Origin of the sequence: Lacinutrix mariniflava (assembly GCF_001418015.1) — a bacterium.
GTDB classification, from domain to species: Bacteria; Bacteroidota; Bacteroidia; order Flavobacteriales; family Flavobacteriaceae; genus Lacinutrix; species Lacinutrix mariniflava.
This window is the reverse complement of record NZ_LIQG01000026.1, coordinates 288,358-346,028: the sequence shown is the minus strand read 5'-3', so window position 1 is coordinate 346,028 and position 57,671 is coordinate 288,358. Positions and strand designations below refer to the sequence as shown.

The following is a 57,671-nucleotide window of genomic DNA, read 5'->3' as shown; positions in this document are numbered from 1 at the left end:
CAGCACCGTCTGTTGGTGCCTTTTTAACCATGTTGGTAACAGCTTATATTCCTATTAGTAAAAATGCAGGTATGAAATTGCTTATTGCTATTTTTGGATTTGGAATTAGTATTGTTGTTTTTGGTTTATCTTCAACATTTTGGATTTCGGTTGTAGCACTCTTTTTTAGTGGTGTAACAGATGGCGTTTCTATGGTAATTAGGCAAACCATTCTTCAGCTTAAAACACCAGATAATATGCGTGGTCGAGTGTCTTCGGTAAATTCTATGTTTGTTGGTAGTTCTAATGAGTTAGGCGCTTTTGAAAGTGGCATTACAGCAAAACTTATGGGTACAGCAACAGCTGTTGTTTTTGGCGGAACCATGACGTTAATTACTGTAGTAGCTACTGCTATTGCATCTCCAAGTTTTAGAAAATTAGATTTAACTAAAGATTTTGAAACTAACGATGAATCGGAATAAGTACAACTGGCTTTAAAATCAAATTCCCTTATATTTGTTTAAGCTAATAATCTGTTTATATTCAAAATAAGTTTTTCAATGAAAAAAATTCTTCTCTTTATACTTGTTGTTATTATTGCAATTTTTGCATATTCTCAATACACAGAATATCAACGTTTTCATCCTAAAAAGGCAAACTTAGCAATAGCTAAAAATATAGATATAAATTACCATAACAAAGAAACAGTCTATAGCTATTATGAAGCCTTGGAAGGTGCTAATAATTACATGCAAATGCAATGGAGTGCTAACAATATTGATGTTAGAAGTCCCGAAAGTGATGATGCAGAAACAACGATGGTATTGACCGAATATGGAAATAGAGTAGCGAAAGTGAATTATTATAAGGCAATTTTAGAACAGTCTAAAGCGTTTAAAAATGAAGGTTTAACGAATGAAGATATTAAGTTAATTGAAACTAAAGGGATCTCTATTGCAGATTATAAGAAAGCTGAAATCACTTTAAAACATAAGGGATTGGTATTGAGTATGATGCCAGAAAAGGCTTTGTATTCTGGAGAGAAAAGCGCTTTTGTTTACGAAATACAAAGGCTTTTGGAGAAACAAGGTTATACTATTCCGGTAGATGGCGTTTATAAAAATATAACGTCGGAAGCTTTAAAAAACTTTGAAGAAAAAAACAACTTATTTCCTGACGGTAAAATTGATATAATAACTTTAGATTTATTACTAAAATAAGTTATATATTGAAAACTATAAATTAATAATCCCTAATATTTAATTTGTAACTAACTAAAAACCTGCAAATAACTGATTACTAAAACATTTTTTAAAACTCTGGCGCTATTATTAGGTGCCTTTAGTGTTGTTATCTCTATGACAGCATATAATGGGCTTGAGTTGTACTCTAAGCCTCTTTTTCATGTAGTTTTATTAGTGGCTTATTCTATTTTTACAAAAAAAATAAAACCCTTATTTTACTTATTTTATTTGAGCGCTATTACTATAGAGTTTATAGCTAAATCTAGCATTGTATTTAGTATGGTATGGGTGTTGTTACCATATTCGATATGCTTTTTTAGTGGCGATATTTTATTACTTCCGTTAATAAAAAAAAGGAGACTAAAATTTAAAGGTATTAATCGCATTTTTATTTTATTAGTAACTGGAGTTTTAGCTTATATTATTCTCTCTATGTACTTTACGTTTATGAGTAAACTTAATAGTAATTTGCTTTATGCTATAGCAACGCTTTTATTTACTTCTTTTTTATTCTGTTGTTTTTATATTACTTATGTATATAATCATCCTAAAAGTATTCTACTATTTTTAACAGGTATTGGATATAGTATAACTTGTATTTTTGGTTTGATTATGGTGTTTTTAAGAATAGAAAACCCTCTACTTTTTGGACTTTTAAATTTAAGTGAAACAGTAGCACAGTTTTGTTTTGTCTTTTTTATGATAGATTTTAAAGAAGTGTTTGACAATAAAGATATTATTGCCTTGGAAGATTAGTATTCTTTTAGTTCCATAGTTTCTCCATCGAAGACTCCATAAGTATAATAACTTACCCAATCGCCAAGATTTACATATCTTGAAGTTTCATTTAATTTAATGTCTAATGGTAGATGTCTGTGACCAAAAACAAAGAAATCTCTATGTTTGTTTTCTAGTTTACGTTTGCAATATTGTGCAAGCCACTCGTTGTCCTCTCCTAAAAATTTAGCATCATCGTCTCCAGAGATCATTTTATTTTTAACTGAAAGATGTTGTGCTATACGCATACCAAAATCTGGGTGTAGCCAACGGTATAACCATTTAAAAAACGGATTGGTGAATACTTTTTTCATGCGTTTATAACCTTTGTCTCCAGGACCAAGACCATCTCCATGGCCAATAAAAAAGGTAGTATTGTTAAAGGTATATTCTTGTGGTTTGTGGTAAACAGGAATATTTAATTCTTCTTCAAAATAACCATTCATCCATAAATCGTGATTTCCAACAAAGTAATGGATTGGGATTCCAGAGTCGCTAATTTCGGCTAGCTTACCTAAGGTTCTTGTAAAACCTTTAGGAACTACGGTTTTATACTCCATCCACATATCGAACAAATCGCCAAGTAGAAATATTACTGCTGCGTCTTCTTTTATCTCATCTAACCAAGTGACAAACTTTTGTTCACGAGGAAAGGATTCCTCTTTTGTGGGAGCTCCTAAATGATTATCTGAAGCGAAATATATTTTTTTTCCTTTTGGAATTTGCATTTTGTAAATATAACCAATTCTTGCTAAGGCAGGAATCTCTTAGTAAATTAACAATGGTCTTTAATTTGGTTAGTAAGCTAGTAGGTGATTGCGTTAAGGATTGAAACGGCATCCTTTTTTTGCTGCCATATATGGCAAAAAAAGATATAGTGTAAAGCCTGACCAAGACATGCGTTTACGTGTCTTGGTAACGCCCAAATTGTTCTAACTGTTTTCACTCGCATACCACTCGGCATACGAACTATCTGTTTCTTGAAGTTTTAAGGAGTGTAATTGTATGTTTTCCGGTAAACGGTTTTTAATTTTTTTAGCAAAATCTATAACCATCATCTCGCTTGTTGGTTGGTAATCTACCAATAGAACGTTGTGTCCTCTGTCTTGAAGTTCTTTTGCTAATTCTACATGAGGTGTGTTTTTATTGAAAACAGTGGCATGATCGAATACATTTACAATTTCTTCTTTTACTATTTTTTTAAGATCTGTAAAATCGATAACCATTCCGAATTTTACATTTGTGCTATCTGAAATAGGCTTACCAAAAACGGTTACAGATAGTTTGTAACTGTGTCCATGAACGTTTTTACATTTTCCATCGTAGCCATAAAGTGCGTGACCAGTTTCGAAAGAAAAAAGTTTAGTTATACGAATGTTTCCCATTATCTGCGGTTTCTAAATCTATTATATACATAGATTATAATTATAACAAAGGCTAGTATAGCAAAAAAGCCGCTGCCTCCTAAAAAATTTAATATTTCCATTTTTTTGTATTTTAATGAGCTTTACGTTCGCCCAAAGTTAATTCTTTTGTGATAGTGGTAAAAATTCTTTTCTAAATTTTATGATTAATGGTAGTCCACGAACTACAATCCATAGTGTTAGTGCAAAAAAAATGCCTGTTAATTTTAGGTTGTAATGGTCTAGGACGTATAGTGTGGGTAAGAAAATTATAAATGTAGATATTAACAAGAGGTTTCTTAAATCTGCCATTTTACCAAGTCCTTTAAACATACCGTCGAAAATAAATGCTAATGCACACAGCGGTTGCATTGCTAAAACTATCCAGAAAATGCTGTAAAACTGTTCTAAAACTTCTGGTTCTTTAATAAAAACCCTTCCGATTGGGTAGTAAAATATTGAACCTAAAATGGCGATAATTAACCCAATAGCGATGCCATATTTTATTAATCTATTGCTTAGTGTAATGAGTTTGCTATACTCTTTGCCACCTACTAGCTTTCCTGAAAGAATATTTCCTGCACTTGCATAACCGTCTATTAAAAAGGCGCCTAGAAACCATAAATTTATTGCTATTGTATAGGCTGCAATGTACTCTTTGCCATAGCCTGTAGCAAAGCGAGTGGCAAAATACAAGGTAACGTTTAAGGCTATGGTTCTAATAATTAAGTTACCAATCATTAATAAAAAGCGATTTATTTCTTTATTTAAAGGAAGGCTAAAAGCTAATGGGATATCTGTTTTTTTAAGAAGGTAGTAGCCAGAAAGCAATGCCATTAAAAATTGAGCAATTACGCTAGCATAAGCTGCGCCTTGAATGTGCATTGCAGGAATAATATCTGTAATACCATAAACGAAGACATAGTCTAAAATAATATTTGCTATTGCTCCAATTATAGCGATAATCATTGGGAAATACGTGTTTTGTAAACCTCTAAATACTCCAAAAACAGCAATAGTAAACAGCGTAAAAGGAAAACCAAAAACACGAATGCTGTAATAATCTACCGAATATTCTAGAATTAGATTTTGGGCGTTATAAAGTCTAAAAATAGCTTCTGCAAATGGATATGTAGCAAGAATAATCAGGATGCTTAATGATGTAATTATAAAAATGGCTTGAGCTGGTAGGTTCTTTACTTCATCTAGTTTTTTTGCACCTAAGTATTGCGAAATTATGGACGAGATCGCGCTTCTTGTTTGCCCAAAAACCCAAATTAACATGGATAAAAAAGTTGAAACGATACCAACTGCGGCAAGAGACTCTGCTGCATTAAAATCTACATTTCCTATTATTGCAGCATCTGTTAAAGATAAGATAGGCTCAGACACTCCTGCAATAAGAGCAGGAATGGCTAATTTGTTTATATGTTTTAAGCTAATATTAGTACTCAAGGTGTGTTTTACTTTTTAGAGTAGGCTAAGGTCGGAAGTTTTAGCATAAAAATAGTATTTTTGCAGTCTAAATACTTTTAATCAATACGCCATGAAAAATATTTTAGTTCCAGTTGGATCGTCTAAAAATGCCAAAAGTCACTTACAATATGCTGTAGATTTTGCAGAAGCAACAGGAGCTAAGCTTTTTGTTGTTCAAGTATATAATTTTTATACTAAAGCAGGAACGATGATTAAGATAGATCATATAATAGAACGTGAGAGTAAGGCTTTTTTAGAGCATCATGTTGCGCAAATTGATCGCAAAGGTGTAGAGGTCGTTACTAAAACATTTAAAGGTAAATTAATTAGTACTATAGATTTAGTTTGTAAAAATTTTGACATTGATTTAATAATTCTAGAACCTAGAACAAATTCTATTAAAGATGAAGTGTATTTAGGTAAGACTTCTGGTAAAATTATTAAACAGACTAATATTCCTGCATTAATAGTGCCTGAAGGATTTGTTTTTAAACCTATTGCTTCAATATTATTTGCATTGAAATCTGCAATTATTAATAGAAAGGAAGCTTTAGAGCCTCTAAAGTCTATTAAAAGCAGCTTTAATGCTAATGTAGATTTGCTTTTAGTTAAAACGCCATTTTATAATGCTGATGATTTTAATGTGAGCAGTGAATTGAAAAGTATGGTTAGAAATACTACAGAATCTGAAAACGCTACTACTTATCAAGGGTTTTTAGAACATTATAAAACAACTAATCCAGATTTGTTATGCGTTGTAAGGCGTAAGCGTGGTTTCTTTAAAAAGTTTTGGGAAAAGAATGTAATGCTTAAGAAAGATTTTCATGTAAGCAAGTTTCCTGTTTTAGTACTTAGTGGTTTAAAATAAAGAGATTAAATTGAATTATTTTCACGTAAGATCTTATTAGTTAGTGATTTAAAATCAACCATTTTAAATCTTTTATAAAACCAACTTTTATTATATTGCGTATATAGAGTGTTCAGCTATTAAATCCCTCTTCACATAGTTGTACTTGATTTTTTTGATAACGAATTTAAATCAACAAAATGCGTCAAGTATTAATATTATTTGTTAGCCTAGTATGCTGTGTATCATTTGCGCAAAATAGCGCGTACAACCCAAATACAAGTAAAGGTAAACTTTATGAATATGCCCAATTTGCTAAGGCAGAGAATGGAGGTGTAACTATAGATAGTATTCTAGAAGGTAAGAGTAGTTTAGCTTTTAAACCTTTAACGTCTGAATACCAAAGTGTAGGGTTTTCTACAGATGATTATTGGTTAACCTTTAAATTAGAGAATTCAGCAAAAGAGTCTAAAGTTTATTATTTGCAGACAGCTAGACCAGTTACCGATGTTGCGAGCTTATTTCAAGTAGATAAAAAAAATAAGGTATCCGAGTTTAAGAGTGGAGATATCATTCCTTTTGACGAGCGACAGGTGGCGCATCGTAAAACTATTTTTAAGGTTGAATTGCCTAAAAGTAGTAGTCAATTATTTTACATTCATTTAAGAAGTGATGGAGAGACCTTAAACCTTCCGCTTATATTACAAACGGAAAGTGAGTTCTGGAAAGCTAATTACTCTCAACAATTGTTTCTAGGATTTTTTTACGGATTATTGTTTTTGGCAACAATAGTTTACATGTTTTTCTTTACTAGTTTATCTAATAAAACATTTCTTTACTACGGTTCTTACGTTTTTTCTATTGCATTGTTACAGTCTGCTCTTGATGGTATGATATTTCAGTACGTATTACCTTCTGGTGGGTTTTTAAATAGTAGAGCAGTTTTAATTACCGCATTAGTTTCTAATTTTTTTCTATTGAAGTATTGTGAATACTTTTTAAAAGTAAAATCTTTAAATAAAGTTATAAAAATTGTTTTTAAAATACTTTATGGAGTGATTATTATTTTAGGAATCATGCTATTTGTTAACGATAATACCAAGTCTTTGGTCTACCCAATTGTTAATGTTAATGGCCTACTAAGTTTAATTTTAATTTTAATAACTCTAATTTATTCGCGATATAGAAGTGTTAAAGTTGATGCGTTCTTTTCTGTAGGTATTTTCTTTTTAATTGTTGGTTTAATGGCCTTTGTGATGAATAACTTAAGCTTGTTACCTAATAATTTTGTTACGCTAAACAGCGCAAAATTTGGTATCACATTTGAAGTTATATTTTTATCATTGTCAATGACTAATTTAATTAGAGACTTACGTTTAGAGAAAGAAGACTCTCAAATAATAGCTCTTAGTAAATCAGAAGAGGTAAGTGAGCTTAAAAGTTATTTTATGTCTAATATTAGTCATGAATTAAGAACGCCTATTAATGCTATTATGGGTATTGCGGATGATGAGTTAGACAAGAAGCTAAATCCAGAAAGTCATAAAAACTTCGAGGTAATTAAACATGCTTCTTTAAGTTTATTAAGTAGTATAAATGATATTTTAGATTTTGAAAAAATTGAAAAAGGAGAGTTAAAATTAAGAGAAGAGGTTTTTAACCCAAAAGAAGTAATAGCCCAAATAAGTAGTAATTGGCAGCGAATGGCAGAGGTAAAAGGGTTGAAGTATACTTTGTATATTGACGATACGCTTCCTTATAAAATTGAAGGTGATGTAGAGCGTTTTACACAAGTTATTAATAATGTTTTAAGTAATGCTGTAAAATTTACGGCTTATGGTAAAATAGATTGTTCTATTAAAGCTATTACTAATAACAACGGTTTTACGCAATTAACTATTAGTATTTTAGACACAGGTATAGGAATTTCTAGCGATAAAAAACTAAACTTATTTAATAGTTTTGGGCAAATGCGCATGAATGATAAGCGTAGTTTTGGAGGTGTAGGTTTGGGATTAAGTATTGTAAAGCATTTAATAGATTTGTTTGGAGGTACTATTAGCATTGATAGTGATGAAGGTCGTGGTACAGAGGTTTCTATGAAAATGGAATTTAAAATTATCGAACAAATAAAATTTGGAGCCAAGTCTAGTGTAATAGAAATAGAAGAGAATGCTCCTAAGGTTTTAATTGTTGAGGATAATTTAATGAACCAAATGATAATGCAGAAAATACTCAAAAATCTCTCTATAACCGATTACAAACTAGCAGCTAATGGAAAAGAAGCATTAAAACTTTTACAAAATAATACATTCGACATTATATTAATGGACTTACAAATGCCTATTATGGATGGTTATGAAACTACTGTAATTATACGAAATAGCCCACCAGGTAGTGTTAATAAAAACATTCCTATTATTGCTGTTACAGCAGATGCAACGGATACAGCTAGACAGAAAGTAATGGATGTTGGAATGAATGATTACATTACAAAACCTGTAAATAGAGAACTACTTTCAAGAAAAATTAAGGAACACAAATTAAGTATTCTAAAAATAGCCTAGTTATTATGTATTTGCCCAATACAGTGATCTATTACCTGAGTTAGAGGTTTTGGAGGTATTAGTTCTTTCCAAGGATGTTTAGCTCCAAAAACATGATCACTATTCTCAATAGAAATTAATTTACTTTTTGAATGCCATGAATGAAGAGATTCTGCTTCATTAAATTTAACTGAAGGATCATCTTTAGCATGAATTATTAGATGTGGTATTTGTAATGATTTTTCAGCCTTCTCTATATTTAACCTTTCTTCGTTTTCTTTAAAATTTGTGTAAAATTGATAGTTATGAGGCATTTGTTGTTTTGTTCTTCCGTTTAAAACATATTTAACGCCTTCCTTTTTCCATTGGGTTAAATTGCCAATTGTAGCAGTACGCTTTTCGAAATCGCATACGCTAGCCAAAGTTATTAAGTTGGATATTCTCGAATCTTCAGCGGCCTTAATTATAGCGATCCCACCACCACGAGAGTGCCCTATAATTGTGACATTTTTATAATCTATCTCTTTTTTATAATCAAAATTTTCTGATAAAAAATGATTCAATATTGTATCTAAATCATTTAATTCTTTAGTGTAGTTGTTTTCTGCAAAAGCTTTTAAATCTGGAAAATCTATCGGGTTTTCTGGTGTTCCACCATTGTACGAAAAATTAAATTTTACAAAGAATATTTCTGCTTTCTTAAAAGCGTCCGCCATCAAATTCCAGCTTCCCCAATCTTTAAAACCTTTATAGCCATGACAGAAAATAACTAGTGGTTTAGGTTTTTTGGTTTCATTATAAAACACATCGTAAACAATAGGTTTTTGTCCCTTGTTATGTAAAATCTGGTTTTGTTTATTCATTACACTTCTTTTTCGATAAAATTAATCTCAGGATTACAAATTTCTATAATTAGCTTTTTTAATTCTTCAAAGTAGCTGTCTAACGTTTCTTGCGTAATTAAAGTGTCTTTATTTCCACCTCTTTGTTTTTCTTTTTTTGTGAACTTTAGAAAGCCAGCGTTTAAATTTTTAAATGAAATTATTCCAGCTTCAATTGGGAAATTTAGAGGTTTAACCGTATTCATCATGTAAGCATAAGCGAGTATTTGAAAGCTTTTACTGTATTTTTTATAATCGGAAGTTATATCTTCCCAGTCGAGTATTGAAGTTTGGGAGGCATCAACTTTTCCTGTTTTATAATCTATAATCCTAGTAATACCATTGTATTCGTCTACACGATCCACAGTACCTTTAAGGTTGACCTCAAAGCCTAATTCGGGTATGTTTAATGGTATTTCTGTTTTTGCCTCTAGAGCAATTATCTTTATAGTATTACCTGCTTTTAAATCCTTGATTTCTAAATTTAAGAAGTTTTGTACGTAACGTTTGGCAATTTCAAAAATAATAAGGTTTTTACCTTTAGTCATGTCTCCATCGGCATACACTTTTTTGAAGAACATGGTGATATTGCTATCAATCTTAGGAATCATTTTTTTTATATCTTCAACCTGTAAAAGTTTACCAATAGACGGTATGTATAGAGCTTCTAAGGTGTCATGAACAACAGTTCCCATGGTGTTGGCGGCAACAGTTTCTTCAACATCTTCAAGATCTTTTATACCAAGTAGTTTCTGGTAATAGAAGTCAAGTGGGTTTCTTGTATAATTTGTTAAAGAAGAAGGAGAGAAACCTCGTTTTGCTATTTCTTTTAATTGATTTACTATTGCTTTAGTTTTTACAATTTCTTTTAATTCTGTATTGAAACTTGGAACTTGAGGTGTTACAATTTTATGATTAAAAGTATGAATATCTTCTAACTCTAATTGATTGATAAAACGGCTTTTTTCACCACCAGTTAATATATCAGCTTCGGTATTATAAAGAATATACACGTTTTTTGCTCTCTGTAATAATCTATAAAAGTGATAAGTATAAACAGCATCCTTTTCTTTATAAGTAGGTAATTCGTTTTCTACCTTTACATCAAATGGAATAAAAGAGTTGTTTGATTTTCCAGATGGTAGAACACCTTCATTTACACTAGAGATAATTACTGTTTCGAAATCTAATACACGAGATTCTAACATTCCCATGACTTGAAGGCCTTCTAAAGGTTCTCCTTGGAAGTCTAATGTCTCACTGGTTAATAGTTCTTTGTAGATGCTAAAGAGTGCAGATATATCATTTATATGTTTATAGCTTTCGTTTAGCCTAAAGAGTTCATTAAAGAGCTTATTAAAGCGGTATAGATATTCTAGGGATATTAGATGGTCTTCTTTCTTTATAGACAGATGTTCTTTTATTGATTTTATTAGAAAGAAGCAATTTTCAATAGCATTGTTTGCTGTATTTTTCCAATTATTAAAAAGGAGCTCTAATATTTCTGAATTGTTTTTTGTGTATGCTTTTAAATCAATTAGGGATAAGTATACTAAGTTGTTCTTTTTTATGGTCTCAATCAATAGAGAAGCGGTGTTAGTGTCCTCATTAGAAAATAAAGGTCTTATAAATTGATGAGATAAAAGACCAATGATATCTTTGTAATAATACTTATCGGATGCTTTTTTATGAATAGCAAAAAGTTGTTCAAAAAGTGATGCGAGCGGAATAGAACTTAAAGGAAATCCCATCGTTATATTAAGCTTATCTATTGATGATGGAATTGAGTTTAAAACTGGGATAAGTAAGTTTTCGTCCCCAAGAACAACTGCCGTACTTTTAAGGTTTGGATTTTGAGTTTCAATTATTTTTAAAATTGATCCAATGGTTTTTGCTTGACCTATATTTTTGGGTACACCTAATATTTCAATATTTTTAGATTTAGAATAGTGGTTAGTTATCCAATTAAATGGGTTTTTTTCAAAGTACTTCCAATTAGTTTTATGGTTTCTGGTAAATAAACCAGCATCGTGAATTGGATTGTTAATAAAAACGTCGTCAACATCCCAAAATACTTCTGCTAAGCTATTTTCAAGTAGCTCCTGGATTATGGTTTCCTCGGCTGTATTTAGTGCATTGAACCCTAAAAAAATATGTTTCTGCTCAGTGCTAGAACAATAATTTTTAATGTTTGTTACAGCTTGTCTATATATTAAACCTTGATAACCTGTTTTCTTGTCTATTAAAGCTTCTGTATAATGTTTGTAATAGAGTTTTAATTTGTCCCAAAACTTAAGATAGTTTTTTACAACATCTGTTTTGTTATCTTCTAGAGACCAGTGGTCTAATTCTTTTATTGCTCCTAAATAATCGAATATTTTATTTTGAGGAATGAGGTAACGATCTATTTCGTTAAAATCTTGAAGTAATATTTGAGCCCATTTAGAAAAGCTTTCAAATGGTTCTTGCTCCTTTTTTGGAGTTAAAGCTAGATAGGAGTTGTAAAACTCGAATAACAGTTCTGTGTTGGTAATCGATTTTAGCTTGGCTAAATCTTCAACAAACTCTTCAATACTAATAATATTAGGTGAGAATATTGTTTTATTTACTACAGCAGATAGTTCCTGTCTAAGGAAGACACCAGCACGTTTACTTGGTAATATAAAGCTAAGGCTTGATAAGTCTTCACCTTTATCTTTAAGGTTTTTTAATACATCGAAAATAAATGATTTCATTGTATAAAAATAAAAAACGCTTCGGTAAACCGAAGCGTTTTTAAAAACTTATTTAAAAGTAATGAGAAACTTATTTTTTAAGTTTAATCTCAGTACGTCTGTTGTTTTTTCTACCATTTCTTGTAGCATTAGAATCTACTGGGTAATCTTCACCAAAACCGTAAGAAGTTAATCTCGCTTTAGAGATACCATTAGCTATTAAGTAATCTCTTACTGCGTTAGCTCTTCTTTCAGATAATAATTGGTTAGAAGATTTAGCACCTACACTATCAGTATGACCTTCGATAGAGAAGTTAGAATCTGGATACTCTTTTAATATAGCTGTAATATCTTTTAAAGATTGGTAAGCTTGTTCTTGGAAACTTGATTTTCCAGAGTTAAATAAGATTGTTCTAGCATAGCTATTTAATCTATCGATAACTTCTTGAGTTGGTTGAACAACTTCAACAACTTCAGGACAACCATTGTTTGCAACTGTACCTACTACTTTAGGACACTTGTCAACATTATCAGTTACTCCATCACCATCAGTATCAGCCCAAGGACATCCATTGTTAGCAGCTGGACCAGCTTCTTTAGGACATTTGTCTTTAGAATCAGCTACACCATCACCATCAGCATCAGGACAACCGTTTAAAGATTTAAGACCTTTAACAGTAGGACAATCATCGCTACCATCTACAACTCCGTCACCATCAGTATCAGGACAACCGTTGAACTCAGCTAAACCAGCTTCGTTAGGACAAGAATCTTTAGAATCTTCGATTCCATCACCATCAGTATCAGGACAACCGTTGAAAGCTTCTAAACCTTTAACTTCTGGACAAGCATCATTCTTATCGAATATACCATCACCATCAGTATCAGTTCCTCCAAACTTTACAGTAAAACCTGCAGAATGTTGGAAGTGAGAATCTAAATAATCTTCAAATGAATGCTTATACTTAGACTCTACTGAGAAACCTACGTTATCAGTAAACCAGTAAGTTAAACCTAAAGAACCGTTTAATGTACCAGCACCATTATTGTTGCTACCACCAACACCATTTGTGTTAAAAGCACCTTCTTCAACCCAAGTATAACCACCACCAACACCAACTGTTGGATCTAATTTTTTACTTTTAATTATTTCAGCAAGGTGGTATCTTACGTTACCATCAACTGCATAGTAGTTTAAATCAGCTACTGTTGCATCTCCATACTTTTCAATTTTGTTGATAGAACCACCAGCTTGTAAAGAAAAGTTGTTACCCATATACTTAGATACAGATATTGTAGATAAAGATGGAAGGATATTCCAGTGATCAGAAGCATTAAAGTACTCATCAAAAGTCTCAGTTGCTTGAGGAAACCCGTCGTTAGTTGGGTAGAAATCTACCGCATTAATTCCAAAATTAATAGCCCAAGGATTGTCTTGGTCTTGTGCATTCACATTACTAAAACTTACTACAAGTACTAGAGTGAATAATAATCTGCTAAGATTTTTCATATTCAAAAATTTAATTTTTAAGTGTTAATTAAAAGCAAAAATAAGTTGTTAAATAGTATTAACAAAGACAAATATATAAAAATATTGATTCTTGTGCTAAAATGTTAAAATATATAATGGTTATTTAATAATATCTAGTGTTTTTCCGACCTTAATAAAAGCTTCGATCGCCTTGTCTAAGTGGCTTTGTTCGTGTGCTGCAGATAGTTGTACTCTAATTCTAGCTTTTCCTTTGGGAACAACCGGAAAAAAGAAGCCAATAACGTAGATACCTTCTTTTAATAGCATATTTGCCATTGTTTGAGATAATTTTGCATCATATAGCATAACTGGAACTATAGCAGAGTCTCCATCAATAATATCAAAACCAGCAGACTTCATTCCTTTTTTAAAGTAGTTGGTATTGCTTTCAAGCTTATCTCTTAGAGAAGTGTCATTTTTAAGCATATCGAACACTTTAATAGAGGCGCCAACAATAGCTGGTGCTAAAGAATTCGAAAACAAATACGGTCTAGAACGTTGACGTAAAAGGTCTATCACTTCTTTTTTAGCAGTTGTATAACCACCCATAGCTCCACCTAGAGCTTTTCCTAATGTTCCAGTAATAATATCGATTCTTCCTAAAACACCTTTGTCTTCTAATGTACCAATACCAGTTTTTCCAATAAATCCTGTTGCATGGCATTCGTCAATCATTACTAAAGCATCATACTTATCTGCTAAATCACATATTTTATCTAAAGGAGCCACTAGTCCATCCATAGAGAATACACCATCGGTAACTATTATTTTATGTCTTGCACCATTTTTATTAGCATCTATTAGTTGTTGTTCTAAATCTGCCATGTCACTATTTTGGTAGCGATAACGGGCAGCTTTACATAAACGAACACCATCTATAATAGAGGCGTGGTTTAAAGAGTCGGATATAATTGCATCTTCTTTTCCTAATAAAGGCTCGAAAACACCACCGTTAGCATCGAAAGCTGCTGCATATAATATGGTGTCTTCTGTACCATAAAAATCTGCAATTTTTTGCTCTAGCTCTTTGTGTATATCTTGAGTACCACAAATAAAACGCACCGAACTCATTCCAAAACCATGAGTATCCATGGCATCTTTTGCTGCTTGTATTACCTCTGGATGCGACGATAAGCCTAAATAGTTGTTTGCACAAAAGTTTAAAACTGTTTCACCAGTACTTAAAGTTATCTCTGCACCTTGAGGAGATGTGATTATGCGTTCTTCTTTATAAAGACCATTATCTTTAATGTCTTTTATTTCTTGTTGTAAGTGTTGTTGTATTTTACCGTACATGTTTATTTTGTGTTTGTTGATTCTACAAATTTATTAAACTATTGTTACATCATCATTTATATATAGTAGTAATTTCTTAACTACTTTAAATCCCATGTCTTCTAAAACATCTTGATAATCTTGTAATTGATGTTGGTGTTTTGGGTTTAGTTTTCCAGTTTTGTAATCTATAATAGTTACTTCGTTATTAATTATAACTAAACGATCTGGTCTGTATATTTTTCCGTTTTTAGAGATAATATCACGTTCGTTATAGATTGTATTGCCACCAGAGAAGTAAGGTTTTAAGTCTTCTCGATTTATAATTTTAAGAATTGAAATTTTTAAGGCTTTTGCTTGAGTGTTGTTTATTACGCCATCGCTTTCAAAATTGTTAATAGCTATATCGACATCACTTTCTACTTTTACGTGTTCCATAATATCGTGCACTAAATTTCCTTTTTCTATTGCATCCTCTTGTTTTGTATCCCATAAATATCCTGAATTTGCAATTACCCTAATATTATGATCTTCTTTTGCTGTAGATATAAATTCTTGTTGTTCTATAGTATTTATACTTTGTTCTTTTGCTTTAGATTCTGGTTTTTCTGGAGAGCCAAAACTGTAAGTCGTCTCTGCATCATTCCAATGTCCAGTATTCATTAGGTAGTCGATTAGTAGTCCAGAGTAAGATTTTAAATTTACTTCACCTTTTTTATTAATATCTTTTTTACCTATAATATATAGTTGTTCTACGGGTCTGGTTAATGCTACATATAATAAATTCAAACTATCAAGTTCTAACTCTGCTTGGTGTCTTGAATAAATAGATTTGCCTTCTTCTCCAAAATCTTCGAAGGCTTTATTATAATTTAATAATGCATATTTAAAACCGTTGTACTTTTCAGGGTCTAATAGAAACCATTCTTTAGGCTCTATGTCTTCGTAGATGTTAATCTCAGCATATGGAAAGATAACTACGGGAAATTCCAAACCTTTAGATTTATGAATAGTCATTATCTGTATAGCATCTTGTTCTTCCGGAGAAACGATACTTAATTTTTCTTTTTTAGAATTGAAATACTCTAGGTAGGAAGACAAGTCTGAAATGTTTTTTTGCGAATATTCTAGTACGGTATCTAGATAAAACTGAACATATGCGTTAGATGTTTCTACTAATTTAAAGCTCCTTACAACAGTTTCAGCGAGATCAAACAACCCTTGTTGTACTAATAAATTTGGATTAATATTTATTCCGAAAGTTTCAAAGCTTTTAAAGAAGTGTTCTATATCTAAAAATAAATTATTTTTAAAAAACTCGTGTTTGTCTTTAACGTCATACTTATCAGCTAAAAAATCTAAAATATTAACTTTACACTCTGTGTCGTTTGGGTTTACTAATACTGTAAGTACATTGTTAATGAGTTGCACTTCAGGCGCATTATTAATAAGCATTGTTTCACTAGATGTAATCTTTATATTTTGACTGCTTAAAAATTCTGCAATAGCAATACCATGTTTTTTCTTTCTAACAAGAATACAAATGTCTTTTAGAGCATAACCATTTTCTTGGCAGGATTTTATGGTATCGAAAATATGCTGTGTGTAAACGTCATCTTTATCATTTTCTTCATCTTCAAAATCGATAAAATTAAGGTTTACAAAACCTTTCGTGTCTTTAGATGGTTCTTGATGTGATTGTTCATAGAGATTAGCATAATCTTCGTTAGAAAGCGCATGTGAAGAAATATGCTTGAATAAAGCATTGTTAAAATTAACGATTGTTTCGAAACTTCTAAAATTTGAACCCAGGTTTTTTACATCTTGTTCAATGTAAAATGGCTTAGAGTTTTTATTAAACAACTCCATAAATTGCTCTGCTTTTCCGCCTCTCCATCTGTAAATAGCTTGTTTAGCATCGCCAACAATCATGGCGGTTCCTTTTTCTGCTTTAATATTTTCTCCAGATAAAGTACTATCTACTAATGGTGTTAAATTCTCCCATTGCATTTGCGAGGTATCTTGAAACTCGTCTATAAAATAATGTTTAAACTTTTCGCCCATTCTTTCATAGATAAATGGAGTAGGTTGGTCTTTTATTTCGTTACTAATAATAGCATTGAACTCGCTAATTAGCATTTTATTTTCCTCGGTTTTAATGTCTATTAATTCTTTATTAATAACGGTTAAAACAGATAAAGGTGTTAGGTTTTTGTAAAATAATTTTAAAAATTTAATATGAAAAACGCCTTCTTTAGTTTTTGTAAAGGTCTCTGCTATTTGTGGTTGAATACTTTCTATTGTTTGTTTTGTTGCCTCCGAAACACGTTTGGGATATAATGTTTTTGTATCTAAATCGTCTTGCCATTTTGCGACAAAACCTATTTCAAAATTGCCTTGACTTATTTTTTCAAAATGTTTTGGTAAATAACCACCCGAAAAATCATTAAACTCTAAAGCGCTTGTTTCAAAAAGACTCAGTAGGTTTTCGGCAGAAGCGATAACATTTTCTTGTGTTATTTTAATTTGAGAAACCAATAGTTCTTTTAGATTCTGAAAATCTTTTAAAGACTTGCCATTAAGTGTTTTTACAAAATCTAAATCACTTTCTTTAGTGAGTAGTTTTGCGATATTGTTAAAATCTCTTGCAACATCCCAACTTTTATCGTCGTCTGCTTTTTCTATGGCAAAATCTACTAATATTTTTGTTAACTCTTTATTGGTTCCTGCTTTTGCTATTAAACGATCTACAGCTTCATTTAATAAAGATTCTGTGTCTAATTCTACCTCAAAATTGAGTGGTAAATTTAAATCGTGAGCAAAGGTTCTAATTAGTCTGTGGTTAAACCCATCAATAGTCGAGATATCGAATGCTGCATAATTATGCATGATGGTGTTTAAAATGTCTTTAGATTTTTTTTGAAGTACCTCAGGTTTCATTTTTAAATCTTCAACAATGTTTGTAAACATTGGATGCGGATTTTTTAAAGCATCTTCTTCTGAAAAAGTTTTTAACATTTCTAAAATACGCGCTTTCATTTCTCCAACTGCTTTATTGGTAAATGTAATGGCAAGAATATTTCTAAATTGATAATTTCCTGAAGCAGAAAACAGAATTTTAAGGTATTCTTTAACTAAGGTGAAAGTTTTACCGCTTCCCGCAGAGGCATTATAGACTTGAAATGAAGAGTTTGACGACATTTAATAATTTTAGTACAAGATAAAAACAATTAGTGTGAAGCGTGTTTAAATCTCGTTTTTTTAAGAAGAAAATGGAATAGTTTAAAAATCAAGTTGTTAAACTATTATTAAAACAAAAGACTTAGTGTGAGTTTAATTTTTAATTGATTTGTTAAAGTGTTAAATTTACACTCACAGAATTATTAACATAAACATAAAAAATTATGGCTTTCGAATTACCGAAATTAAAATACGCTTACGACGCTTTAGAACCAAATATTGACGCTCGTACAATGGAAATACACCACTCTAAGCACCACAATGGATATACAACTAAATTAAATGCTGCTATTGAAGGTACAGATTTAGAAGGAAAAACTATAGAAAACATATTAAGTAACCTTGATATGGATAATAAAGGTGTTAGAAATAATGGTGGAGGTTTTTATAATCACTCGTTATTTTGGGAAGTAATGAACCCAGAAGATAAAGGACGTTTATCTGGAGATTTAAAAGATGCTATTGAAGCAGCTTATGGATCTGTAGATGCTTTTAAAGAAGCTTTTAGTAAAGCAGCTGCAACACAATTTGGTTCTGGATGGGCTTGGTTATGCGTGCATAAAGGAGGAAAGGTAGAAGTTTGTTCTACACCAAATCAAGACAATCCATTAATGCCAGGAGTAACTTGTGGAGGAACGCCAATATTAGGATTAGATGTATGGGAACATGCTTACTATTTAAATTACCAAAACAGAAGACCAGATTATATTGATGCATTTTTTAATGTAATTAACTGGAACGAAGTAGAGAGACGTTATGCTTTAGCAAAATAATCTCAGTTTAAAAAATAAGAAAGCCACAACGTAAGTTGTGGCTTTCTTATTTTTGTATAAAGCGTTAATCTATTTTAAGACGACTTATCTGGTGATTATAAGGCAGATTTAAACTGCTCTAAGAATCTTACATCGTTTTCACTTAAAAGTCTAATATCACCTATTTGGTGTAATAACATTGCTATTCTATCGATACCAACACCAAAGGCAAACCCTGAATATTCGTTAGCATCAATACCACAATTTGTTAATACATTTGGATCTACCATACCACAACCGCCTATTTCTAACCAGCCTGTTCCTTTGGTTATTTTATAATCGGTTTCAGTCTCTAATCCCCAATACACATCTATTTCTGCACTTGGTTCTGTAAATGGGAAGTAAGATGGACGTAAACGTATTTTAGATTTCCCAAAAAGCTCTGTAGTAAAGTATTGTAATGTTTGCTTTAAGTCTGCAAAACTTACATCTTTATCTATATATAGTCCTTCTAATTGGTGGAAAAAACAATGCGATCGTGCCGAAATGGCTTCGTTTCTATACACACGACCTGGTGAGATAGTACGAATTGGTGGTTGATTGTTTTCCATATAACGTACTTGTACAGAACTTGTATGTGTACGTAATAAAATATCTGGATCTGTTTGTATAAAAAACGTATCCTGCATGTCTCTTGCTGGATGGTATTCTGGCAAGTTTAATGCTGTAAAGTTATGCCAGTCGTCTTCTATTTCCGGACCTTCACTTACGTTAAAACCTATGCGAGAAAAGATGTCTATAATATCGTTTTTTACAATAGAAATAGGATGTCTTGCTCCAAGAGATACTGGTGCTCCTGGACGTGATAAATCTCCAAAATCTCCTGTTTCTTCTGTAGAACTGTCTAACTCTTCTTTTAAAGCGTTAACCTTTTCTTGAGCGGTGTTTTTTAATTGGTTTATTACTTGACCAAATTCTTTCTTTTGCTCGTTTGCAACATTTTTAAACTCAGCAAAATAATCGTTAAGTAATCCTTTTCTACCTAAATATTTTATTCTAAAAGTTTCAACCTCTTCTTTAGATTGGGCTTTAAAGCTTTCTGCTTCTGCAATGAGTTCTTTTATCTTATCTATCATGACCTCTATAAATGATTAGCAAATTTAATGAATTTACTGTGTGTTACGCATAAAAAAATCTTCTTTATTATAGAAGGTTTTTTGTAATCTTTAAAAGATATTATTGTCTAAGATATACATCTTTATACACTATATCATCAGAAGTATCATCTGGCGTTCCATTGTCATAAGAATCTATAAAATAAAATGTATTCCCTTCAAATGTAATTAGACTCGAAGTTGCACCTTCATCTCCTGTGAAATCGTAAATACTATTTCCTGAATTAGACCAAGTTCCTGTGAACGTTTCATCTAACACACAGTCACCATCTATATTATCATCATAATATACAGCTGAAAAATCACCGTTTTCTGAAACGACAATAGTCTCTTCATTCTCACAAGGGTCTAACGGTTGTTCAACTCCGTTCTCTAAATACTTATAATAACTCCAAGTACCAATAAATGGATCTTGAGTTGAAGCAGTTGCATCATCATCACTACTACATGATGTAAATAAAAGTGCAAGAATACTAAAAGGTAAAATTAATTTTTTCATTTGGTTGGTTGTTTTTATTTGATTTAAAAAAAACGAAATTAAGAAAATTATTACAAGTTTTAATAATAATTAAGCTGCTTTGTTTTATTCGCGTTAGCGATTGTAATAAAAAGCCTGACCCTTGTGGTAACGCCCAAAAATATTATATATACTCTGTTTCTACAAAGTAATTTACGATAGCTTCTTTCATTAAAACGCTTTGTTCACCGGCTTTTAAGGTTGGTAATTCTTCTTTTATATGATAGTGTGGCCAACCGTCTTCGTCTACAAAATTAAGTTCGTAATAGCCATAAGGCACCAATAATTTGCATATTGCAATGTGCATTAAGTCTAGTTTTTGGTCTTTTTTAAATTTACGTTCTAGTTGCCCTAATTCTTGAAGGCCGATAAGGTAGATTATAGCGTCTAAATCTAGTTTTTCTCCATCTGCAAATTGATTGGATAGTTTGCTAACTACCAACTCCCAACGTTCTTTTAACTCTTGATCTCTTGCCATGTATTAGTGTAAAGTTTGAAAGTTGCAAAGTTAGGTTATATTTGCTTAAAATATAATTTTATGGCTGTTATTGATATTGTTTTAGGTGCTTTACTGCTTTTTGGACTTGTTCGTGGTTTTATGAAAGGTCTTTTTGTGGAAGTAGCGTCTTTAGTTGCTTTGGTTGCTGGTGTTTATGGCGCTATACACTTTAGTTATTTTGTTGCAGATTTTTTGCAAAGTAGAACAGAATGGGCTGAAAAAACGATTAATATTACTGCGTTTGCGATTACTTTTGTTATTATTATTCTTATTATTTCGTTAGCAGGAAAGGCATTTACTAAATTGGCCGATTTTGCATCTCTTGGTATTTTAAACAAGCTGCTTGGTGGCGTTTTTGGAGCGCTTAAAATAGGTTTGATTTTAAGTGTATTGCTAATTGTCTTTAATAAAATGAATGACACAATAACTTTTGTTGACGAGGAACATATTAAAGATTCGATACTTTATGAGCCTGTAAAATCTATTGCTCCTATAATATTCCCTAATATTATTAAAGCTGATACTGAAGAAGAAAGCGATACAGAAACCGAAGCTTAAGTGCCTAGTTTAGAATCAAGGTATAATTAATATCGTCTAAGTTTATAGAGCTATTAAAAACATCTTTTGTATTAAAGAAAAGTGTTTTTAATTCTGCTATTTCTTGTCTATTAAACATTAAAACAAGGTTAGGCTGCAAAGATGGTATTGGTATTTTACGTTTTACTTTTGAGTGTGCGTATTTTATTTCCCAATAGTCTGCTTCTATATTTAATAGGTAGTTTTTAAATTTTATATACTGTTCTTCATTAAATTCAAAACATATATTGTTGAACTCTAAATGGTATATTTTACAGTCTTTGCATATAGATAATTCTCCACTACTAACTTTAGATATTGTTTTTATATTATGACACATAATCGTATGTTTTAAGATTAATAACAATCGGTTTTTATTTGATTGTTTTCTTTAAAAGTACTTAATGGTAATTGTAAATTTTGCGTTGTAATTGTATTTAATATGGCTAAAACATCGTTTTGCATGGCTGTGGAACCGCAAAGCATGATTACACCATTATTTTTTAAGGTTTCTGCTATAAATAAAGCGTCTTGCTTTAAGAGGTCTTGCACATATTGTTTAGGTTCTTCTTGAGAAAACGCAATATTTAGTTTTGTTAATTGCTTGTTGTTTAGGTTTTCTTTAATTGACTGATTATAGAGGTTTAAAGATTCCCTTTTTCGAACGCCGTAGTACAAATGTGTTTCAGCTTTATTTTTGTTTTCATCTATCATTCCTAAAAAAGGAGCAATACCTGTACCGTTGGCAATTAAAATAACTTTAGATGCTTTTTTAGGGAAATGAAAGCTTTTGTTTTTTATAATTCTAGCTTTAAAAATAGCTTCTTTAGTAATAGTATTTAAGAAGCCTGAGCCTAATCCGTTTTCGTGTAGCTTAACACTTAATTGTATGTTATTATTTACTTTACCTATAGAATATAAGCGTTCTCGGTAATTGTTTTCAGGATAAATAGCGAGCAAATCTCCAGAGTTAAACTTATTGGTATTTGTTTTTAAGGTGATTAAAAACGTACGGTCCAATTGTGTTTCTGCTATTGTCTTATCTACAACTGTAATTGTATGGTTTAACTTAGGTTTTGCAGCTAGTTTTTGTTGCGAAATAGTAATAGGAAGGTTTCTATTTTTATTCCATAAACTAATCCATTCTTGAAACGATTCTACCGATTTATCGTTAATTGTAAATACAGGTAATTCTTGCTTAAACTGAAGGGCTAATGCATTATCTACATCTATTGCAAATTTGCAAAAATCGGGATAAGCCAACGACCCAAAACCAACTACCGAATAGTTAATACCTTGTACTTGTTTTATGGTTTTTAATCGCTGTAAAAACACATTTGCATTTGCTGGAGCTTCGCCTTCTCCATAAGTTGCAGTCATTACTATAATGTGTTCTGCTTTACTATAGGCATTGTATTTGTTAAGTTCTGCTATATAAACCGTTTCTCCTGCTTTTAATAATTGCTCTTTTAATTGATTAGCAAAAGGTAAGGTACTACCGTTTTCTGAACCGACTAAGATTACATACTTGCAAGCGTCTTTTTTATACTTGTTTTTAAGTTTAGATTTTCTGCGTTTTAATGTCATTGCAAAACCAGAATAGATAAAAAACAATATGTTTACCGTTGCAATAGCTAAAATAACAGACCATAAAACACTTCCTTTTCCGGTGTGTAAAAACAGACTCAAATTTGAAAAAATAGTCACCAACGGATAATTAATTTCACTTAAAACAGCTCCTGAAAATTGGTTGACAATAATCTCTTTGTTTTTAAGTGAAACAATAAAATAATCTTCTACATCTTGCGAAAAAGGAAACTCTATTGTTTTAACCTCTGATAGTTTTGTGTTTTTAAAAACAGAAAAATCTGCAGTATTTAGTTTTGGTGTTTCTAAAAGGGAATCGAAATCTATTTGATGGTTTATTGCGCTTTTGGGTAAAATATCGAACTTTATAGCAGACAAATAAACACCTGTAACGGTAATAATTATAATTGGTATTAAAGATAATCGACCTAAAGCTACATGCCAATATTGGTTAAAATTCTCTTTAACTATTTTAGAGAAAAACGATTTAAGACCGCCTTGTCTTTTTAGTATTAATACAGTTCCTGAAACTGCAATTAAGAATAATAGAAACGAACAAAAACCAACAAAAAAACGACCAATACTTTTTAAAAATAAGGATCTATGAAAATTAGTTATCCATTGAAAAAACTTAGAAACCTCTATTTTATCACCAATAAATGTCGCAGTTCTTGGGTTTATGTAGCCATTTAAACTTTCGCCGTTGTTAGTAATTACCGAAGCTGATACAAATTGATTTGCATCTACTTGCACGGCTATAACCTCGGGATACTTATCTTGTAAATTAGATATGGTTTCTGCAACAGTAACACTATTAAAATCTGATATTTTATATGGCTCGAATTGTTCTGAAATAGGTTGGAATGCTAAAATGATTCCAGTTATGGATGCTAACAGAATAAACATAAAAGAAGATACAGCCAGTGCGAGGTGACTGTATCTCCATATAGAAATGGTCATGTTTTATTTTTTTGAGACGTAGTAATTTTGTCTCTTATTTAAAATCTATTATACTTTATTAGTTAGGCATCATACGCACGTAACGTATAAAACCCGAACCTTCTTTTTTGCTCTTTACATTTTCTTTTGTTAAAGCAAACTCTACATCTTTAGTGTAGTAGTCTTGATCCTCTACAGCGGTTTCAAAACGAATACTATAACCTGTATCTATTTTAGAATCTTCAATTTCTAAAACACTAATATTTCTTGCACCTCCAGCAATTGTTGCTCCAGTAATAGCATCTATATTTGCTCGTTTTTTACCGTAGAATTTCCACCATTCTGAAATATCATGGTACCACTCATCATCATCACCTTGAACATAAAGTGTTTTTTCGTATTCGCCTTCTGGATTTATAAGTGAAATAACGACGTATGCATTTTCACCTGAATAATTAATCATTTGAATCATACATTTATACGATGTCGATTCTGTTACTGTTGTAAAGGATAGTGTTGAAATTGCTAGAACTCCAAGCACTAAAAGTGTTTTTATTGCTTTCATTAATTACTTTATTTTTATCAATTTGAATTAATCTTAATTATCACGAGTTCCCAAATCAAGTTCAGGATAATTTAGTCATTATTTTAAAAAATCTAAATTGATGTTTTTTGATTTTAAAATTTCGTTTTCTAATGCTAAATCATAAGCCGTTTCCTCAAAATCTGTACCCATTTCTTTTTTAGCTCCAATAGAAATTAAATACTTTAAAATATCTGTATCTTTTGCTTGTAACGCAGCAAGATGTAATGCGGTATTTCCTTCTTTGTTTTTAGCATTTACATCGATATCATATTGCTTAATAAGTTTTAATAGCGCTACATTATTTTTCGCCAAAGCTAAATGGTATAATGTATTACCATTATCTTGGGTTTTAGTAATATCTAAACCGTTTTTAGTTAATACATCTAATTTTTGTTTAAAATGATCTTCTTTTTTAGTTGAAAAAGATTCCATTAAATAAACTGTTAGATTATTTTTATCAGCGTCTAATGTAGCAACATTCGCTTTGTTTTTAATTAAAAAATCAACCACTTCTGATGCGTTGTTTTCTACCGCTAGAGCGAGAGCAGATGCTCCTTTTTTATTAACTTGGTTTACATTTTTTACATTACTAAATAATAATCTTACGGTTTCTAAACTATTTCTATTTGCGGCATTTATAAATGGTGTGTTTCCGTTTTGATCTTGTGCGTTTACATCCGATCCTTTATCAATAATATAGTTAATAAGCTCTAAGTCTTTGCTTCTAGAGGCTAAAATATGTAAAGCGCTCTCACCTTTAACACCACCATTTTTAGAATCTAAACCTAAACTTTCTAAATACTTATAAAAGTCTATTGTATTTGCTTTTCCTCTGGTGCCTTGGGCTGCAAATACAAATGCGTTATCAGTACCTTTAATACCTTTTTCCAGTAACTGGTTCAATAGCGTTACATTTCCTGTTTTTGCAACGTAATTAAAAACACCATTACCATCTCTATCTACGCTATTAATATCTACTCCTTTTGAAGTGAAATAATTTATTAACGTATAGTCCTTATCGTAAGGTGCAACTAATAATAGAGCATTCGCTCCATTTGGAGTTACATCTGTTTTTACTTTAGCTCCATGTGCAATACATAGATCGTAGACCTTAGTATCTTGCTGTCCAGATCCAGCTGCGAAATTTAATATTGTACTTCCTTTATCATCTTTTATGTCTGTTCTTGCTCCATTACTTAAAAGATATTCCATAAGTTCTACATTACCTTTATAAGCTGCCCAGAAAATGTATGTTCTACCATCATGAGTAAGTTTATTTACATCATTTCCTTTTTTAGATTGGATGTATTTTATAGTTTCAAGTGGTGCATCTACTAATATTGCAGAAGTTACAGCATCAAAATTATTACTATTAGCCTCTGCTATATTATTTCCTTCTTTTATTTTTGTTTCAATAGCTTTAATTGTTGGATTAGATTTCCAAAAATCTCTATTTAAAAACACATTGTCCTGTGCAAAAATTTGTGTACTTAAAAAGAGTATTACGACTATTGTTATGTTTTTTAAATGTTTCATGGGTATTTAATTATAGTGTCTTTTATTTATGGTATTCTGTTATCAATTTTTAGGCCGCGAATTATAAGAACACTTAGTATTTTATTTCAGTTCCACTAACGGCTTGTGCCTCAATTTGGAGTCAATAATACGGAAGCTTATTTTTTTACAAACGATTCTATTAACGGATTGATTTCTTCTGCTGTTTGGTATTTTTCTTTATCGAATAAATATTTAAATAGTACTTTATTATCTACTTTTTCTTCTAAGAATAGATCTTTGTTTCTAGCAAAAACTTCATCCCATTTTGTACGTACTAAAGCCCACTTATCTTTTTCTTTTGCCCAATAGTTTTGTGCTGCAATACATTCGCTATCCTCTACTTTTTTGTACACATTATGTCCTTTTTCTTCGGCTATAATTTGGTAAGTACCTTCTTCGCTTAAAATTTTATCATTGTCTTGATCGTGTATCCAACCTGTTGTAGTTAATTCGTGTCTGTTTGTTCTACCTGTAACATTATAGTCGCTACGTTGTGTGTATTCGCGTCTTGGCAAAGGTGCAGTTGTAGTGTTTTCCCAATAGTGTTTACCATCTAAATGAATCCAAGTTGCAGAACCTTCGTAACGCGGGCTATCGTCTACCTGAAATACTTTTTGAGACCATTGTCCTTGTACTTGTCTTTTATCTAATTTTGTGTATTTCCACTCGTTATTTCTAAAATACTCGTACAAATCTGTATTTTCAAACTCCCAATCTTGTCTCCAGTGCTTTACTATATATGGGTTTTCTTTAGAACCTACAATTAATAAATGTTGCATCGCTATTTTATCTTTTTCATCTTCTACAAGTTGTACCCATTCTAATCCTCTATCGTGTTTTGTTTTTGAAGCAACGTATGTAGAATCATCAGAATACTGAAAAGTTTCAGCAAAATTAAAGCTCACCTCATAACAACCACACATGCTTTTAATGGCTTTTTGATCTTGTTTTTTCTTGTTTTGAGCGTTTATACTAAACGGTATAGAAAGAATAATTGCTACTAATACTACTAAATGTTTCATTTTTAAGCTATTTGGTTATGGTATAAAAAAAATATTAAAAATTTATTATTCTTATTTAGATTGAATTAAAATAAGATATATATTTGCAGCAAATATAAAATAGAATGATTCTAAATAAAAATAAAATCACCATTTATTTTTCACTTTTTTTAAGCTGTATTTCTTTTGCTCAAGTAAAAAAAGACTCTTTAAAAACTCAATCTCTTGAAGAAGTTGTAATTACAGGACAATACAACCCACAATCCATAAAAAAATCTATTCATAATGTAACTGTTATCAATAGAACACAAATTGAAAGTCAAGCCGCAAATAACTTGGCCGATTTATTAAACTTTAACCTAAACCTTACTGTTACTCCTAATGCGCAATCTGGAAAATCTACAGTTTCCTTTTTTGGTTTAGACTCCCAATACTTTAATATTTTAATAGACAATATTCCCTTGGTGAGTGATAATGGCTTAGGAAATAATATCGATTTAACCCAAGTAAACCTTGATGATATCGAGCGTATTGAAATTGTAGAAGGCGCCATGGGAGTAGAATATGGTGCCAATGCTGTTTCTGGTGTTATTAATATAATTACAAAAAAAGCAATTAGTAGCGACTGGAAAATTCAAGCCTTTGTACAAGAAGAAACCGTTAGCGATGAATACGAATGGTTTGATAAAGGTAAACACATACAATCTCTTAGTATTGGACATAATATTAACGAAAAACTCTTTACTAGAATTGGTTTTAATAGAAATGATTTCGCGGGTTTTTATAATGACAAACAAGGTCAAGATTACTATCAAAATGATGGTTTAAGAGGTTACGATTGGTTACCAAAAACACAAATTAATACGAATGCCTTATTAAGTTATAATACTAATAATTTTAAATTAGCTTATAAATTTGAATATTTTAATGAAACTATAAATGCTTTTGATGCTTCTGTGAGAGCTAATGTTGATGTTGCTAATCAAACGAGTAATCCTTCTGCTACAGATAAAATTTTTACCACCAATCGTTTTGTAAACAATGTAAACCTTAGTGGTCGTTTACATTCGGGTGCCAATTATAACGCTTCGTTTTCTTATCAAACACAAAAAAGAGATTTAAACGAATTTAATTACTATATACTTACACAGGATAGAACGGATGAAACCGACGAAACATACCAATCTAGTAATGTGTTTTATTCTAAAGGCGACATTAATAATCTTGTAAAAAGTAAGTTCTACAACTTTCAAATAGGTTACGAAACGCGCTTTATAAAAGGTTTCGACACACAAGCTTCTGGTGATGTTACACAACAAGATAAAACTAGAAAACAAGATAATATTGCCTTGTTTGGTTCTTCAGAAATAAACATAAATGATGCCTTTTCTATAAGGCCAGGAATACGTTTTGAGTACAACTCTTTATTCGATTCTAGCGTTTTAGCTTCATTAAGCACACGTTATTTAATGCCTAAAGGTTTCGAATTGCGTGCCAACGTTGGTACTTCATATAGAACACCAAATTTTGAAGAGTTATACTACTACTTTGTAGATTCTAACCACGATGTAAGAGGTAATGAAAACTTAAAACCAGAACAAGGCTATTCAGCATTTTTAACCTTAAAAAAGAAGAGTTGGTTTAATGATACTGCATTACAAAACACCATAAAACTAAGTTATATAGACCTAAAGGATAAAATTGATCTTGCTATTGTAAACGCATCGCCTTTACAATACGAATACATAAATATAGATACTTATAAGCTTTGGGGAATTACACAAGAGAACAGTATAAAAAGAGATAATTGGACTTTTAATTTAGGAGGAACATTACAAGGTATTTCTAGAATTGTAAATAACGAAGTTAATATAGATAATGACTTTTTATGCTCCTACCAATTAAACACAAGTGCAACTTATAACGTTAAAAAATGGAATACTGCTTTTACGTTACTATTAAAGCATAATGGTAAGCAAAAGGACTATACGTCTACTGGTACAGACGGTGATGGCAATTCTATATTCGAAAAAAGGACTACAGATGCCTACAGTTGGTTAGACGGTTCTATAAAAAAATCTTTTTTCAACAATAAAATTCAAGCAACAATTGGCGGACGAAACCTACTAGATGTTACTAATGTAAATGTTAGTAACTCTTCTACAACTGGCACGCACTCAACAACCAGCAGTGGACTTCTATTAGGTTATGGTCGCTCTTATTACTTAAAACTATTATATAATTTAAACTTTTAAAACCAATTACAATGATTAACAAATTATTTACCTCAATTTTATGTCTTTCACTATTCGCTTTATCAAGCTGTAGTAGTGACGATGATTCAACACCATCTCAACCTATTTCTATTATAATCGAAGGCGCAGAAGTGTCTCCAGAAATTGGAGGACCAAACGAGCAAAACCAAGTTTATATAGATTTAAGTACAGATACTGCGACTGCTATACAACGTGATTCTTGGGATTTAGGATTCTATTCTGGAAGTGATTTTAGAGTTGCTATAAACGGTTCTATTTACATGGCAACTGCACAATTAACAGCAACAGATATTGATGCTGTTAACTCATCGTCGACAGAAGTTCAAGATTTACAACCACAAGTAGCAGTAGGAACATTTGATGAAGCAAATTTAGAATTTATTGATGCTCCTTATGGTCAAATTACAGAAACGGCTATTGATGCCATTTCTGATACAGATACTAACAATCACGTCTATTTAGTAAACTTAGGTTTTAAAGTAGGAACCGAAACGCCTTCAAACGGAAGTGTAGCTGTTTCTGGAGACTCTAGAGGTTGGAAAAAAATTAGGGTTACGAAAAGTGGAAACGATTACGTATTACAATATGCAGATTTAGATGCTACAACACATAACGAAGTCACTATTTCAAAAAATGCAGATTATAATTTTACTTTCTTTAGTTTTAATACAGAATCTGAAGTTAGTGTAGAGCCTATAAAAACAGAATGGGATTTAAACTTTACTGTTTTTACTAATGAAATTACTGGTTTTGGTGCTTACGGATATTCGGATTATATAGTTAACAACATAAAATCTAATGCAACTGCTTATATGATAGATACAGAACTAAACACCTTTACATATGAAAATTTTACTCTTGGAGATGTTATAGATACAAACTTTACAAACGACCAAAGAAGTATTGGAAGCAGTTGGAGAAATGGAGGAGGACCAGGAGCTTTACCGTCTTTAAAAGAGAATGTTTTTTATATTGTTAATGATACCGATGGCAATTTGTATAAGCTAAAGTTTTTAGCAATGGCTAGTGAATCTGGAGAACGTGGTCATCCACAATTTGTTTATAGCTTATTACAATAAGCTAAGATTTGTTTTTAGAATTAGTTCTTTTAAAAATGAAAAAGCCACTCATGTTTTGAGTGGCTTTCTTTGTTCTAGTCTAAGTGATAAATTTCTCTAATATTATCTAGAATTTTTTCAAAATCTATTTTTAAATCTATTAGTTTTCCTGAGTGAATATCGAAAACCCAACCGTGTACTTGCAAGCCATTACCACGAACTGCTTTTTGAATAGCAGCTGTTTTAATAAGGTTTACACATTGTTCTTGTACGTTTAACTCTATTAGGCGTTCGTATTTTTTTTCTTCATCTTTAATAGCATTAAGCTCATCGTTATGAATACGATATACGTCACGAATATTACGTAACCAAGGATTTAACAGACCTAAATCTGCAGACTGCATAGCGGCTTTTACACCACCACATCCATAATGCCCACAAACAACAACATGATTTACTTTTAAATGTTCTACTGCATACTCGACTACAGACATGGCATTTAGATCTGTACCAATAACCATATTTGCGATATTTCTATGCACAAAAACATCTCCAGGACCTAAACCCATTAATTCTTCAGCAGTTACTCTACTGTCTGAACACCCTATAAATAAGAGTTCTGGATTTTGACCTTCACCTAATTTATCGAAGTATTTTTCGTCTTCATTTAATTTAGACTTAATCCACTTTTCATTGTTTTGGAATACTTTGCTGAGATTCATAATATTAGAAAATTAATATGTGTTTTCGACATTATTTTTTATCCATTTTAAGCAGGTTTTAAAATCTTTAAAAATGTGCTCATTTGGTATAAAATCTGGAATAATACCTATACGTTCCATAAGATATCTTGGTTGCTTTAAAAGGCCAACAAACAAGACATCAATATCTTTCTTTTTTAGATCTTGTAACATGTCTTCCATAGCGTACAAACCTGTTTGATCCATGTATTGCATGCGTCCTAATCGTAATATTACAATTTTTGCTGTGTCTGGAATTTGCAGCGTTAAAGCTTGGAAATCACTCGTAGAACCGAAAAACAATGGTCCTTTTAGATGTTTAATAAAGACTTCTTCTTTTAATTGTTTTGGAAATTCAGACTCATCATCCCAAGTTTCTTCTTTTAATGATTTAACATCTGACCGTTCAGCGGTTAAATCACCAATTTTTTTCATGAACATTAATGATGCGATTATAAGACCAATACCAACAGCATAAATTAAATCCCAAAAAGTAGATAACAATAATACTATAAGCATTATTAAAACTTCCGAGCTTAATTTTAAAGGTCCAAATTTAATATCTCTCGGTAAACTTGGTATTGCTTTTAATCCTTTGTAGTCCATAACACCAATACCAACAGTTATTAATATACCTGCTAAAACTGCTGCAGGTATTTTAGATGCTACAGGTCCTAGTGCTAGCATAATTATTAGTAACATAATACCAGCAATCATTCCAGAAAGTTTTGTTTTCCCTCCTGCATTAATATTTACAACGGTTCTAATAGTGGCTCCGGCACCTGGAATACCTCCAAAAAGTGCAGCAATAGTATTCCCTATTCCTTGACCTATTAGTTCTTTATTAGGCTTGTGTTTTGTTTTGGTCATGTTATCTGCAACAACACTTGTTAAAAGCGAATCTATTGCTCCTAATAATGATAAGGTTAGCGCTGTAAAAATATATGGTGAAATACTACCAAAACTAAAAGAAGTGAATATTTCATATTTTGGCATTCGTATACCTCCAGGTATTTCAGAAATAGGTCTATAACCTAAGTTAAAACCATAAGCAATACCAGACATAACAACTAATGCCACTAAGGTGCTGGGTATGGCTGTTGTTATTCGTTTAAATCCGTATATAATTAGTATCGTTCCTAAAGCTAGAATAAGCTCTAGCCAATCAATGTTCTGTAGTGCTCTTGGGAGTACTTTTATAGCGCCTATTGTTCCAGATGCCTCTTGAGCTGCTAATGTTTGAGCTTCGTTTAAAACTTGTTCTGGTGTAATTAATTCTGCTCTTTTTTTTGTTTCTTGAAAATCATCTAAAACTAAAATACCTTCGCCTACTTCTTCTTTTAATATGTTTTCAAGAATAACTTCTTCTGCTTGTGGTTTAAATTGCTCAACAAACTCAGTGTCTTCTTTTGGGTAATAACCAATGGAAGGTAAAATTTGAGTTAGTAATATTATAACTCCAATAGCAGTCATGAAACCAGAGACCACTGGGTATGGTATATATCTTATATATTTTCCTAATCCTAAAAAACCAAGACCTACCTGTATTAGTCCTGCTAACATGAATACGGTTAAAATTGCTGGAAGCGCTTTATCAACACTTCCATCGTTTGCTGCTACAATACCAGCAATTACAACCATACTCACTGCTGTCATTGGTGCAGTTGGTCCAGAAATTTGCGTTGCTGTTCCTCCAAAAAGGGCTGCAAAAAAACTAATAAAAATAGCTCCGTACAATCCTGCTTCTGGTCCAAGCCCAGAAGATACACCAAAGGCCAATGCTAATGGTAGCGCTACAATTCCTGCAGTAATACCTCCAAAGGCATCACCTTTTAGATTTGAAAAAAAGTTTTTCATAAGTTATATATATAGTAAGTAATTTTATTTAAAAACCTATAAATTAAAGATTAATGAATGCAATAATATTTATTTGATCTCTAAAAGAGGTTTCAAATATCTGACTCATATATCCTAATTCAAATTTTATATTCTCATTTAATTTATAACCAAATCCTCCATAAAGCCTATTTCTATCGAATATAGAGGGTTCTGTGTTTAAAAATACTTCATTATAGGCAGACAAATACAATGTTTTTGGAATAATTTCTTTATTATTTAATGGGTAATTAAATGATAAGAAATAGCGTAATCTCATTTTAAAGTCGCTTTCAATAAAACGTTGTTCAAACCTATAGCGCTGCGTAATGTTTAATCTCCATTTATTTTGCTTTGTTGTAAATTGTTGGAAAATACGGTGTTCGTTTACAGATACTTTGTCGTCTGTATCACCTACATAGTTTTCAGACAAAATATAACCATAACCTAGTAATAAATTATCATTATTTTCGGTTAAATTATATCCTAAGCCTGTTCTTAATAATAGTTGCTCTAAATCTCCACCAGCATCGTAATTTCTATACTGTACTTCATTATGAATATTCCATTTAGAATTAAGTTTTTTGTTTCCAATATAAATTAACCAATTTCCTAAATCACTTTCTTGCCCTAAAGCAAGAAAAGGCAACACTAAAGCTATTGTTAGTGTTGCCATTAAAGTTTTCTTTTTCATTTTAACTTATTTTTCCTGATATTTCTTAGTAAAAATTCACAGCTCCTGTATTAATATCGTACATCGCTCCAACAATTTTTATTTCACCATTTTTCTCCATTTCAGTAAGAACTGGGCTTTCAGCATGAATTCTATCTATTGTTAATTCTACGTTCTTTTTTGATACGTCATCAACAAAATCTAAATTTTTAGAAGTTCTTAAATTAGCTTCTTTAGGTTCTGTAACAGCTTTTACTGCTGGAGTTATTTTCTCTATTAACTTAGTAAGGTTACCTAATTTAGCATCGTCACAAGCACCTTTTATTGCGCCACAACTGGTATGGCCTAAAACTACAATTACTTTGGTTCCGGCAAGTTTACACCCAAACTCCATACTTCCTAAGATATCTTCATTTACAAAGTTTCCTGCTATTCTAACACTAAATACATCTCCTAAACCTTGATCGAAAACTAATTCGGCAGACACTCTAGAATCAATACAACTTAGTATTGTTGCAAAAGGAAATTGTCCATCACTTGTATCATTTACTTGCTCTAAAAGGTTTCTATTCGCTTTTAGATTACCTTGAAACCGTTGATTACCTTCTTTTAAAAAGTCAATTGCTTTTTGAGGTGTCATTGTCGACTGTGTTTCTTTTGTATGTGCTTTCATAATGTTTTGTTTTTTTAATTAATTAAAATTATGCTTCCGAAACTAATAACGAAACATTTAATTTGTTTATCACTTCTTTTAAAGAAGTTTCTATTGTATTTTTTGTTTTATTTTCTGCTCTATCTACACAAAGTAAGTTAATGTTATTTTTTGATAAATATGAAGAGAGTGTAGTCATGGCATTTGCATTTTTTTCAAAAGCATATTCCAGCATTTTATCTTCATTTTCAGCAGATGTATTTATTGTTTCCTTTTGACTGTTAATAATTTTAAAAGACTGTAAAGGTGCTTTTGTATGTGTTATTAAGTCTTTTGAAAACTTGGTATTAAATACTTTTTTTGAATCATTAAAGACACCTAAAGTCATTTTTTCATTCGGTACTAAAGCATTTTTATTTGCCGAAATCATAATAACGCCTTTAAACTCTTTTAAAACAAAATGAGTAATACTGTCTCCTATAATTCGAAGTGGATTAGAATCTCTTTGTCCTAAAACAATAATATCAGGCTTAGTAAGTTTAATATGATCACGAATTTCATCTTTTATTTTTCCAAAAGAAAAGCTAGTATTAATTGCTACATTATACTCTTTTGAAAAAGGATGGATTAATGCTTCAATTTCCTTTTCTGTAGTATTATGCGCTTCATTTAAAGATCTAATAGCAGATAATTGATTATCACTTTCTACAATATCAATGTGCTTTTTAACATGAAACAATGCAATTTCAGCATCAATCATACTTGCTAAGCTTACACTACTCATTAAGGTAGTAGCGGCCATTTTTTTTAAATCGGAAAGTACTAATATCTTATGCTTATTATTCTTCATAACGTCCTAACTTAAACTTATATTAGACTTAGGTCTTAATTGAAAGAATTCAATAAAACTAGGTGGATTTTCAACAATCCCTCTTTTAGAAATTAATTTTATATCGATATTTCTTTCTTTAGCTTTAAAAGCGAAATCTTCAAGAATTTCAACAATATCATAATCAAGATATCTCGTTTTAGTAACGTCAAATTCTAAATAAGTATCTCTTGGTAAGCTATCAAGCTCTTTTAAAATAGCTCCTTTATTGAAGAAAGTAACTTCTTCGGCTAATGCCATTTTAATTTTATGCTTCCCATTACTATTATCTTCAATATGTAAGAAGTGAGAGTTTTGGTAACTTTTTAAAAGTATTACCACAATACCAACAACCAAACCTAAGCCGATACCTACTAACAAATCTGCAAAAACGATCCCTATTACTGTTACAAAAAACGGTACAGATTGTTTCCATCCTAATTTATACATTTTAATAAATAATGATGGCTTTGCAAGTTTATAACCTACAATTAATAAAATTGCTGCTAATACCGATAATGGTATTTTGTTAAGTAGAGTAGGTATTAGTATTACAGAAATTAATAGTAAGAACCCATGTAGAATTGCAGACATCTTAGATTTTCCACCAGATTGAATGTTAGCAGAACTTCTAACAATTACTTGAGTTATTGGTAAACCACCTACTAAACCAGATAATATATTACCAGCACCTTGAGCTAATAGTTCTCTATTAGTTGGTGTAACATTTTTATTAGGATCTATTTTATCAGATGCTTCTACGCATAATAAAGTTTCTAAACTTGCTACTAAAGCGATTGTAAAGGCTATAACCCAAACTTCAGGATTTGTTATTACTGCGAAATTTGGGAAGCGGAATTGACCGATAAAAGAATCAAAATCGTCTGGTACTGGAACGCTTACTAGATGCGAATTAGCGATAACCAAAGTTTCGTTAGATTGAGTGACTAGGTAAAAAATAATACCAACAACAACTGCTACTAAAGGTCCTTGAACAATTTGGAAAAATTTTCCTTTTTTAGATAAAACGCTACTCCATAGTAGTAAGATGCCTAAGGCTAAAAAACCAACAACCATAGAGCCTAGAATAACATTATCGAAAAGATTCCATATTGCAGAGAAAGTATTTTCTCCAGAAGCTTCCAGAAAACTATCTGCTCCTTCTGCCTCGGCATCGTAGCCAAAGAAGTGAGGAATCTGTTTTAATATTATTATTATTCCAATACCTGTAAGCATACCTTTAATTACCGATGAAGGAAAGTAATATCCAATAATTCCAGCTTTTAATATACCAAAAACTAGTTGAATTATACCTCCTAAAACGACTGCAACTAGAAAGTTTTCATAGCCACCTAGACTGCCAATAGCTGTTAATACAATTGCTGCTAAACCAGCTGCTGGTCCACTAACGCCTATTTTGGAACCACTTAAAGCTCCTACTACAATACCTCCTATAATTCCTGCTATTACTCCTGAAAAAAGTGGTGCTCCACTTGCTAATGCAATACCTAAACATAGTGGTAGTGCAACGAAAAATACAACGACACTTGCTGGCAAGTCGCTTTTTAATGTTTTAAACATTTATAAATTGATTTTATACTATTGACTAGTCATCAATAGTTATTTTAATATTTTTTTTGGGGGACAAATAATGACCTAACGATAAAATATTAAATAAAATCTGGTGGTGGAGAAATGAGATTTAAGTGAGGTTTCGAGTAGTTTTTAAAGAAATAACCTAAATTGTTTATTATTAAAACGTTCTCTAAACATAAGAGATCTTCTTCATTATTATGAAAAACTAGTTTTAAATTGTGGTTTTCTTCCTCCTCTTCTGACATGCTATAAAAAACAGATATATCTACAGAGTCATCTAAAGCTACAATAATAGATGGCGCTGTAATAATCGCCATGAATAATATAGTAAAGAATATAGATATGTTTGTTTTTAGCATGTATAGAAAATAATTTAAGCTGCAAATATAAGATTAATGCTATATTCTTATGTTAAATAAAAACTAAAAATTCTGTAAGAGTTTTAAGTCAGTGCTTTCTATCCATCCTGTTTGACCATCACTAAGTTTAATTTTTTTCCAATTTTTTACGGTGTCTATAACCTGAACTTTAGTGCCTTCGTGCAAAACAAATGCTTCTTCACTACGCATATTTGGCTCACTTTTAACTTGAGATTCTTGAGCAAAAACAATGGCTGGATTATTCTTTTTTGCTAAATCAAAGCTATAGAAACTGAAAATTAGTGCAATGCATGCAAGTACTATTGAAAGAGAACTACTTACAAAATAAAATCTTTTTTTTCGAGTTCCAAAAGTAAAATAATAAAGTAAATAAAAGAGCACAAATAACAGAACGCAAGCTATTGTTAGCTTAGCCCAATTATCGAAAGTAAGACTATTTGTCGCCTTTTTAATAAACCTGGTTAAACCAACTTCTGGCAAATTCTCTATCGCATCAATGCGCATATTATTGGCAAATGCTAAGTTGTTTTTTATATCCTTGTCATTAGGTTTTAATGCGAGTGCTTTTTCAAAATAATATACCGATGACGCTATATTATTAAGCTTATAATGTGCATTAGCAATATTGTAATACAACTCGGCAGAATGTTTATTGGTATTTAGGATTACTTCATATCTATCTATAGCTTCGGCGTATTTCGCTTCGTTGTAAAGCGTATTTGCTTGGTCAAATATTTTATCGTTTTGGGCAGAAATGCTTCCGAAGAAAAATAATAATATGTAGAGTATGTTTTTCATCTGTGGTTCTTGTAGATTCCTTTTTAGAAATAACAAAATTATCTAATCTGTTTGTCTATTAAATTTATCGTGCTTGCAGACTTGTCATAATCTTGCTGCATGGTAACGGTTGTAATTGGTGTGTATCTTGCTAATTCGCAGTTTTCGAGAATAGTTTCAAAATCTATAACCACGGTGTTATCTACTTGCTTTTCTAATAATAACACGCGAATTTTGTCTTTACTTAAATCGCTAGTTTCAATATTTAATTTTGCTTTTAAATAATTATGCAATGCTTTTTCTAATGCAACATAAAAGGCTTCTTTTTGTCCTAGAGCTTTTTTAGCAGCACCTAAGTATTTTTTAGCTAATTTATCTGCTTTTCTAAGTTTGTTGCCTACAATATCACCAGCGCGCTGTTCTTTTTTTCTTCTGAAAACAATTGCTAACGGAATTAATAATAAAGGAGATATTAAGCTTACCCAAAAGACTGTCGATTTAAAAAAGTACGTAGTGTTTTTTGAAATTAAATTCGCGTCAGTTTTTATAAATGCAAATTGATCGTTGTTTAGAACGATGTTTTGTTTTTCTCCGCCTTCTGTGGTCAAGTTGTTATCGGAAGCTCCATAAACAGGGCCTTCTAAAACATTAATTATTGTTTCGTTAGAAGATAAACGCTTATAACTTTCTGTCTTTAAATCGAAATAAGAAAATGAAATTGTTGGTATTGGATATTTACCTTTGTATTGTGGAACAATGGTATAGCTGTTTGAAATATCACCTTGCATGCCACCTAAATTGGTTCTTACATTCTCGTTGTGCTCTGGCTCGTAAACCTCTAGAGAATTAGGTAGTGTTAACTCTGGTAAGGATAATAATTTTAAATTTCCTTTACCTGAAACCGTTACTTTGGCTTGTAGAGATTCGTTTGCATTAAGCTCTTTTTTAGAAGTGCTTAAGTTAAATTTAAAATCACCAACTGCTCCAGAAAAATCAGATGGTTTTCCTAATTCAGGTAATGGTTTTACATTAATTGTACGTCTTCCAGCGGTTACAGGAACGTTAATTTTGCTCATTAATCTTTGTCCAAAAATATCTCTTCTCTTCGTTGGGATATCTGCTGTAACATCAAGTTTTAGAGGTTCAATAATTAGCTTGCCTGTTTTTTGAGGATATAAGACGGTTCTGCGTAAAACAACATATTGATAGTCTTCACCTTTATATTTTCCTTTTTCTATTTTTAATCCTTTTGGGTTAATCTGCTGGCTCCAAAAATCGTCGTATTCAGGATTGTCTGTTTCTCTCCAATTACTAACGCCAGTATTTGGTGCAACATACAATTTGTATACTACAGTAATCGCTTCATTTAAATAAGGATCTGTTTTTGAGATTTCCGCTACTAAATGAATATTTTCACTAGCAATAGCTGTATTTGGGTCTTTCGGTTTTTGTATTTCTTTGGTAACGTTAATTACTATAGCGTTAGTTTTATAAGTCTCACCGTCAATTTCTATACTAGCAGATTCAATCATTAAATTGCCTTTACGCTTTGGAGATAGGTAGTAGCTATATATTTTCTCGAAAGAGCGTTTACCATTAATCCAAGAATTACTTACCGACTGGTTTGGTCCACCAACAACATCGAAACCATCGAAACCGGGAGGATTGAAATTATCTCCATCTTTATTCATAGAAAAATCTACTCGCAGACGCTCATTTAAACCTAAAGTTTTTTTGCTCACTTTAGTTTGAAATTGAACCTGCGCGCTAACTATACTTGTAAAAAGTATAAAGAGTACTATTGCTATGTGTTGTGTTTGTTTCATTTTAATAGTTTTCGCTACGTGAGCGAAACAATATAATTTACCAGTCTTTCTCTGTTTGTATTTTAGCACCTTTTGCTTTCTCAGCATTCATTTTGTCTTGCACTTTCTGCTCTTGGTTGTCCATTGCTTCCAACAGGTTCTTTATTTGCTGAGGTGATAATTTTCCAGGTTGTTGTTGAGGTTTTTGTTGCTCCTTTTTCTGGTCGTCTCCTTCACCGTCTTTTTCTTTCTCTTCATCTGGTTTGCCTTCATCTTCGTTCTCGTCTCCTTCTTTTTTGTCGTCCTCGCCTTTGTCTTTATTATCCTCTTGGTCTTCTCCTTGATCTTCCTTTTTATCTTGATCCTTTTGGTCTTCGTTTTCTTTTTTGTCCTTATTCTTGTCGTCTTTGTTATCCTCTTCTTGAGGTGGCTCTTCGTTTTTAGCACATTCTTTCGCTAGTGCATAATTATAACGTGTTTCTTCGTCTAAAGGATTGTTTCTTAATGCGTTTTTAAAAGCCTCTGCAGCTTCTTTACATTTTTTTTCTTGCATTAATATGTTTCCAATATTATGAAACGCTCTATGTTTCTCTAATTTATCGGTTGCATTTTTTGTAGCTTGTTGATTACGAAACAACGCTTCTTCAAAGTTTCCTTTTTTGTAATATGAATGCCCTAAATTATATGTACCAGCAACGCTTGTAGGCTTATTAGAAATAGCTCTTCTATATTCCATTTCTGCTGAAACAAATTCGTCGTTACTCGCTAAATCATTAGCATCACTAATTAAATCATTAGTTTTTTGATTTAACTTTTCAAGTGCTTTTTCATTTTCCTCTTGCTGTGCAAAAGTGAAAGAAACCGTAAAAATTAGTATGTAAGTTATTATGTTTTTCATTGCTTATTTTCAACCTATAAATATATGAAACCCTTGATTTGATTGTTGTTAAGGATTTTATAAATTTTCATTAAACAAGTTTAGCTTTTTCAGCCAAGCTGTTTTTCGTTCTAATAGAAAAATATCGATGAATAAAAGTAAAATTCCAAAACCTAAAAACCATTGAAATTGCGATTCGTAAGCTGCAAATTGCTTAGACTCGAATTCGGTTTTATCCATTTTATTTAAAATATCTCTTATTTGCTCAACTACTTTACCTGTATTGTTTCCGTTTATATAAACACCATCTGCTTCTTTAGCAATATTTTTTAGAGTTTCTTCGTTTAGCTTTGTAATAACGGTTTCTCCTTGCCTATCCTTTTTGTAACTTAAAATAGCACCATTTCTCTTAATAGGAATTGGACCTCCTTTTTCACTACCAACACCAATGGTGAATATTCTAATACCAGCTTCGTTAGCTTCTTCGGCTACTGTTGCAGCCGCTTCACTGTGGTCTTCTCCGTCGGAAATAATAACCAAAACACGATTGGTTTGCTGGTCGTCATCGTAATATGTTTTTGCTAATTCTATGGCTTCGTTAATTGCTGTTCCTTGTGAAGACATCATATCTGTATTCATATTCTGGAGGAACATTTTGGCAGAGCCATAATCTGTTGTAATTGGTAATTGCGGAAATGCTTTGCCTGCATATGCAATAATACCAACGCGATCACTTGCCAAATTATTTATAATTTGAGTGACTAATTGTTTCGATTTCTCTAATCTGTTTGGTGCAATATCTTCAGCAAGCATACTTTTAGATACGTCTACCGCAAACACAATATCAACGCCTTCGCGTTTTACCGTTTCTAATTTAGAGCCAATTTTTGGATTAACCAAAGCCATTGTTAAACTGGCAAAAGCTAAACATAATATGGCAATTTTTAATACCGATTTAAATAGCGATTTATTAGGGCTCAAACGTTTTAAAATTGCTTGATTAGCAAATTTATTTTGTGTTTTACGTTTCCAAATTTGGAGCACTAAAAACAGTACCAATATTATTGGAATGATTAGCAATGCCCAAAACCATATTTTTTCTTCTAACTGCATTTACTGTTTATTTGTGCTTTTTCTTGATAATTACTTTGCAATACAATCATTAAACAAAACTTTTAAAAACCGTAATTCTTAATAACAACTCGAACAAGAGTAGAATTCCTGCTACCCAAACAAAAAATCTAAATTTTTCTTCGTAATTATAGAATTTAAACTCTTCTATTTCTGTTTTTTCAAGCTTATTAATCTCGTCGTATATTTCTGCTAATTTCTTATTGTTTGTTGCTCTAAAGTATTTTCCGCCTGTAACTGCTGCTATTTCTTTTAAGAGCTCTTCATCTATTTCTACTTTAACTCTTCCGTATTGAAATTGTCCGTTTTGTTTCATGGAAATGGGTGATAAAGCCATGCCATTTGTACCTAAACCAATAGTGTATGTTTTTATACCAAACTCTAGGGCTAACTCGCTTGCTATTTTTGGGTTTATAGAGCCACCATTGTTTACACCATCTGTTAATAGAATAATAACCTTGCTTTCTGCTTTACTATCTTTTAACCTGTTTACAGAGGTTGCTAAGCCCATTCCTATTGCTGTTCCACCTTCGATAATGGTATTGTATCTAATATCGTTAAGCGACCTTAATACAATGCTTTTGTCGCTTGTAATTGGTGTTTTTGTATAGCTTTCTCCCGCATATTCCACAATACCAATACGATCGTTTGGTCGTCCTTTTATAAACTCTGAAGCGACTTCCTTTAAGGCTTCTAATCTGTTGGGCTTTAAATCTTTGGCCAACATACTTGCGGAAACATCTATTGCCATAACAATATCAATACCTCTTGTTTTTTTTGTTTTTGTAGAAACGTCGACTGTTCTTGGTCTTGCTAATGCAATTATTAAGGACGTTAGAGCAATCAACCTTAAAGCAAATAATAAATGCTTAAGTTTTGGTAATACCGAATTAGTTACCTTAAACCCTTTTAAGCTTGATATTTTAAGCGCTGCGGTTTGTTGTTTATTTTTAAAAAAATACCAAAGCATAGCTAATGGTAGCAATAATAGCAACCAGAAAAATCCTTTGTTTAAAAATTCTATGCCTTCAAACATTATTCAGTTTTTGGATTTAGTTCTATTGATTTTAATATGCGTTCCACTATATCGTCTGCATAAGTGTCGTCTTCAGGGTAAATAATAACCACTTGTTGTAATATATTTTCTGCTGTAAATAGCACAAAACTAAACTTTGCTTCTCTTAACTTATCACTTCCTAGTATTGGGATATTCATGGTTCCGTAAGACTTTAATCCTTCGGCTCCATTTGTTGTTGTAAACTTATCTTTTAACGCGACTATGTTTTTGGCTCCTTGAGCCTCCATGCCTTGCAGTGCTCTTTCAGAAATTGCACCTAAATCAACCTCTGGAGCGTTAGCTTGTTCTTGAGTTTCTGCGGCTCTTTCCTGCTTAGGAAACTGCATTGTATTTACTGTTACATTAAAGACGTCTAACATAGTCCCGTAAGAAAAACTACTCGATTTTGGTTGGTTTTCTTGACCTTCTATTACCGGAGATTCAATACGCTTTAAAACTTTTGGTGTTGCAATTATAATTGGTGGAGCACCATAAGCACTTGTTACCCATTCTCCTTCCAATAGCTCTTTACTTTCGTGACCTAAAATAGTGTCTTTTACATAACTAAAGCCATACTTATAACCTAAGCCAACTAATGTTCCTAGCAATAAAAAGGCAACAATACCAACGGTTAAAACTATTTTTCTTGTTTTGTTTCTTCGTTCTTGATCTTCTTTATATTGCTTGTCTTTAAGTTTTTCTTCTTCGGTTGGCTCTGGTAAAGCTTCCTTAACGTGATCGATTTCTAAATCTATAGTGTTTCTATCTATTTCGGCTAAAGCAACATCTGGCGTTCCTTTTGCAAATTTTACTAAATCTGCTCGCTTTAAGATGGTTTCAATATTTCTAATATCATTTTTACTTAACTCTATTTGATTGCCATCCTTTAATAAATTTAATCTTGAAACAAGTTCATCTGTTGTGCTCTCTAAAGCATGATCGTAAACCTTTTCGTCTAGATATTTTCTAATAATAAACGTTAAGTCTGAATAATAACCTTTTAAATTTTCGTTTTGAAGGTAGCTACTTTCATCCAACTGCTTCAATGCTAACTTTGCACGATCGTAAGGTGGTAATAATGCTATTTCTTCTTCTTCTGTTAAAGGTTTTACTCTCCAAATAAACCACCATAATAGAAAACCTATTAGTGCTATTACTAATAAAGCTAAGAGGAGATACTTCCACCAATTACCAATGCTTTTTTCAACTGTAATTATTGGTTTTATATCGTAAAGGCCTTGTTTTGTTGTGTCTACTACAATTTCTCTAATTTCGACTTTTAAAGAATCTGTGTAAAACGCTTTAGAACCAATTAATATTTTTTGCTTCGGAATGGTATACGCTCCAGAATCGAATTGCGTTAATCCGTACTTTTTAATCAGGTTATATCTATCGTCTTTTTTTGTAGTATCTATGGTGTAAGACTCAATCATTTCCATAGGAGAAAATGTTTGACCTTCCGGGAAAATAACTAACGATGTGGTGTCTACATCAACTTCAATTTTATAAGTAACTTGCGCTCCTATTTTAATAGAAGTAGAGTCTATAGTTGTTTTAACTTGACTATAAGAGAACAAAGAAAAAAGAACTAATACACAAGACAAAACCAATTGTTTTAATTGATTGTGTCTAAAGTTCGTTATTCGTAATTTATAATTCATCATTCGCTTAATTATCTTCTTTTAAAATAGCCTAATAATTTTTTAACGTAGCTCTCATCTACTCGACAATCTATACTTCCAGCTCCAGATTTAGCAAAGCTATCTCTGTAATAAGACACTTTCTCGTTGTAAAAATTACTATAATTCTGTCTTACTTTTTTAGAGCCTGTATTTACTAACATAAGCTCTCCAGATTCTCCATCCTGCATTTGTACAATTCCTAAATTTGGGATTGCTTCTTCGCTTTTGTCATAGACACGAATACCGGTAATATCATGTTTTCCGGCAGCAATTTTTAACGTTTGCTTGTAGTCGTCTGCAATAAAATCTGAAAGCAGAAAAACAATAGCCTTTTTCTTCATAACGTTTCGCATGAATTTTAAAGCTTCGGTAACATTCGTACCTTTACTTTTAGGCTTCAACTCTATTAGTTCGCGAATAATACGTAAAACATGAGAACGTCCTTTTTTAGGTGGAATGTAAAGTTCAATTTGATCTGAAAATAAAATCAATCCTATTTTATCATTATTTTGAGTAGCTGAAAAAGCTAACGTTGCAGCTATTTCTGTAATAATTTCATTTTTAAATTGTTGGTCTGTACCAAACAATTCTGAACCAGAAATATCAACCATTAATAACATGGTTAGCTCTCGTTCTTCCTCAAAAACTTTAATATGTGGTAGATTGGTTCTTGCTGTTACATTCCAATCTATATTTCTTACATCATCTCCATATTGATACTGGCGAACTTCAGAAAAAGTCATACCACGACCTTTGAAAGTCGAATGGTATTCGCCTCCAAAAATATGATCAGACAAACGACGTGTCTTAATCTCTATTTTACGTACTTTTTTTAGTAATTCTTTAGTATCCATTTTTTTTAAGTATGCAGTGTGCAGTCATCAGTAAGCAGTCAAAAAAAGAATTCGAGTAAGCTACTGCTAACTGAAGACTTAATAACTGCCAACTATTTTTTAAGGTACCTCGACAACATTTACAATCTTGTTAATAATATCTTCACTTGTAATATTTTCAGCTTCAGCTTCGTAAGTAATACCAATTCTGTGACGTAAAACATCGTGTACAACTGCACGAACATCTTCTGGTATTACATAACCACGACGCTTAATAAATGCGTAGCATTTTGCAGCAGTTGCCAAGTTAATACTTCCACGAGGTGAAGCACCAAAAGAGATTAGAGGTTTTAAATCTTCTAACCTATATTGTTCTGGATAACGTGTTGCAAAAATAATATCTAATATATATTTCTCGATTTTATCATCCATATACACTTCACGAACCGCATCTTGAGCTCTTAAAATTTGTGCTACAGAAACCACAGGATTTACTTTTTCCCAAGAGCCTTTTAAATTCGCTCTCATAATTAACTGCTCTTCATCCTTTTTAGGGTAATGAATCACAGTTTTAAGCATAAATCTATCTACTTGTGCTTCTGGTAGTGGGTAAGTTCCTTCTTGTTCTACTGGATTCATTGTAGCCATTACTAAAAATGGTTTATCCAGAATAAACGTTTCGTCTCCAATAGTTACTTGCTTTTCTTGCATCGCTTCTAATAAGGCAGATTGTACCTTGGCAGGTGCTCTGTTTATCTCATCGGCAAGTACAAAATTTGCGAATATTGGTCCTTTTTTAATAGAGAAATCATTCTCTTTCATGTTAAATATAAGTGTACCTACAACATCTGAAGGTAACAAATCTGGAGTAAACTGAATACGACTAAAGCTACCATCAACTGCTTTAGACAGTGTGTTAATAGCTAACGTTTTTGCTAAACCGGGAACACCTTCAAGTAAAATGTGTCCTTGACCTAGAAGTCCAATAAGCAAACGCTCGATCATATGTGTTTGACCAACAATTACTTTGTTCATTTCATAAACTAGTAAATCGACAAAAGCACTTTCTTTTTCAATTTTTTCGTTAATTGATTTTATATCAATTGCACCTGTTTCTTCCATCTTTTTATAAATTTTAAAGGTCGAATATAATACCTCAAATTAAGAACTGCAAATTGTTACTTTTATATTTGCAATCGTGTTAACAATTGGTTAAAAATTCAAGCATTTAAAGGAAGTAATAGCTATTTGTTTGGTATTTTTAAGGTTTTATTAGCATTTCGTAAAAAAACTTCTGCTTAAAGAGGGAATAAAAAGTAAATTTTTAATGACAAAAAACAACTACTCAAAAATTATTGCTGGAACGATGACTTGGGGGATTTGGGGAGGTTCACTTTCTAAGTTAGAAATTATAAAACGCATAGACCATTGTATAGATAATAGTATTACAACATTCGATCATGCAGATATTTACGGAGATTATACAACCGAAAAAAAATTTGGCGATGCTTTCAAGGAAACCGAAGTAGATAGAAGTAGTGTTCAGTTTATTTCTAAATGTGGTATTCAGCTTCAAGGTAAAGCAAGGCCAGGAAATAAGGTAAAACACTATAACTACAATAAAGAGTATATTATCGCTTCCGCGGAAAAATCCCTAGACAATTTAAATACCGATTATTTAGATCTATTTTTATTACATAGGCCAAGTCCATTAATGGAACCTGAAATTATAGCTGAAGCTTTTAAAGCACTTCTCGACAGTGGTAAAGTGAAGAATTTTGGTGTTTCTAATTTTACAGCATCGCAAATAGAGCTTATTTCAAAATATACAGAGGTTTCGGTAAACCAGATTGAGTTTTCATTAACGCAGCACACAGCAATGCAAGATGGTATGCTTGATTATCTAAGAACAAAGACTATTAGCGCAATGGCATGGTCTCCTTTAGGTTCTGTGTTTAGAGAGGACAGCGATAAATCAAGGCGAATACATAAACAATTAGGCGAATTATTAGAAAAATATAACGCAACAGAAGACCAATTACTTTTGGCTTGGGTTTTAAAACATCCGGCAAACATTCATCCGGTAATTGGTACAACTAATTTAAAAAGAATGACTAATGCTGCCAAAGCAGTAAATATAGATTTGGATTTAGAAGATTGGTTTTTAATTTTAGCTGCCAGTCAAGGGCATGAAATGCCTTAAATAGTAAATAGTAAATAGTAAATAGTGAAAACATAAGATATGGAAAATAAAAAAACAGCATTAATTACTGGAGCAACGAGCGGTATAGGAAAAGCAACGGCTCATGAGTTTGCTAAAAATGGTATTAGATTAATATTATGTGGTAGACGTCAAGAGCGTTTAGAAACCATACAAAAAGGACTGAGTAAACTTACCGATGTACATATACTAAATTTTGATGTTCGAGATAAAAAAGCTGTTTTTTCTGCTATAGATGCTCTACCCGAAGACTTTAAGCATATAGATATTTTAATTAATAACGCGGGAAATGCACATGGTTTAGACCCAATACACGAAGGTAGCTTAGACGATTGGGACGCCATGATGGATATTAACGTAAAAGGACTACTTTATGTTAGTAAGGCTATTATCCCACAAATGACAGCGCGAAGTTCTGGGCACATTATTAATATTGGATCTTCTGCAGGAAAAGAAGTGTATCCAAAAGGTAACGTGTATTGCGCAAGTAAGCACGCTGTTGTTGCTTTAACCGAAGGCATGCGTATGGATTTAAATCCGTTTGGAATTAAAGTGGCCGCCATAAATCCTGGTTTGGTAGAAACAGAGTTTTCACAAGTGCGTTTTAAAGGTGATGCACTAGCAGATAATGCTTATAAAGGTTACAAAGCATTGCAGCCTGAAGATGTTGCAGATGTTATTTACTTTGCAATTTCTAGACCTGCTCATGTTAATATTGCAGATGTATTAATGTTTTGTACTGCGCAAGCGAGCAGTACCATTGTTAAGAAACAGATATGATAAATTGGTTAAAAAATGAATGGCACGGCTTAGTTTCTAAATATTGTAATAATACTTTAGCTGAAGAATTTTGGACTGAAATTGAAACTAATTACACACATAAAACTAGGCATTATCATAATCTAGAGCATATTTATAATATGTTATTGCAAGCTGAAACTTATAAAGCTAAAATTCAAGATTTAGAAGTTTTAAAATTTGCCATTTGGTATCATGATATTGTCTATAAATCGTCTAAAAAGGATAATGAAGAGAAAAGTGCTCTTTTTGCTGAAAAACGATTAAATACATTCGGTTTTGATGAAAGCAGAGTAAAAATTATTAAAAAACTGATTGTTTCAACTAAAAATCACGAACTTGTTTTGGAGAAAAATCAAGACAATGCTTATCTTTTAGATTTAGATTTATCCATTTTAGGTTCGGACTGGGAAACCTACCATAAGTACATTCAGAATATTAGAAACGAATATAAAATCTATCCAGATTTCATGTACAAACCTGGTCGTAAAAAAGTCTTAAAACATTTTTTAAATAGGGAAACATTATATTTTACGGACGACTTTAAGAATAAATACGAAGCTAAGGCTAGAGATAATCTAAAAAAAGAAATTGAATTATTATGAGGTTAAAAAACTATCTTTTAATATTAATAGGTTGTTTTATGATGCTTTCATGTAAAAATGAAAGCAGAAAAACTGCTATCCTTTCTAAGACTTCAGTTAAAAACACTCAAGACTTAAGGATTTTAACTTATAGAATTAATCCAAAAAAACAATCATTAAAATTTTATTGGAAAAACAAGAAAGACTCTATTATTCAAACTTTTAATAATCTTAAAACAGAAGTTGAAAGTAATAAAGAAGCTTTAGTTTTCGCGATGAATGGAGGTATGTATAAAAAAGATTTCTCGCCTCAAGGTTTATACGTGGAGAAAGGTAAAATACTATCTAAGTTAGATACTATTGATAAAGGTTTTGGTAACTTCTATTTACAGCCAAATGGTGTGTTTTTAATTACCGAAAATGGTATGCCAATAATTACTAAAACACAAGATTTTAAAATTTACAACGCTATTGATTATGCAACGCAATCTGGACCAATGTTAGTTATTGACGGAACGTTACATCCAAAATTTAATAAAGGCTCATCTAATTTAAACATAAGAAACGGTGTTGGCGTTTTACCAAATGGAGATCTTTTGTTTGCGATGTCTAAGGAGAAAATTAATTTTTACGACTTCGCTCTGTTTTTTAAAGATAAAGGTTGCGAGAATGCACTATATTTAGATGGCTTTGTATCTAAAACCTACTTGCCTTCAAAACAATGGGAGCAATTAGAAGGTGAGTTTGGTGTTATAATTGCTGAAACTAAATCTTTAAATAATTAAAGAGACTCTCGCCTTTACAAGAGTTATAGAACATGATTAACAAACGTCTTTTAATTAAAAACTTATTAGCTCACAACGATGAGAATAGTTTTTATGATAAAAAACGAAAAATTGATATTGGACAAAAAGAAGGTAAAGCTAAGTTTTTAAAGCACATTTGTGCACTCTCAAATAGTAATCCTAAAAACAATTCTTTTATAGTTATTGGAGTAGAGGATGAGGATAATAGCATACGAGGTGTTGATTTTTTTGACGATTCTAAAATTCAAAATCTTATTAATGCTTATCTTACTAATCCTCCAATTATACAATATGAAAACATTCCGTTTCCGCATTTGCCAGACCACAAAGTAGTTGGTCTTGTGACTATTCGAGCTATTGGAGGCTTAACTTCTCTTAGAAAAAATATTTGGAAATATTATGGAGGTACAGTCTTTTTTAGAGATGGAAGCATAAGCATGCCAAAGGTTTTTAAAAGCAATATTAAGGATGTAAACTCTAAAATAGTAGGTGCTATAGAGAGGAACTCACACAATAATATAGAACATACGCTTGATGGTGTTTTCGATTTTATGAATAAGCGTAAGGACTATAATCCGCGATACAAAGTGTTTAAAGAGTATTTTGTATTGTGTTGGGCTGGTCAAAAAAAAGTAGTAAAAGACGAAGTGTTTTTTTCTCGTGTAGATATAGCGCTTATTAACGACCAAGTACGTTTATTCTATTCGGCGTTAGACGAAGTCTCAATTTCGTTTGATAATAATAGCTTTAAAATTGTAGAATATGTGTCTTTAGGGCTTCAGGATAATTATAAATATTATCCATTAGAAGAAACCGTAATTGAGTTTCAGGATAATGCTAGTTATAGTATTAATAGCACTTTAATATTCAAGGCTCCCGAATTTGACAAAACAGTATTACATCATATTTACAATTCTAATAATGCTTTAGTAGAGCGGTTAAAAAAGGGAAGCAAACTGACACTGCTTCAAGAAAATGATCTTAATAATTTACCTGCTACTTTTTTAATTTGTTACTTAAATGGCTTTCATGATGCTATAGAGAAACTCAATGAAGCGAAACCTTATCTTAAAGCTTACAATAATGCTATTTACCTAAGGTATAAGGAGTCTATAAGAATATTACGCAAAGTAAAATATAACTAAATATAGAATAGCTAACGATACAAAATTAACTACCAATTATACATTTGATAATATTAAAACATTTGTATTATTATGTGTTTACAATTTTATTAATCAGAACTATAGTCTGTGTTTATCGCATTAAAGCAATAGCACTGAATTAAGGTGAAAAAAACCGTTTCTCCAAAGTATGAAGAAACGGTTTTTTATTTAATAGAAGGATGTTTACTTTCCACCGTCTAAGGCATCTTGCCATTCTTTTAATTTTTGCCATTGTCCCAAAGCAGCCATTTTACTTTGATCTGGCCAAGTTCCTGGTTTATGGATTTCGAATCGTTTACCTCCACTTTTTAATATCTCTTGACACTTATCGACGGAACAGTCTGCTAATTCAGTCCAAGTTCTTACATCATGATTATGGAATAGTTCTTTAATTTTTGGACCAATACCTTCAACAACTGTTAAATCGTCTTGAATAACCTTTTTGCCCAATACCGCTTTTGCTGCTGCTCCATCAAAAGCGACAGCTGTAATTCCTGCAGGCTTTCCAGAAACCGTTCCAGCAGCAAAACTTGCAGTTGACGCTGTAGTTATTACTTCATCTGGAACTTTTACCACTGGCGCTTTTACAGTTGCTTCTCCTGAGGAATTTCCTCCTGAAAATGTAGATTTTTTACTTGACTTACAAGCTGCTAAATCTGCTTCTAATTTTGCTATTCTATTTTTGTAAACATCTACGTCTACTTCATTAGTGCTTTCATTACTTCCTCCTCCTAAAAGCTTCCCTAATAAGTATCCTAAAATTGCACAAATAGCTCCAACTAATAATGGTATTAACCAGCATGGTATGTTTGATATTAATAAAGTCATAATTATATATGTTTTTTAATGATTATTTTAATGTTACTACTACTCTTCTATTTTTTGCTTTACCTTCATCTGTAGTATTATCAGCAATAGGTTCGTCTGGCCCTTTAGAAGAAGTATTTATTTTTGTTGTTGGAATACCGTTTTGCACTAAGTAGTTTTTTGCAAAATCTGCTCTATTTTTTCCTAACCTTGTGTTAGTCTCTCGGCTTCCTGTATTATCTGTATGTCCAATAATTTGAATAGTAGCATCATCTGTTTTATCAACATATCTAGACATTTTTGCTACTTTTTCACGCTGTGCGGCAGTTAAATTAATTGATGCTGCTCCGCTTTCAAAATAAAGAACTAATGGATTCGCTTTTATATCTGTTCTTAAAACTTTTAAACTTTCTGCTTCGCTAGTGTCGTTAGCGTCTCTAGTATTAATAGTGTAAGACAGCGGTCCGTAATGAATATTGGTAGCATCTGCTACTAATCCATCGTCTAGTTTCCCGAAGGTGTTGATTGTTTTAGAGGACATGCCATGTGAAACAAAATAGTTTTTTACGGCATTTGCTCTTGCAAATCCAAGATTTGGAAATGCAGATGTATTATTTTCTTCTTCAGTGTAGTGTCCTGTGATTTCTACAGTCTTGCTTGGATTGTCTGCTAGGTATGTTGAGAGTCTTTCGATTTGTGATTTTAAGCCGTCTGAAACTGGTTCTATAATAGAAAAAGCAGAACTTTTAAAATTAAAATTGTCTTTAGCATCGAATTTCAAACTGCTTTTCGAATCTATTATCGAAAATGCATTTTTTGTTGTGGCTTTCACTTCTGGCTCTACAATAATATTCTCGACTTCTGCTTCTTTATTTGCGGCTTCCAAACATGGCTTGCAACAAAAAAAGTAGTACAAAATAGTACCAAGAATAATGGTTAGAAAAATACCAAGAAGATAACTGGTTTTTTTACTCATTATAATTTTTATTTTAAGTTATTGAGCCTTAAGTTATTAAAAAACTGTTTAATTTTAACAGTTTATGTAAGAAATTAAAACAAATAGTCTTAAAAATCGATAAAATCAGTAAAATCAGCGATTAAGTAACTACAAATAATTAGTAATCACAGTTTTAAGTTCCTTAGAATTGGATATAATGGCATCTTTTCCGAATTGAAAATTAAACCCCAAACCTATGATTGAGAATTGTGCTCGATCGAACCTTGATTGTAAATTTGACGACGTACGGATTTTTGTCTTATCATTTCGATAAGTATAAGAGATGTTAATAGAGAAGTTTTTGGCGATAAAATAATCAACACTAGCTTCAAATGCTCTTAACTTAGCCCTGTCTACTTGGTACGCTTCATTTCCACCTCTGTACTCATTTTTGTATCTTGCTTCTCCTAGAACACTAGCGTTAATACCAAAGGCAAGTTTTTCTATTGGACGATATTCATATCCTAAAAAAAGATAGTGACTACCAACACGTGTTTTATCATAATTTCCGGTTATACTGATATTTGTGTTTTCAAAATAAGAAGAACCTACTGAGCCTCCAATAAAGAAACCATTATAAACAAATAGTTTAAATTTTAAATTGTAGCCTCCTTTTCCCTTATATGCTAACCCTACATATTTATCTCCAGATGGATTTATTATGTTGTAGGCGACGCCAAAAGAACCCTTAACTCCATTATCGGCCATTGATTCTCGTGATGTTTTAGAAGTTTCTGCAATAACTTCTGTTTGACATAGAGCGGAATAACTTAATAGTGATAAAAAGAAAACTAGACTGAATTTAATAACTGAAGTTGATGTCATAATTATCTTGATTGATTACGTAGTTTTCGATTATTTCTGCTCCTCCATTAATACTATAACTAAACTGAATTGTTCCGGTAACAAAGGAGTTTAAAGTTCCCATATACTGTTCTTCGTCATCATTTAAAGTTCTATAAATAGATTCCATTCTATTACAATTACTAAGAGCTTCGTCTAAAACGCCATTAACAAAAACTTCTTCACACAATGGGCTTTGGTAGCTTATATGAAAATCAAGAGTTGTTCCTGGAGCACTTGTTCTCGTGATATTAAAATTGATATTTGCTTTCTTTTTTAAATGTACCTCATCAAGATTGAAGAGAAAATTTTGAGGCTCAAAATCAAAAGTATCCGAAGAATAAATATAGTTTGTACGCAAATCACCTCCATCTACAAAAATGAAAAAATCTTGATCACTATCAAACAAAGATGTTACAGAGAAAATTCCATTCTCATCACTATGATTACTTCCTAAAAGATAATCTCTATCTCCATTTAAAGTAGGATAAAAACCCGTAAACCTTGCTGCTTCTGTATAAACGCCAACAAATACATTTGGAATAGCAAGACTATTCTCATCTACCGTTTTACCAATAGTCTCAATCCTAACATTTCTATCGAATTGCACTTCGCAACTAAATACAAGGAATATTACTAATAGTATAAGCGTGGTTTTTTTATACATATGCTTTTCGTTTGGTTAGTACTACTTTTTATAGATGCAATAAAACTAAAAAGGTTGCGTCTAAAAATAAAAAAAACCACATCTTTCGATGTGGCTTTATAATATAACTTAATACCTAAATATTATAGATCAAACTTAATACCTTGTGCTAAAGGTAATTCATCTGAATAATTTACAGTATTTGTTTGTCTTCTCATGTAAACTTTCCAAGCATCTGATCCAGACTCACGTCCACCACCAGTTTCTTTTTCTCCACCAAAAGCACCACCTATTTCGGCACCAGAAGTTCCAATATTTACATTTGCAATACCACAATCTGATCCTGCGAATGATAAGAACTTTTCAGCCTCTTTTAATTCGTTAGTCATAATTGCAGAAGATAAGCCTTGAGCAACACCGTTTTGAACACCAATAGCGTTTTCAACGTCTCCAGAGTATTTTATTAAATATAAAACAGGAGCAAAAGTTTCAGACTGTACAATTTCGAAATCATTTTTAGCTTCAATAATAGCTGGCTTTACGTAGCATCCAGATTCGTATCCTTCACCTTCTAAAACACCACCTTCTACTAATACCTTTCCACCTTCAGCTTTTGCTTTTTCAATGGCAGCTAAATAAGTGTTTACAGAATCTTTATCTATTAATGGTCCGATGTGATTTTTTTCATCTAAAGGATTACCAATTGTTAGTTGCTCATAAGCACCAACAATAGCATCTCTTACTTTATCGTAAACCGATTCGTGGATAATAAGTCTTCTAGTAGAAGTACAACGTTGTCCACAAGTTCCAACAGCACCAAATACTGCACCAGGAACAACCACTTTTAAATCTGCAGTTGGTGTAATAATAATGGCATTGTTTCCTCCTAACTCTAATAAACTTTTTCCAAAACGCTCTGCAACTGTTGCACCAACAATACGTCCCATTCTAGTAGAACCTGTAGCAGATATTAACGGAATTCTATGATCTGTAGTCATCATTTCTCCTACTTTGTAGTCTCCATTAATAATACAAGAAATTCCTTCTGGTAAGTTATTTTCTTTTAATACTGTAGCAATTATATTCTGACAAGCAATTGAGCATAAAGGAGCTTTTTCAGATCCTTTCCAAACACAAACATCACCACAAACCCAAGCCAAAGCTGTATTCCAAGCCCAAACTGCAACTGGAAAGTTAAATGCAGAAATAATACCAACAACACCAAGTGAATGCCATTGTTCTCTCATAACGTGCTGTGGTCTTTCAGATGGAATAGTCTGTCCGTTTAACGAACGAGATAAACCTACTGCAAAATCACAGATATCAATCATTTCTTGAACCTCTCCATAACCTTCTTGCAAAGATTTTCCCATTTCATAAGAAACTAATTTTCCTAAAGGTTCTTTTAATTCTCTTAATTTATTACCAAACTGACGTACAATTTCTCCTCTTTGAGGTGCAGGCATTGTTCTAAAAGTTAAAAATGCAGATGTTGCTGCATCCATTACTTTCTCGTAATCTGCTTTTGTAGTTGTCGTTACTTTTCCTATTAAAGAACCATCTGTTGGAGAATATGAAGAAATTGTTTCTCCACTTCCAAAGTTATTTAAACCTGTAGATGTTCCGTCGTTTACATCTTTAACACCTATTTGTTGTAAGGCTTCTTTTATTCCGAAATCAGCTGAAATTGCCATTATATATCTTATGTTTTTATGAATTATTAAATTTTCATGTAAATATACTAATAAATCTGCGGTTTATAAATTATTGTAATTTTAAAAAACAGACAATTAGGCATCTAAAATTACAAGTCTATTTTTATCACTAATAAAAAAGAGAGAGCTTACTATATCCCAATTTTCAGGGATTATATTTTAACTGAATAAGGTGTGTTTTTCCCGCTTTTGTTTTTTTATATTTGAAGGTCGAAAAACTTTTACGAGATAATGTAAATTTATAGTAAATAAAATTTTAACAAAATCATAACAACTAACCAAAGACCAAAACTAAACATTGTAGCGTAATTATATTAACAAGAATACTCTTACCTGTCTTCTTCCATCGCAATTAACTTTAAAATCCAACTCCTATGCAACTAAAATCAATTTTTGCCTTGATCTTCTGTATCTCCTTGGCACTATCCTGTAAAAAGAAAGTCACTGAAACCGATAATCTTTTTAAATTTAAAGACTACATCAGTTACACCACTTCAGGAAGAGTTTCTACAGGAAGTAGTATTCAAATTAGTTTAACTAAAGAAGTTGAAGAATGGGAAGTTGGTAAGGAAGTAGACGGTAGTATACTATCTATATCTCCTAATGTATCCGGAAATTTAAAAGTTGTAAACAAGCATGCTTTAAGTTTTACTCCTAATGAGCCTTTAAAAGCTGATACGGAATATTCGGTTACAGTAAAATTAAATAAAGCTTATAAAGATATGCCTTCAGGTTTTTCAGAATATACGTTTCAATTTAAAACCATTACTCCAAGTTTTAATATCGTTACAAACGATTTACAATCCTACAGTAAAGAATGGCAATACCTATTAGGTGCTGTAAAATCTGCAGACAACATTACAATAGACCAAGCGAAACAATTAGTTGAAGCTTCTCAAGATGGAAAAAAATTAAATATAGAATGGAACGAAGACCGAGTACCTTCTAGAGGTTTCGAATTTAAAATTGATAGTATAAGTCGTAAAATAGAAGACAGCGATATTTTAGTAAAGTGGAATGGAAAAGCCATCGATGCTGACAATTCTGGAGAAAACACTGTTGCAATACCTGGAAAAAACAACTTTACTATTACAAAAATTGATGTAGTTCAAAATCCTGAACAATATTTATTAATCAACTTTTCTGACCCTATTAAAAAACAGCAAAATTTTGATGGATTGGTAACGATTCAGAATATTAAAAATCCAAAATATATTGTCGACGGTAATGTATTAAAAGCATATCCAGATTCTAAAATCACAGGAAATGTTCAGGTTGATGTTTTTCAAGGCATACAAAACACAGAAGGCTATAAACTTAAAAAGCCATTTTCCGAAACCATCTCTTTTCAAGAAGTAAAACCAGAAGTGCGCCTAGTTAATAGCGGTGTAATTTTACCAAACTCTCAAGAATTAAAATTCAATTTTGAAGCCGTAAACCTTAAAAAGGTTGATTTAAAAGTAATTAAAATATTCGAAGACAACGTACTTCAGTTTTTACAAGACAATGAGTTGCAAGGCGGAAATAGCAACAGTATTAAACAAGTTGGGCGTCGCATAGCAAAACAAACTATCACCTTAGTAAATGATGGTGTAGAAAACACTGGTAAATGGAAAACCTACAGTGCAGATTTATCTAAAATATTTAAAGCAGATCCTGGTGCGCTTTACAGAATAGAACTAAGTTTTAAAAAGGATTACTCTTTT

At 31.7% G+C, this 57,671-nt stretch carries 51 protein-coding genes (2 of these 51 only partly in view); 15 read left to right on the top strand and 36 right to left on the bottom strand.

The features are described from left to right. From ASC44_RS08510 to ASC44_RS08500, 3 genes are all read left to right on the top strand, one after another. A protein-coding gene (locus ASC44_RS08510; RefSeq protein WP_055447176.1) for an MFS transporter crosses the window boundary here: on the top strand, positions 1 to 461 show its 3' portion. The gene continues 814 nt to the left of window position 1, outside the view; only the last 461 of its 1,275 coding nucleotides appear in the window; its start codon lies beyond the left edge, outside the window; its stop codon occupies positions 459 to 461. 78 nt (positions 462 to 539) lie between these two features. Next, a complete protein-coding gene (locus tag ASC44_RS08505; RefSeq protein ID WP_055447175.1) occupies positions 540 to 1,199 on the top strand; it encodes a peptidoglycan-binding domain-containing protein in 660 nt (219 codons plus the stop codon). Positions 1,200 to 1,337: 138 nt separating this feature from the next. Further along, entirely contained in the window at positions 1,338 to 1,979 is a 642-nt protein-coding gene (locus tag ASC44_RS08500; RefSeq protein ID WP_055447174.1) for a hypothetical protein, read from the top strand. On the opposite strand, the gene ASC44_RS08495 is transcribed toward ASC44_RS08500, so the two are convergent. The 3 genes from ASC44_RS08495 to ASC44_RS08485 all read right to left on the bottom strand — a co-directional run bounded on the left by ASC44_RS08495 (position 1,976) and on the right by ASC44_RS08485 (position 4,858). Further along, positions 1,976 to 2,728, bottom strand: coding sequence for a UDP-2,3-diacylglucosamine diphosphatase (locus tag ASC44_RS08495; protein WP_055447173.1), 753 nt, complete (start codon positions 2,726 to 2,728; stop codon positions 1,976 to 1,978). The genes ASC44_RS08500 and ASC44_RS08495 overlap by 4 nt on opposite strands. Positions 2,729 to 2,932: 204 nt before the next feature. After that, positions 2,933 to 3,385, bottom strand: a complete 453-nt coding sequence (locus ASC44_RS08490; protein WP_055447172.1) for a 6-pyruvoyl trahydropterin synthase family protein — start codon at positions 3,383 to 3,385, stop codon at positions 2,933 to 2,935. Between the two features lie 138 nt (positions 3,386 to 3,523). Further along, positions 3,524 to 4,858, bottom strand: a complete 1,335-nt coding sequence (locus tag ASC44_RS08485) for an MATE family efflux transporter (protein WP_055447171.1) — start codon at positions 4,856 to 4,858, stop codon at positions 3,524 to 3,526. Positions 4,859 to 4,949: 91 nt separating this feature from the next. Here ASC44_RS08485 and ASC44_RS08480 point away from each other — a divergent pair, with 91 nt between their 5' ends. Beyond that, positions 4,950 to 5,747 carry a universal stress protein gene (locus ASC44_RS08480; RefSeq protein ID WP_055447170.1) on the top strand — a complete coding sequence of 266 codons (798 nt, stop codon included), beginning with the start codon at positions 4,950 to 4,952 and terminating at the stop codon, positions 5,745 to 5,747. Between the two features lie 179 nt (positions 5,748 to 5,926). Then, complete coding sequence (locus ASC44_RS08475) at positions 5,927 to 8,293, top strand: hybrid sensor histidine kinase/response regulator (RefSeq protein ID WP_055447169.1); 2,367 nt, start codon at positions 5,927 to 5,929, stop codon at positions 8,291 to 8,293. On the opposite strand, the gene ASC44_RS08470 is transcribed toward ASC44_RS08475, so the two are convergent. The 5 genes from ASC44_RS08470 to ASC44_RS08455 all read right to left on the bottom strand — a co-directional run bounded on the left by ASC44_RS08470 (position 8,290) and on the right by ASC44_RS08455 (position 17,874). Further along, entirely contained in the window at positions 8,290 to 9,135 is an 846-nt protein-coding gene (locus ASC44_RS08470; RefSeq protein WP_055447168.1) for an alpha/beta hydrolase family protein, read from the bottom strand. The genes ASC44_RS08475 and ASC44_RS08470 overlap by 4 nt on opposite strands. After that, positions 9,135 to 11,888 carry a PD-(D/E)XK nuclease family protein gene (locus ASC44_RS08465; RefSeq protein WP_055447167.1) on the bottom strand — a complete coding sequence of 918 codons (2,754 nt, stop codon included), beginning with the start codon at positions 11,886 to 11,888 and terminating at the stop codon, positions 9,135 to 9,137. The genes ASC44_RS08470 and ASC44_RS08465 overlap by 1 nt, the downstream gene beginning before the upstream one ends. Positions 11,889 to 11,958: 70 nt before the next feature. After that, the gene (locus ASC44_RS18495; RefSeq protein WP_420835940.1) at positions 11,959 to 13,377 is read right to left on the bottom strand and encodes an OmpA family protein; all 1,419 of its coding nucleotides are present in this window, start codon (positions 13,375 to 13,377) and stop codon (positions 11,959 to 11,961) included. A 120-nt stretch (positions 13,378 to 13,497) separates the two neighbouring features. After that, positions 13,498 to 14,694 carry a glycine C-acetyltransferase gene (kbl, locus tag ASC44_RS08460; protein ID WP_055447166.1) on the bottom strand — a complete coding sequence of 399 codons (1,197 nt, stop codon included), beginning with the start codon at positions 14,692 to 14,694 and terminating at the stop codon, positions 13,498 to 13,500. 33 nt (positions 14,695 to 14,727) lie between these two features. Beyond that, the gene (locus ASC44_RS08455; RefSeq protein WP_055447165.1) at positions 14,728 to 17,874 is read right to left on the bottom strand and encodes a UvrD-helicase domain-containing protein; all 3,147 of its coding nucleotides are present in this window, start codon (positions 17,872 to 17,874) and stop codon (positions 14,728 to 14,730) included. A gap of 203 nt (positions 17,875 to 18,077) precedes the next feature. On the opposite strand from ASC44_RS08455, the gene ASC44_RS08450 reads away from it, so the two are divergent. Beyond that, entirely contained in the window at positions 18,078 to 18,686 is a 609-nt protein-coding gene (locus tag ASC44_RS08450) for a superoxide dismutase (RefSeq protein ID WP_055447164.1), read from the top strand. Positions 18,687 to 18,781: 95 nt separating this feature from the next. Here the strand turns inward: ASC44_RS08450 and pheS are convergent, their stop codons facing one another. The 3 genes from pheS to ASC44_RS08435 all read right to left on the bottom strand — a co-directional run bounded on the left by pheS (position 18,782) and on the right by ASC44_RS08435 (position 20,835). Further along, complete coding sequence (gene pheS, locus ASC44_RS08445; RefSeq protein ID WP_055447163.1) at positions 18,782 to 19,801, bottom strand: phenylalanine--tRNA ligase subunit alpha; 1,020 nt, start codon at positions 19,799 to 19,801, stop codon at positions 18,782 to 18,784. A 100-nt stretch (positions 19,802 to 19,901) separates the two neighbouring features. Further along, positions 19,902 to 20,339 (bottom strand): lipocalin-like domain-containing protein, encoded by a 438-nt coding sequence (locus ASC44_RS08440; RefSeq protein ID WP_055447162.1) that lies wholly within the window; start codon positions 20,337 to 20,339, stop codon positions 19,902 to 19,904. Positions 20,340 to 20,481: 142 nt separating this feature from the next. Continuing rightward, on the bottom strand, positions 20,482 to 20,835 hold the full coding sequence (locus ASC44_RS08435) for a hypothetical protein (RefSeq protein ID WP_055447161.1): 354 nt from the start codon (positions 20,833 to 20,835) through the stop codon (positions 20,482 to 20,484). Between the two features lie 60 nt (positions 20,836 to 20,895). Here ASC44_RS08435 and ASC44_RS08430 point away from each other — a divergent pair, with 60 nt between their 5' ends. After that, positions 20,896 to 21,414 carry a CvpA family protein gene (locus ASC44_RS08430; protein WP_055447160.1) on the top strand — a complete coding sequence of 173 codons (519 nt, stop codon included), beginning with the start codon at positions 20,896 to 20,898 and terminating at the stop codon, positions 21,412 to 21,414. A gap of 4 nt (positions 21,415 to 21,418) precedes the next feature. On the opposite strand, the gene ASC44_RS08425 is transcribed toward ASC44_RS08430, so the two are convergent. The 5 genes from ASC44_RS08425 to ASC44_RS08405 form a co-directional block, all read right to left on the bottom strand. After that, on the bottom strand, positions 21,419 to 21,772 hold the full coding sequence (locus ASC44_RS08425; RefSeq protein ID WP_152973299.1) for a DUF6686 family protein: 354 nt from the start codon (positions 21,770 to 21,772) through the stop codon (positions 21,419 to 21,421). A 17-nt stretch (positions 21,773 to 21,789) separates the two neighbouring features. After that, positions 21,790 to 23,979 carry a PepSY domain-containing protein gene (locus ASC44_RS08420; protein ID WP_055447158.1) on the bottom strand — a complete coding sequence of 730 codons (2,190 nt, stop codon included), beginning with the start codon at positions 23,977 to 23,979 and terminating at the stop codon, positions 21,790 to 21,792. A gap of 58 nt (positions 23,980 to 24,037) precedes the next feature. Beyond that, a complete protein-coding gene (locus ASC44_RS08415) occupies positions 24,038 to 24,523 on the bottom strand; it encodes a DUF2271 domain-containing protein (protein ID WP_055447157.1) in 486 nt (161 codons plus the stop codon). Positions 24,524 to 24,601: 78 nt separating this feature from the next. Beyond that, on the bottom strand, positions 24,602 to 26,080 hold the full coding sequence (locus ASC44_RS08410; protein ID WP_055447156.1) for an ankyrin repeat domain-containing protein: 1,479 nt from the start codon (positions 26,078 to 26,080) through the stop codon (positions 24,602 to 24,604). Positions 26,081 to 26,217: 137 nt separating this feature from the next. Next, positions 26,218 to 27,123, bottom strand: coding sequence for a DUF6607 family protein (locus ASC44_RS08405; protein ID WP_055447155.1), 906 nt, complete (start codon positions 27,121 to 27,123; stop codon positions 26,218 to 26,220). Positions 27,124 to 27,227: 104 nt separating this feature from the next. On the opposite strand from ASC44_RS08405, the gene ASC44_RS08400 reads away from it, so the two are divergent. Both ASC44_RS08400 and ASC44_RS08395 read left to right on the top strand, forming a co-directional pair. After that, positions 27,228 to 29,357: a TonB-dependent receptor plug domain-containing protein gene (locus ASC44_RS08400; protein ID WP_055447154.1), complete on the top strand. Its 2,130-nt coding sequence runs from the start codon at positions 27,228 to 27,230 to the stop codon at positions 29,355 to 29,357. 11 nt (positions 29,358 to 29,368) lie between these two features. Next, the gene (locus ASC44_RS08395; protein ID WP_055447153.1) at positions 29,369 to 30,457 is read left to right on the top strand and encodes an HmuY family protein; all 1,089 of its coding nucleotides are present in this window, start codon (positions 29,369 to 29,371) and stop codon (positions 30,455 to 30,457) included. Positions 30,458 to 30,531: 74 nt separating this feature from the next. Here ASC44_RS08395 and ASC44_RS08390 read toward each other — a convergent pair whose 3' ends face one another. From ASC44_RS08390 to ASC44_RS08320, 15 genes are all read right to left on the bottom strand, one after another. Beyond that, positions 30,532 to 31,158, bottom strand: coding sequence for a carbonic anhydrase (locus ASC44_RS08390; RefSeq protein ID WP_055447152.1), 627 nt, complete (start codon positions 31,156 to 31,158; stop codon positions 30,532 to 30,534). 12 nt (positions 31,159 to 31,170) lie between these two features. Next, the gene (locus ASC44_RS08385) at positions 31,171 to 33,033 is read right to left on the bottom strand and encodes a SulP family inorganic anion transporter (RefSeq protein ID WP_055447151.1); all 1,863 of its coding nucleotides are present in this window, start codon (positions 33,031 to 33,033) and stop codon (positions 31,171 to 31,173) included. A gap of 43 nt (positions 33,034 to 33,076) precedes the next feature. Then, on the bottom strand, positions 33,077 to 33,745 hold the full coding sequence (locus ASC44_RS08380; RefSeq protein ID WP_083476267.1) for a DUF2490 domain-containing protein: 669 nt from the start codon (positions 33,743 to 33,745) through the stop codon (positions 33,077 to 33,079). Positions 33,746 to 33,770: 25 nt separating this feature from the next. Further along, complete coding sequence (locus ASC44_RS08375) at positions 33,771 to 34,397, bottom strand: carbonic anhydrase family protein (RefSeq protein ID WP_055447150.1); 627 nt, start codon at positions 34,395 to 34,397, stop codon at positions 33,771 to 33,773. 28 nt (positions 34,398 to 34,425) lie between these two features. After that, positions 34,426 to 35,226: a universal stress protein gene (locus ASC44_RS08370; protein WP_083476266.1), complete on the bottom strand. Its 801-nt coding sequence runs from the start codon at positions 35,224 to 35,226 to the stop codon at positions 34,426 to 34,428. Positions 35,227 to 35,232: 6 nt separating this feature from the next. Next, complete coding sequence (locus ASC44_RS08365) at positions 35,233 to 36,825, bottom strand: SulP family inorganic anion transporter (RefSeq protein ID WP_055447148.1); 1,593 nt, start codon at positions 36,823 to 36,825, stop codon at positions 35,233 to 35,235. 89 nt (positions 36,826 to 36,914) lie between these two features. Continuing rightward, positions 36,915 to 37,157, bottom strand: coding sequence for a hypothetical protein (locus ASC44_RS08360; protein ID WP_241491422.1), 243 nt, complete (start codon positions 37,155 to 37,157; stop codon positions 36,915 to 36,917). Positions 37,158 to 37,262: 105 nt separating this feature from the next. Continuing rightward, the gene (locus ASC44_RS08355; protein ID WP_055447146.1) at positions 37,263 to 38,018 is read right to left on the bottom strand and encodes a tetratricopeptide repeat protein; all 756 of its coding nucleotides are present in this window, start codon (positions 38,016 to 38,018) and stop codon (positions 37,263 to 37,265) included. A 38-nt stretch (positions 38,019 to 38,056) separates the two neighbouring features. Then, positions 38,057 to 39,823, bottom strand: coding sequence for a BatD family protein (locus ASC44_RS08350; RefSeq protein ID WP_055447145.1), 1,767 nt, complete (start codon positions 39,821 to 39,823; stop codon positions 38,057 to 38,059). A 37-nt stretch (positions 39,824 to 39,860) separates the two neighbouring features. Further along, positions 39,861 to 40,700 carry a tetratricopeptide repeat protein gene (locus ASC44_RS08345; RefSeq protein WP_055447144.1) on the bottom strand — a complete coding sequence of 280 codons (840 nt, stop codon included), beginning with the start codon at positions 40,698 to 40,700 and terminating at the stop codon, positions 39,861 to 39,863. 57 nt (positions 40,701 to 40,757) lie between these two features. Continuing rightward, the gene (locus ASC44_RS08340; RefSeq protein ID WP_055447143.1) at positions 40,758 to 41,792 is read right to left on the bottom strand and encodes a VWA domain-containing protein; all 1,035 of its coding nucleotides are present in this window, start codon (positions 41,790 to 41,792) and stop codon (positions 40,758 to 40,760) included. Positions 41,793 to 41,841: 49 nt separating this feature from the next. After that, on the bottom strand, positions 41,842 to 42,846 hold the full coding sequence (locus ASC44_RS08335; protein WP_055447142.1) for a vWA domain-containing protein: 1,005 nt from the start codon (positions 42,844 to 42,846) through the stop codon (positions 41,842 to 41,844). Continuing rightward, positions 42,846 to 44,528 carry a hypothetical protein gene (locus ASC44_RS08330; RefSeq protein ID WP_055447141.1) on the bottom strand — a complete coding sequence of 561 codons (1,683 nt, stop codon included), beginning with the start codon at positions 44,526 to 44,528 and terminating at the stop codon, positions 42,846 to 42,848. The genes ASC44_RS08335 and ASC44_RS08330 overlap by 1 nt, the downstream gene beginning before the upstream one ends. Positions 44,529 to 44,539: 11 nt before the next feature. Beyond that, positions 44,540 to 45,403, bottom strand: a complete 864-nt coding sequence (locus ASC44_RS08325; protein ID WP_055447140.1) for a DUF58 domain-containing protein — start codon at positions 45,401 to 45,403, stop codon at positions 44,540 to 44,542. A gap of 99 nt (positions 45,404 to 45,502) precedes the next feature. Further along, entirely contained in the window at positions 45,503 to 46,504 is a 1,002-nt protein-coding gene (locus ASC44_RS08320; protein WP_055447139.1) for an AAA family ATPase, read from the bottom strand. Between the two features lie 205 nt (positions 46,505 to 46,709). Here ASC44_RS08320 and ASC44_RS08315 point away from each other — a divergent pair, with 205 nt between their 5' ends. Genes ASC44_RS08315 through ASC44_RS08295 form a run of 5 tightly spaced genes read left to right on the top strand, consistent with a single transcriptional unit; the run spans position 46,710 to position 50,936 of the window. Further along, positions 46,710 to 47,585 carry an aldo/keto reductase gene (locus ASC44_RS08315; protein WP_055447138.1) on the top strand — a complete coding sequence of 292 codons (876 nt, stop codon included), beginning with the start codon at positions 46,710 to 46,712 and terminating at the stop codon, positions 47,583 to 47,585. A gap of 39 nt (positions 47,586 to 47,624) precedes the next feature. Continuing rightward, positions 47,625 to 48,383 (top strand): SDR family NAD(P)-dependent oxidoreductase, encoded by a 759-nt coding sequence (locus ASC44_RS08310; protein ID WP_055447137.1) that lies wholly within the window; start codon positions 47,625 to 47,627, stop codon positions 48,381 to 48,383. Continuing rightward, positions 48,380 to 49,006: an HD domain-containing protein gene (locus tag ASC44_RS08305; protein WP_055447136.1), complete on the top strand. Its 627-nt coding sequence runs from the start codon at positions 48,380 to 48,382 to the stop codon at positions 49,004 to 49,006. The genes ASC44_RS08310 and ASC44_RS08305 overlap by 4 nt, the downstream gene beginning before the upstream one ends. Then, a complete protein-coding gene (locus tag ASC44_RS08300) occupies positions 49,003 to 49,770 on the top strand; it encodes a phosphodiester glycosidase family protein (protein WP_241491420.1) in 768 nt (255 codons plus the stop codon). The genes ASC44_RS08305 and ASC44_RS08300 overlap by 4 nt, the downstream gene beginning before the upstream one ends. Before the next feature lie 32 nt (positions 49,771 to 49,802). Next, on the top strand, positions 49,803 to 50,936 hold the full coding sequence (locus tag ASC44_RS08295; protein ID WP_055447135.1) for an ATP-binding protein: 1,134 nt from the start codon (positions 49,803 to 49,805) through the stop codon (positions 50,934 to 50,936). Positions 50,937 to 51,140: 204 nt separating this feature from the next. Here the strand turns inward: ASC44_RS08295 and ASC44_RS08290 are convergent, their stop codons facing one another. From ASC44_RS08290 to amaB, 5 genes are all read right to left on the bottom strand, one after another. Continuing rightward, positions 51,141 to 51,785 (bottom strand): hypothetical protein, encoded by a 645-nt coding sequence (locus tag ASC44_RS08290; RefSeq protein ID WP_055447134.1) that lies wholly within the window; start codon positions 51,783 to 51,785, stop codon positions 51,141 to 51,143. Between the two features lie 22 nt (positions 51,786 to 51,807). Then, positions 51,808 to 52,740: an OmpA family protein gene (locus ASC44_RS08285; RefSeq protein WP_055447133.1), complete on the bottom strand. Its 933-nt coding sequence runs from the start codon at positions 52,738 to 52,740 to the stop codon at positions 51,808 to 51,810. Between the two features lie 129 nt (positions 52,741 to 52,869). Then, positions 52,870 to 53,586, bottom strand: coding sequence for an outer membrane beta-barrel protein (locus ASC44_RS08280; protein ID WP_152973297.1), 717 nt, complete (start codon positions 53,584 to 53,586; stop codon positions 52,870 to 52,872). Then, positions 53,564 to 54,271: a hypothetical protein gene (locus ASC44_RS08275; RefSeq protein ID WP_055447131.1), complete on the bottom strand. Its 708-nt coding sequence runs from the start codon at positions 54,269 to 54,271 to the stop codon at positions 53,564 to 53,566. Before ASC44_RS08275 ends, ASC44_RS08280 begins: the two co-directional genes overlap by 23 nt. 122 nt (positions 54,272 to 54,393) lie before the next feature. Then, a complete protein-coding gene (amaB, locus tag ASC44_RS08270) occupies positions 54,394 to 55,944 on the bottom strand; it encodes an L-piperidine-6-carboxylate dehydrogenase (protein ID WP_420835939.1) in 1,551 nt (516 codons plus the stop codon). Positions 55,945 to 56,339: 395 nt separating this feature from the next. Here amaB and ASC44_RS08265 point away from each other — a divergent pair, with 395 nt between their 5' ends. Further along, on the top strand, positions 56,340 to 57,671 hold the 5' end (the start) of the coding sequence (locus tag ASC44_RS08265; RefSeq protein ID WP_055447129.1) for an alpha-2-macroglobulin family protein. It continues 4,248 nt past the right edge of the window; only the first 1,332 of its 5,580 coding nucleotides appear in the window; the start codon lies at positions 56,340 to 56,342; its stop codon lies off the right edge, out of view.

Coding starts and splice junctions, on each gene's coding strand:
- ASC44_RS08505 (WP_055447175.1), top strand. CDS start 540: ATGAAAAAAATTCTTCTCTTTATACTTGTTGTTATTATTGCAATTTTT.
- ASC44_RS08500 (WP_055447174.1), top strand. CDS start 1,338: ATGACAGCATATAATGGGCTTGAGTTGTACTCTAAGCCTCTTTTTCAT.
- ASC44_RS08495 (WP_055447173.1), bottom strand. CDS start 2,728: ATGCAAATTCCAAAAGGAAAAAAAATATATTTCGCTTCAGATAATCAT.
- ASC44_RS08490 (WP_055447172.1), bottom strand. CDS start 3,385: ATGGGAAACATTCGTATAACTAAACTTTTTTCTTTCGAAACTGGTCAC.
- ASC44_RS08480 (WP_055447170.1), top strand. CDS start 4,950: ATGAAAAATATTTTAGTTCCAGTTGGATCGTCTAAAAATGCCAAAAGT.
- ASC44_RS08475 (WP_055447169.1), top strand. CDS start 5,927: ATGCGTCAAGTATTAATATTATTTGTTAGCCTAGTATGCTGTGTATCA.
- ASC44_RS08470 (WP_055447168.1), bottom strand. CDS start 9,135: ATGAATAAACAAAACCAGATTTTACATAACAAGGGACAAAAACCTATT.
- ASC44_RS08465 (WP_055447167.1), bottom strand. CDS start 11,888: ATGAAATCATTTATTTTCGATGTATTAAAAAACCTTAAAGATAAAGGT.
- ASC44_RS18495 (WP_420835940.1), bottom strand. CDS start 13,377: ATGAAAAATCTTAGCAGATTATTATTCACTCTAGTACTTGTAGTAAGT.
- kbl (WP_055447166.1), bottom strand. CDS start 14,694: ATGTACGGTAAAATACAACAACACTTACAACAAGAAATAAAAGACATT.
- ASC44_RS08455 (WP_055447165.1), bottom strand. CDS start 17,874: ATGTCGTCAAACTCTTCATTTCAAGTCTATAATGCCTCTGCGGGAAGC.
- ASC44_RS08450 (WP_055447164.1), top strand. CDS start 18,078: ATGGCTTTCGAATTACCGAAATTAAAATACGCTTACGACGCTTTAGAA.
- pheS (WP_055447163.1), bottom strand. CDS start 19,801: ATGATAGATAAGATAAAAGAACTCATTGCAGAAGCAGAAAGCTTTAAA.
- ASC44_RS08440 (WP_055447162.1), bottom strand. CDS start 20,339: ATGAAAAAATTAATTTTACCTTTTAGTATTCTTGCACTTTTATTTACA.
- ASC44_RS08435 (WP_055447161.1), bottom strand. CDS start 20,835: ATGGCAAGAGATCAAGAGTTAAAAGAACGTTGGGAGTTGGTAGTTAGC.
- ASC44_RS08430 (WP_055447160.1), top strand. CDS start 20,896: ATGGCTGTTATTGATATTGTTTTAGGTGCTTTACTGCTTTTTGGACTT.
- ASC44_RS08425 (WP_152973299.1), bottom strand. CDS start 21,772: ATGTGTCATAATATAAAAACAATATCTAAAGTTAGTAGTGGAGAATTA.
- ASC44_RS08420 (WP_055447158.1), bottom strand. CDS start 23,979: ATGACCATTTCTATATGGAGATACAGTCACCTCGCACTGGCTGTATCT.
- ASC44_RS08415 (WP_055447157.1), bottom strand. CDS start 24,523: ATGAAAGCAATAAAAACACTTTTAGTGCTTGGAGTTCTAGCAATTTCA.
- ASC44_RS08410 (WP_055447156.1), bottom strand. CDS start 26,080: ATGAAACATTTAAAAAACATAACAATAGTCGTAATACTCTTTTTAAGT.
- ASC44_RS08405 (WP_055447155.1), bottom strand. CDS start 27,123: ATGAAACATTTAGTAGTATTAGTAGCAATTATTCTTTCTATACCGTTT.
- ASC44_RS08400 (WP_055447154.1), top strand. CDS start 27,228: ATGATTCTAAATAAAAATAAAATCACCATTTATTTTTCACTTTTTTTA.
- ASC44_RS08395 (WP_055447153.1), top strand. CDS start 29,369: ATGATTAACAAATTATTTACCTCAATTTTATGTCTTTCACTATTCGCT.
- ASC44_RS08390 (WP_055447152.1), bottom strand. CDS start 31,158: ATGAATCTCAGCAAAGTATTCCAAAACAATGAAAAGTGGATTAAGTCT.
- ASC44_RS08385 (WP_055447151.1), bottom strand. CDS start 33,033: ATGAAAAACTTTTTTTCAAATCTAAAAGGTGATGCCTTTGGAGGTATT.
- ASC44_RS08380 (WP_083476267.1), bottom strand. CDS start 33,745: ATGAAAAAGAAAACTTTAATGGCAACACTAACAATAGCTTTAGTGTTG.
- ASC44_RS08375 (WP_055447150.1), bottom strand. CDS start 34,397: ATGAAAGCACATACAAAAGAAACACAGTCGACAATGACACCTCAAAAA.
- ASC44_RS08370 (WP_083476266.1), bottom strand. CDS start 35,226: ATGAAGAATAATAAGCATAAGATATTAGTACTTTCCGATTTAAAAAAA.
- ASC44_RS08365 (WP_055447148.1), bottom strand. CDS start 36,825: ATGTTTAAAACATTAAAAAGCGACTTGCCAGCAAGTGTCGTTGTATTT.
- ASC44_RS08360 (WP_241491422.1), bottom strand. CDS start 37,157: ATGGCGATTATTACAGCGCCATCTATTATTGTAGCTTTAGATGACTCT.
- ASC44_RS08355 (WP_055447146.1), bottom strand. CDS start 38,018: ATGAAAAACATACTCTACATATTATTATTTTTCTTCGGAAGCATTTCT.
- ASC44_RS08350 (WP_055447145.1), bottom strand. CDS start 39,823: ATGAAACAAACACAACACATAGCAATAGTACTCTTTATACTTTTTACA.
- ASC44_RS08345 (WP_055447144.1), bottom strand. CDS start 40,700: ATGAAAAACATAATAACTTACATACTAATTTTTACGGTTTCTTTCACT.
- ASC44_RS08340 (WP_055447143.1), bottom strand. CDS start 41,792: ATGCAGTTAGAAGAAAAAATATGGTTTTGGGCATTGCTAATCATTCCA.
- ASC44_RS08335 (WP_055447142.1), bottom strand. CDS start 42,846: ATGTTTGAAGGCATAGAATTTTTAAACAAAGGATTTTTCTGGTTGCTA.
- ASC44_RS08330 (WP_055447141.1), bottom strand. CDS start 44,528: ATGAATTATAAATTACGAATAACGAACTTTAGACACAATCAATTAAAA.
- ASC44_RS08325 (WP_055447140.1), bottom strand. CDS start 45,403: ATGGATACTAAAGAATTACTAAAAAAAGTACGTAAAATAGAGATTAAG.
- ASC44_RS08320 (WP_055447139.1), bottom strand. CDS start 46,504: ATGGAAGAAACAGGTGCAATTGATATAAAATCAATTAACGAAAAAATT.
- ASC44_RS08315 (WP_055447138.1), top strand. CDS start 46,710: ATGACAAAAAACAACTACTCAAAAATTATTGCTGGAACGATGACTTGG.
- ASC44_RS08310 (WP_055447137.1), top strand. CDS start 47,625: ATGGAAAATAAAAAAACAGCATTAATTACTGGAGCAACGAGCGGTATA.
- ASC44_RS08305 (WP_055447136.1), top strand. CDS start 48,380: ATGATAAATTGGTTAAAAAATGAATGGCACGGCTTAGTTTCTAAATAT.
- ASC44_RS08300 (WP_241491420.1), top strand. CDS start 49,003: ATGAGGTTAAAAAACTATCTTTTAATATTAATAGGTTGTTTTATGATG.
- ASC44_RS08295 (WP_055447135.1), top strand. CDS start 49,803: ATGATTAACAAACGTCTTTTAATTAAAAACTTATTAGCTCACAACGAT.
- ASC44_RS08290 (WP_055447134.1), bottom strand. CDS start 51,785: ATGACTTTATTAATATCAAACATACCATGCTGGTTAATACCATTATTA.
- ASC44_RS08285 (WP_055447133.1), bottom strand. CDS start 52,740: ATGAGTAAAAAAACCAGTTATCTTCTTGGTATTTTTCTAACCATTATT.
- ASC44_RS08280 (WP_152973297.1), bottom strand. CDS start 53,586: ATGACATCAACTTCAGTTATTAAATTCAGTCTAGTTTTCTTTTTATCA.
- ASC44_RS08275 (WP_055447131.1), bottom strand. CDS start 54,271: ATGTATAAAAAAACCACGCTTATACTATTAGTAATATTCCTTGTATTT.
- amaB (WP_420835939.1), bottom strand. CDS start 55,944: ATGGCAATTTCAGCTGATTTCGGAATAAAAGAAGCCTTACAACAAATA.